Annotated in this window: 46 protein-coding genes, 4 tRNA genes and 1 pseudogene (2 of these 51 running past the window's edge); 22 read left to right on the top strand and 29 right to left on the bottom strand. The window is 39.0% G+C overall.

From position 1 onward, the window contains the following. A protein-coding gene (locus C3V44_RS04805; protein ID WP_106095713.1) for a leucine-rich repeat domain-containing protein crosses the window boundary here: on the top strand, positions 1-1,157 show its 3' portion. 157 nt of this gene lie to the left of the window's left edge; only the last 1,157 of its 1,314 coding nucleotides appear in the window; its start codon lies off the left edge, out of view; the stop codon is at positions 1,155-1,157. A gap of 48 nt (positions 1,158-1,205) precedes the next feature. Here the strand turns inward: C3V44_RS04805 and C3V44_RS04800 are convergent, their stop codons facing one another. After that, positions 1,206-1,943: an ABC transporter ATP-binding protein gene (locus tag C3V44_RS04800; RefSeq protein ID WP_009411718.1), complete on the bottom strand. Its 738-nt coding sequence runs from the start codon at positions 1,941-1,943 to the stop codon at positions 1,206-1,208. Positions 1,944-2,042: 99 nt separating this feature from the next. Between C3V44_RS04800 and C3V44_RS04795 the strand changes: the two genes are divergently transcribed. Together C3V44_RS04795 and C3V44_RS04790 are read left to right on the top strand one after the other, a co-directional pair. Beyond that, complete coding sequence (locus tag C3V44_RS04795) at positions 2,043-2,552, top strand: GNAT family N-acetyltransferase (RefSeq protein ID WP_106095712.1); 510 nt, start codon at positions 2,043-2,045, stop codon at positions 2,550-2,552. After that, positions 2,549-3,211 carry an RNA methyltransferase gene (locus C3V44_RS04790; protein WP_106095711.1) on the top strand — a complete coding sequence of 221 codons (663 nt, stop codon included), beginning with the start codon at positions 2,549-2,551 and terminating at the stop codon, positions 3,209-3,211. Before C3V44_RS04795 ends, C3V44_RS04790 begins: the two co-directional genes overlap by 4 nt. A 192-nt stretch (positions 3,212-3,403) precedes the next feature. Here C3V44_RS04790 and C3V44_RS12490 read toward each other — a convergent pair whose 3' ends face one another. Further along, positions 3,404-3,532, bottom strand: coding sequence for a hypothetical protein (locus C3V44_RS12490; protein WP_256387421.1), 129 nt, complete (start codon positions 3,530-3,532; stop codon positions 3,404-3,406). A 247-nt stretch (positions 3,533-3,779) separates the two neighbouring features. Between C3V44_RS12490 and C3V44_RS04780 the strand changes: the two genes are divergently transcribed. The 5 genes from C3V44_RS04780 (at position 3,780) to C3V44_RS04760 (ending at position 8,438) form a co-directional block, all read left to right on the top strand. Continuing rightward, positions 3,780-4,733, top strand: coding sequence for a phosphoribosylaminoimidazolesuccinocarboxamide synthase (locus tag C3V44_RS04780; RefSeq protein ID WP_009411722.1), 954 nt, complete (start codon positions 3,780-3,782; stop codon positions 4,731-4,733). Positions 4,734-4,821: 88 nt separating this feature from the next. Further along, positions 4,822-5,949 (top strand): 2-amino-4-hydroxy-6-hydroxymethyldihydropteridine diphosphokinase, encoded by a 1,128-nt coding sequence (gene folK / locus C3V44_RS04775; protein ID WP_002671149.1) that lies wholly within the window; start codon positions 4,822-4,824, stop codon positions 5,947-5,949. Between the two features lie 260 nt (positions 5,950-6,209). Continuing rightward, positions 6,210-7,028, top strand: a complete 819-nt coding sequence (panB, locus tag C3V44_RS04770; RefSeq protein WP_002671148.1) for a 3-methyl-2-oxobutanoate hydroxymethyltransferase — start codon at positions 6,210-6,212, stop codon at positions 7,026-7,028. Next, positions 7,028-7,879 carry a YoaK family protein gene (locus tag C3V44_RS04765; protein WP_106095710.1) on the top strand — a complete coding sequence of 284 codons (852 nt, stop codon included), beginning with the start codon at positions 7,028-7,030 and terminating at the stop codon, positions 7,877-7,879. The genes panB and C3V44_RS04765 overlap by 1 nt, the downstream gene beginning before the upstream one ends. Further along, on the top strand, positions 7,791-8,438 hold the full coding sequence (locus C3V44_RS04760) for an RluA family pseudouridine synthase (protein ID WP_106095709.1): 648 nt from the start codon (positions 7,791-7,793) through the stop codon (positions 8,436-8,438). The genes C3V44_RS04765 and C3V44_RS04760 overlap by 89 nt, the downstream gene beginning before the upstream one ends. Positions 8,439-8,465: 27 nt before the next feature. On the opposite strand, the gene C3V44_RS04755 is transcribed toward C3V44_RS04760, so the two are convergent. Beyond that, positions 8,466-8,978 (bottom strand): shikimate kinase, encoded by a 513-nt coding sequence (locus tag C3V44_RS04755; protein ID WP_106095708.1) that lies wholly within the window; start codon positions 8,976-8,978, stop codon positions 8,466-8,468. 139 nt (positions 8,979-9,117) lie between these two features. On the opposite strand from C3V44_RS04755, the gene C3V44_RS04750 reads away from it, so the two are divergent. From C3V44_RS04750 to C3V44_RS04735, 4 genes are all read left to right on the top strand, one after another. After that, positions 9,118-9,190, top strand: a tRNA-Lys gene (locus tag C3V44_RS04750). Between the two features lie 35 nt (positions 9,191-9,225). Further along, positions 9,226-9,298 (top strand) — tRNA-Lys (locus C3V44_RS04745). Between the two features lie 35 nt (positions 9,299-9,333). Beyond that, positions 9,334-9,406: transfer RNA gene (locus C3V44_RS04740), tRNA-Lys, on the top strand. Positions 9,407-9,417: 11 nt separating this feature from the next. Continuing rightward, positions 9,418-9,501 (top strand) — tRNA-Leu (locus C3V44_RS04735). Between the two features lie 66 nt (positions 9,502-9,567). Here C3V44_RS04735 and C3V44_RS04730 read toward each other — a convergent pair. Genes C3V44_RS04730 through C3V44_RS04715 form a run of 4 tightly spaced genes read right to left on the bottom strand, consistent with a single transcriptional unit; the run spans position 9,568 to position 14,124 of the window. Beyond that, the gene (locus tag C3V44_RS04730) at positions 9,568-10,323 is read right to left on the bottom strand and encodes a tetratricopeptide repeat protein (RefSeq protein WP_048747234.1); all 756 of its coding nucleotides are present in this window, start codon (positions 10,321-10,323) and stop codon (positions 9,568-9,570) included. 4 nt (positions 10,324-10,327) lie between these two features. Next, positions 10,328-12,082 (bottom strand): BatD family protein, encoded by a 1,755-nt coding sequence (locus C3V44_RS04725; protein WP_106095707.1) that lies wholly within the window; start codon positions 12,080-12,082, stop codon positions 10,328-10,330. A 47-nt stretch (positions 12,083-12,129) separates the two neighbouring features. Beyond that, positions 12,130-13,020 (bottom strand): tetratricopeptide repeat protein, encoded by an 891-nt coding sequence (locus tag C3V44_RS04720; protein WP_106095706.1) that lies wholly within the window; start codon positions 13,018-13,020, stop codon positions 12,130-12,132. Positions 13,021-13,080: 60 nt separating this feature from the next. Beyond that, entirely contained in the window at positions 13,081-14,124 is a 1,044-nt protein-coding gene (locus tag C3V44_RS04715; RefSeq protein WP_048747239.1) for a VWA domain-containing protein, read from the bottom strand. An 804-nt stretch (positions 14,125-14,928) separates the two neighbouring features. Here C3V44_RS04715 and C3V44_RS04710 point away from each other — a divergent pair. The 5 genes from C3V44_RS04710 to C3V44_RS04690 all read left to right on the top strand — a co-directional run bounded on the left by C3V44_RS04710 (position 14,929) and on the right by C3V44_RS04690 (position 21,282). Further along, complete coding sequence (locus C3V44_RS04710; protein ID WP_002671135.1) at positions 14,929-15,180, top strand: type B 50S ribosomal protein L31; 252 nt, start codon at positions 14,929-14,931, stop codon at positions 15,178-15,180. 43 nt (positions 15,181-15,223) lie between these two features. Further along, positions 15,224-18,772, top strand: coding sequence for an AAA family ATPase (locus tag C3V44_RS04705; RefSeq protein WP_106095705.1), 3,549 nt, complete (start codon positions 15,224-15,226; stop codon positions 18,770-18,772). A gap of 2 nt (positions 18,773-18,774) precedes the next feature. Next, entirely contained in the window at positions 18,775-19,311 is a 537-nt protein-coding gene (locus C3V44_RS04700) for a DUF488 family protein (protein ID WP_106095704.1), read from the top strand. Between the two features lie 85 nt (positions 19,312-19,396). Continuing rightward, positions 19,397-20,494, top strand: coding sequence for a Nif3-like dinuclear metal center hexameric protein (locus C3V44_RS04695; RefSeq protein ID WP_106095703.1), 1,098 nt, complete (start codon positions 19,397-19,399; stop codon positions 20,492-20,494). 2 nt (positions 20,495-20,496) lie between these two features. Continuing rightward, positions 20,497-21,282, top strand: a complete 786-nt coding sequence (locus tag C3V44_RS04690; RefSeq protein WP_106095702.1) for a zinc ribbon domain-containing protein — start codon at positions 20,497-20,499, stop codon at positions 21,280-21,282. 188 nt (positions 21,283-21,470) lie between these two features. On the opposite strand, the gene C3V44_RS04685 is transcribed toward C3V44_RS04690, so the two are convergent. The 9 genes from C3V44_RS04685 to C3V44_RS04645 form a co-directional block, all read right to left on the bottom strand. Beyond that, the gene (locus C3V44_RS04685) at positions 21,471-22,097 is read right to left on the bottom strand and encodes an outer membrane beta-barrel protein (protein ID WP_106095701.1); all 627 of its coding nucleotides are present in this window, start codon (positions 22,095-22,097) and stop codon (positions 21,471-21,473) included. 83 nt (positions 22,098-22,180) lie between these two features. Beyond that, the gene (gene proS / locus C3V44_RS04680; protein ID WP_106095700.1) at positions 22,181-23,659 is read right to left on the bottom strand and encodes a proline--tRNA ligase; all 1,479 of its coding nucleotides are present in this window, start codon (positions 23,657-23,659) and stop codon (positions 22,181-22,183) included. Between the two features lie 7 nt (positions 23,660-23,666). After that, entirely contained in the window at positions 23,667-25,325 is a 1,659-nt protein-coding gene (locus C3V44_RS04675) for a S41 family peptidase (RefSeq protein WP_009420653.1), read from the bottom strand. A gap of 8 nt (positions 25,326-25,333) precedes the next feature. Beyond that, on the bottom strand, positions 25,334-27,355 hold the full coding sequence (locus C3V44_RS04670) for a thioredoxin family protein (protein WP_106095699.1): 2,022 nt from the start codon (positions 27,353-27,355) through the stop codon (positions 25,334-25,336). 70 nt (positions 27,356-27,425) lie between these two features. Then, entirely contained in the window at positions 27,426-28,847 is a 1,422-nt protein-coding gene (locus C3V44_RS04665) for a hypothetical protein (protein WP_106095698.1), read from the bottom strand. Between the two features lie 41 nt (positions 28,848-28,888). Next, entirely contained in the window at positions 28,889-30,100 is a 1,212-nt protein-coding gene (locus tag C3V44_RS04660) for an RsmB/NOP family class I SAM-dependent RNA methyltransferase (RefSeq protein WP_106095697.1), read from the bottom strand. 118 nt (positions 30,101-30,218) lie between these two features. Next, complete coding sequence (locus C3V44_RS04655) at positions 30,219-31,805, bottom strand: OmpP1/FadL family transporter (protein WP_106095696.1); 1,587 nt, start codon at positions 31,803-31,805, stop codon at positions 30,219-30,221. Between the two features lie 18 nt (positions 31,806-31,823). Further along, positions 31,824-32,831, bottom strand: a complete 1,008-nt coding sequence (locus tag C3V44_RS04650) for a hypothetical protein (RefSeq protein ID WP_106095695.1) — start codon at positions 32,829-32,831, stop codon at positions 31,824-31,826. 102 nt (positions 32,832-32,933) lie between these two features. Next, complete coding sequence (locus tag C3V44_RS04645; RefSeq protein ID WP_106095694.1) at positions 32,934-33,239, bottom strand: DUF4286 family protein; 306 nt, start codon at positions 33,237-33,239, stop codon at positions 32,934-32,936. 74 nt (positions 33,240-33,313) lie between these two features. On the opposite strand from C3V44_RS04645, the gene C3V44_RS04640 reads away from it, so the two are divergent. Then, positions 33,314-33,571, top strand: a complete 258-nt coding sequence (locus tag C3V44_RS04640) for a hypothetical protein (RefSeq protein WP_009417777.1) — start codon at positions 33,314-33,316, stop codon at positions 33,569-33,571. Between the two features lie 59 nt (positions 33,572-33,630). On the opposite strand, the gene C3V44_RS04635 is transcribed toward C3V44_RS04640, so the two are convergent. From C3V44_RS04635 to purH, 3 genes are read right to left on the bottom strand one after another with little or no spacing between them, the layout of a single operon-like run. Beyond that, on the bottom strand, positions 33,631-34,872 hold the full coding sequence (locus tag C3V44_RS04635; protein WP_106095693.1) for an MFS transporter: 1,242 nt from the start codon (positions 34,870-34,872) through the stop codon (positions 33,631-33,633). A gap of 1 nt (position 34,873) precedes the next feature. Next, entirely contained in the window at positions 34,874-35,611 is a 738-nt protein-coding gene (locus C3V44_RS04630; protein WP_009411747.1) for an ABC transporter permease, read from the bottom strand. 22 nt (positions 35,612-35,633) lie between these two features. Further along, entirely contained in the window at positions 35,634-37,166 is a 1,533-nt protein-coding gene (gene purH, locus C3V44_RS04625) for a bifunctional phosphoribosylaminoimidazolecarboxamide formyltransferase/IMP cyclohydrolase (protein ID WP_106096627.1), read from the bottom strand. A 929-nt stretch (positions 37,167-38,095) separates the two neighbouring features. Between purH and C3V44_RS04620 the strand changes: the two genes are divergently transcribed. Next, entirely contained in the window at positions 38,096-40,771 is a 2,676-nt protein-coding gene (locus tag C3V44_RS04620) for a putative LPS assembly protein LptD (protein WP_106096626.1), read from the top strand. 32 nt (positions 40,772-40,803) lie between these two features. Continuing rightward, entirely contained in the window at positions 40,804-42,792 is a 1,989-nt protein-coding gene (gene ligA, locus C3V44_RS04615) for an NAD-dependent DNA ligase LigA (RefSeq protein WP_106095692.1), read from the top strand. A gap of 139 nt (positions 42,793-42,931) precedes the next feature. Here ligA and C3V44_RS04610 read toward each other — a convergent pair whose 3' ends face one another. The 4 genes from C3V44_RS04610 to C3V44_RS04595 form a co-directional block, all read right to left on the bottom strand. Then, positions 42,932-44,125, bottom strand: coding sequence for an OmpA family protein (locus tag C3V44_RS04610; protein ID WP_106095691.1), 1,194 nt, complete (start codon positions 44,123-44,125; stop codon positions 42,932-42,934). Positions 44,126-44,239: 114 nt separating this feature from the next. Beyond that, a complete protein-coding gene (gene hpf / locus C3V44_RS04605; protein ID WP_002671089.1) occupies positions 44,240-44,530 on the bottom strand; it encodes a ribosome hibernation-promoting factor, HPF/YfiA family in 291 nt (96 codons plus the stop codon). Between the two features lie 32 nt (positions 44,531-44,562). After that, positions 44,563-45,486 carry a tyrosine-type recombinase/integrase gene (locus tag C3V44_RS04600; protein WP_106095690.1) on the bottom strand — a complete coding sequence of 308 codons (924 nt, stop codon included), beginning with the start codon at positions 45,484-45,486 and terminating at the stop codon, positions 44,563-44,565. Between the two features lie 226 nt (positions 45,487-45,712). After that, entirely contained in the window at positions 45,713-46,960 is a 1,248-nt protein-coding gene (locus C3V44_RS04595; RefSeq protein ID WP_106095689.1) for an ABC transporter permease, read from the bottom strand. Positions 46,961-47,702: 742 nt separating this feature from the next. On the opposite strand from C3V44_RS04595, the gene C3V44_RS04585 reads away from it, so the two are divergent. Together C3V44_RS04585 and C3V44_RS04580 are read left to right on the top strand one after the other, a co-directional pair. After that, positions 47,703-49,751, top strand: a complete 2,049-nt coding sequence (locus C3V44_RS04585) for an HD family phosphohydrolase (RefSeq protein WP_106095688.1) — start codon at positions 47,703-47,705, stop codon at positions 49,749-49,751. Positions 49,752-49,755: 4 nt separating this feature from the next. Continuing rightward, positions 49,756-53,646: a response regulator gene (locus tag C3V44_RS04580; RefSeq protein ID WP_106095687.1), complete on the top strand. Its 3,891-nt coding sequence runs from the start codon at positions 49,756-49,758 to the stop codon at positions 53,644-53,646. 75 nt (positions 53,647-53,721) lie between these two features. Here C3V44_RS04580 and C3V44_RS12575 read toward each other — a convergent pair. The 6 genes and pseudogenes from C3V44_RS12575 to C3V44_RS04555 form a co-directional block, all read right to left on the bottom strand. Further along, positions 53,722-53,853, bottom strand: a pseudogene (locus tag C3V44_RS12575) (hypothetical protein); the annotation flags it as partial. A gap of 187 nt (positions 53,854-54,040) precedes the next feature. After that, positions 54,041-54,661 carry a DUF5683 domain-containing protein gene (locus tag C3V44_RS04570; RefSeq protein WP_106095686.1) on the bottom strand — a complete coding sequence of 207 codons (621 nt, stop codon included), beginning with the start codon at positions 54,659-54,661 and terminating at the stop codon, positions 54,041-54,043. Beyond that, positions 54,654-55,586, bottom strand: a complete 933-nt coding sequence (locus tag C3V44_RS04565; protein WP_009417469.1) for a ParB/RepB/Spo0J family partition protein — start codon at positions 55,584-55,586, stop codon at positions 54,654-54,656. Before C3V44_RS04565 ends, C3V44_RS04570 begins: the two co-directional genes overlap by 8 nt. Then, positions 55,586-56,356 (bottom strand): ParA family protein, encoded by a 771-nt coding sequence (locus tag C3V44_RS04560; protein WP_002671062.1) that lies wholly within the window; start codon positions 56,354-56,356, stop codon positions 55,586-55,588. The genes C3V44_RS04565 and C3V44_RS04560 overlap by 1 nt, the downstream gene beginning before the upstream one ends. A gap of 11 nt (positions 56,357-56,367) precedes the next feature. Then, entirely contained in the window at positions 56,368-56,520 is a 153-nt protein-coding gene (locus C3V44_RS12055; protein ID WP_164996608.1) for a hypothetical protein, read from the bottom strand. A 47-nt stretch (positions 56,521-56,567) separates the two neighbouring features. Beyond that, a protein-coding gene (locus C3V44_RS04555; RefSeq protein WP_009411760.1) for a putative transporter crosses the window boundary here: on the bottom strand, positions 56,568-57,671 show its 3' portion. The gene runs 576 nt beyond the window's last position; 1,104 of the gene's 1,680 nt are visible here — the last part of the coding sequence; its start codon lies off the right edge, out of view; it ends in the stop codon at positions 56,568-56,570.

The following is a 57,671-nucleotide window of genomic DNA, read 5'->3' as shown; positions in this document are numbered from 1 at the left end:
GAACGATAGGCGATTATTATCTCGACCTATCTACAGCCAATCTTTATGGAGCTAAAACAGCAAAAGGCTGGGGAACTCCTATTTCTTTAAAAGGTTTAAAAGGTGATGCGGGAGCCGATGGTGCGAATGGTACTAACGGTCAAGACGGGAAAGATGCCCCTGTACCTCAAATAAAGAATGGCTTTTGGTATATAGGTGAAACGAATACTCATATTAAAGCCCAAGGAGAAAAAGGTACTGATGGTACTAATGGCACCAATGGTCAAAACGGTCAAAACGGTCTTACGCCTCATATAGGAGACAATGGTAATTGGTTTATAGGGAATCAAGATACTCATATAAAAGCTCAAGGAGACAAAGGAGAAACAGGTGCTACGGGAGCACAAGGGCTTCCCGGTAAAGATGGCTCTAAAATATATTCAGGACAAGGCAAACCTGTGAGTCAAGGAGTAGAAGGTGATTACTATATCGATACTGAGGCTAAAATATTCTATGGACCTAAAACTAATATAGGTTGGCCTTCTACCGGTATTTCTCTTACCGCTCAACAAATGAGTGACACAGACTATGAACTTAGCGCTGACGGAAAGACCTTAGTAAAATGGAAAAATGAGAAAACACTTTTTATCGATATGAATACTGACCCTAAGCTAAAAGATGTAGAAATCATAGCTGACAATGCTTTTAATGCAGAAATAAATAAACTCACATACCAGTTGAGAACTTTCGTCATTGGGGATAAAGTAAAAGATATAGGGGCTAAGGCTTTCTATCTATGTACTAAATTGACAAGTGTAGAAGTATCGAATGAGAATATAAGAAGAGAGATTACAAAAATAAAAACGCAAACCTTTGCTAATTGTACTCACCTACAAAATGTAGATATTCCTTCGAGCGTTACTACTATTGAAGCAAGAGCTTTCACAGGTTGTAATAGACTTACAAGTGTTATACTTCCTGAAACAGTAAACAATATAGTAAATAATGCCTTTGCAAAGTGTGATAATTTGCATACCGTAATCATACGTAATCCTAATGCTTTTGTAATAGGAACTATGACATTTAATCAAACGCTATTGCGCAACATCTATGTCCCTTCCGGGAAAGTAGAGGAATATAAAACATTAAACCCTCAATACAAAGATTTTATCAAATAAGATATAAACAAAAAAAGCTACCAATTCGGTAGCTTTTTTTATTACCTTTTATCTTTTACCTGTTACCTGAATAAACGCTTCTTCCAAATTAAATGCTTGCACTTCGGTAATAAGGTTTTGAGGCGTATCTTCTTTTAGCAATTGTCCTTCGTTTAAAATACCTACACGGTCACAAAAATCCTGTGCCTCTTGCAAATGATGGGAGGTGTAAAGTATCGACATTCCTCCTCTGTTCAATTCCTTTAAATAATCGATAATAATATTTTTGGACTGCACATCCACCCCCACCGTAGGTTCGTCTAAGAAAAGCACCTCAGGGCTGTGCAATATACCCGCCACCAAGTTGATACGGCGTTTCATTCCTCCCGAAAAATGAGCAATCTTTTTATTGGCAACTGAGGCTAAGGCTACTCGCTCAAGAGCTTCGTCAGTGAGTGCTTTTAGTTGTTTGCCTTTGAGTCCATACAGGCTACCGAAATAATGCAAGTTTTCGCGAGCGGTAAGCGTAGGATACAAAGCGTATTCTTGCGGAACCACCCCTATTTTATACCTAAGGCTTGTATCTTTATAAGTAAGTCCTACAATAGAAAAACTCCCCATAGTAGGCTTGATACTCCCAAAAAGAATAGACATCAGGGTAGTTTTTCCCGCTCCATTAGGTCCTAAAATACCATAAATTTCTCCTCTTCTCACCTTAAACGATACATCGTTTAAAGCAAGGCTGGTGGCTTCTTTATATTGTTTGCTGAGGTGGGTTACCTCGATGGCATTGGGGGGTGTACTCATATTCTCAAAAGCTGAAAAGCGGGGCAAGTTAGTCAAAATATTGCAATTAGCAAAGTTTTTTGTACATTTGCAGGGTTTTAATAGGTAACAAGTAACACAGTGAACGAAAATGTAACGCTTAGAATAGCAATGCCTGAGGATACTCCTACTATTTGGGCAATCCTATCTGCTGCTATTGAGCGTCGCAAAGCCGATGGCAGTAACCAGTGGCAAGACGGCTACCCTAATGAACAGGTGATAGCTAACGATATCGCCCATCAATATGGCTATGTACTCACAGAAGACAACGAAATATTAGGCTATGTTGCTCTCCTCATCAACAGCGAACCTGCTTATGAGGTTATCAAGGGCAAATGGCTTACCAATGCCGACTTTATGGTATTTCATCGCGTAGCAATTTCGCCTGACCATTTGGGGCGTGGCTTAGCAAAGTTTCTTCTTCAACAGATAGAGGAAATAGCTCGCAATAAAGGCATTCCTTCTTTGCGAGCCGATACTAATTTCGATAATGCCCCGATGTTACACCTATTCGAAAAATTAGGCTATAAGTACTGCGGTGAAGTTACTTTCAGAGGTACTCCCCGCAAAGCTTTTGAGAAAAAACTATGAATCAAGAATTACTCACCTATTTAGAACATTTTATTACCGAAGAACGCAAGGAACGTTTTTTACAGGTGATAAGTGCGCGTACCAATCACTTTACGGTAGCGATGGAAGATGTATTCCAAATGCATAACACCAGTGCCGTAGTGCGCACTTGCGAAGTCTTTGGCGTACAACAAGCACACAGCATAGAAGGACGATTTGGCAAACGTCTCGATGCCAAAATAGCAATGGGTGCTCAAAAATGGGTAGACGTCTTTCGTTATAACGATACCCAAAGTTGTATCGATGCCCTCCGTACCCAAGGTTACCAAATAGTGGCAACAACCCCACACAAGGACGCTTATTTCCTCAACGACTTCGATATTAGTAAAAAGAGTGCTTTCTTCTTTGGTACAGAAAAAGAAGGACTCTCTGAGCAAGTACTCTCACAAGCTGACACATATCTAAAAATTCCAATGGTAGGTTTTACCGAAAGTTTGAATATCTCGGTAGCGGTAGCCATTGTCCTGCAACAGCTTACTGATAAACTCCGCCGTAGCCAAGTAGCTTGGCAACTCACCGACGAAGAACGCCTCAACACTCTTATCAATTGGACAAAGAAATCCATTCGCAACGTAAAAGATGTGCTAAAACGCTACGAAGAACTCACCGCTCAAAAATAAAAACCTTCAATAAACTTCCTTCTATCTTCGCATTAACTACAAGAAATCTTCATCATTTCTTTGTTCATTCTTTTCCTACTTGCCTGCCCTGCTACGACTGCCCGTCCGGCTTGCACCGTTTTTTGTATGAACTTTGCCAAAGTTTCAAACATTGCCAAAGTTGAACTCCAACTAATAACCTTCTTTTTATCTCTATCTTAGATTCGCCTTACCTTCATCGTAGGTTCGTTTTCTGTTCGTCATTCCTTCGTCTTTTGTTCGTTGTAGAGCCACTGTAGAGCCACTGTAGAGCCACTGTAGAGCCACTGTAGAGCCACTCATCGTTCGATTATCCCATAAGCTTTGTATAATCCTCCTCCAATTTCACATTAACCATTAATCATTAACCATTAACTACACTTCCCATTTTCTAATTTTTCAAATTTGCTAATTTTCTAATCTTTATTTGGCATTTCTGGTATTTAAGGTATTACAATTTCTTCACTCATTTTTTTCATAATTCGTAATCCGTAATTTGTAATTATTTTGTACCTTTGCACCGAGAAGAGATTTTTAACCATTTACAGAAATGAATACTATAACAAAAACAAACTTTAAATTCCCTAAACAAAAATCCGTTTACAGAGGGAAAGTGCGTGATGTGTATCAACTTAAAGATGATACCCTCATTATGATTGCTACCGACCGTATTTCGGCTTTCGATACCATTCTACCCAAAGGTATTCCTTACAAAGGTCAGATATTAAATCAAATGGCTGTAAGTTTCTTGCAACAAACCGAAGATATTGTACCTAACTGGCTTATTGCTTCTCCTGACCCCAATGTTTCTATTGGTCAAGTGTGCGAACCACTAAAAGTGGAAATGGTCATTCGCGGTTATCTTGCAGGGCACTCGGCTCGTCTCTACAAAAATGGCGTGCGCAAACTATCGGGCGTCCCCTTACCGGAAGGCTTGCGAGAGTTCGATATGTTCCCACAACACCCCATTATTACTCCGGCTACCAAAGCCGAACAAGGCTTGCACGACGAAGATATTTCCCGTGAAGACCTCATTCGCAAAGGAATTGTAAGCGAGGAAGACTATCGATTGATGGAAAAATACACCTACGCACTCTTTGCTCGCGGTACTGAAATCGCCTCTAAACACGGACTCATCTTGGTAGATACTAAATACGAATTCGGTAAAACCCGCGATGGCGAAATAGTGCTCATCGACGAAATTCACACCCCCGATTCCTCTCGTTATTTCTATAAAGAAGGCTATGACGAACGACAAGAAAACGGTGAACCCCAAATACAGCTCTCCAAAGAATTCGTACGGCAGTGGCTCATTTCGAAGGGCTTTCAAGGTGAAAAAGGGCAAAAAGTACCTACGATGACTGATAAGTATGTACAATCCGTTTCTGAGCGTTATATAGAGCTCTACGAGAATATTATGGGTGAAAAATTCCTCCCCGCCGATACTTCCGATATAGAGAACCGCATCTACGACAACATAATGCGATTTTTGCAGAATCAATAATCAATGAAAAAAGGTCGCTTTTGCGCCCTATACTTTGCCAAAGTTGAATAGCGCTCTTAATTGTTAATTGTCAATTGTCAATTGTTAATTGAACCACGATGTCTACATATCATTAGGAAGTAACTTAGGAAATCGTAAAGCCTACCTGCAACAAGCCATTGAAGGCATTGCGATGCGGGTGGGTACTATTGTCGATATAGCCCCTGTTTACGAAACACCCTCGTGGGGTTTTTCGGGGGAAGCTTTCCTGAACACCTGCTTGCTATGTCGTACCTTTCTCTCACCTGAGGAAGTATTAGTACAGCTCTTGCAAATAGAACAAGAACTCGGGCGAGAGCGTATGCCTCAGTCCAAAGGCTACCAATCACGCACTATCGACCTCGATATTCTTTTCTACGACGATAAAGTTATTAATACCGAAGTGCTCACTGTGCCTCATCCTCTTTTGCACCGCCGTAAGTTTGTGCTGAAACCTTTAGCAAATATCGACGACCTCAAAGTACACCCCGTACTCAAAAAAACGGTTGCCGAACTCCTCCGCACTACCGATGATACTTCACCTGTGCAACGCCTTACCGACCAGCTGTCGTTTCCTGCACAAAAATCACCTTTCTTGAATTATAAGTACATTGCTATTGAGGGGAATATAGGTTCTGGAAAGACCACTTTGGCAACTAAAATAGCCGAAGACTTCAATGCAAAGCTCATCTTAGAACAGTTTTCCGATAATCCTTTCCTGCCCAAATTCTACGAGAACCCCAAACAATACGGTTTTACGTTGGAGATGTCGTTCCTTACCGAACGCTACCAGCAGATGTGTGAACAGTTAGCACAAATGGACTTGTTCAAGGAGTTCGTCGTCTCCGATTATGATATCTTCAAATCACTCATCTTTTCTAAGGTAACTCTTACCGATGATGAATTTGTGTTGTACCGTAAGCTTTTTTACATTCTTTATAGCCAAATCATCAAACCCGATTTGTATGTATTCCTCTATCAAAATACCGACCGTCTTATTGAGAACATCAAGAAGCGCGGTAGAACATATGAGCAAAACATCTCCCCCGATTATCTCAAAAAGATACACTATGGCTATTTAGATTTCATACAGAAGAATACCGCTATGAATTCTCTTATCATTGATGTAACCGACCTCGATTTTGTAAAACACTACACTCATTACGAGTATATTATAGAAAAGATACGCGAGAATTAATTTTCAGTATGCACTTTGCCAAAGTTTTAAATTTTGGCAAAGTTGAATAACTTTTATTTTGATAAATCAATCCGCTTTAAAAATACGGGTTACTATACATTATAAGTATCCAAATGAAAAGAAACACAATATGGTTTATACCAATTGGATAGTTTATAAAAGAGTAGACAAAATACTATTTCTCCTAATTAGCTAATTCACAAATTAGCTAATTTGTCAATTATTCGTATCTTTGCCCCCGATTTTTAAACTACAACAAAATGTCAGCAGTTAGAAAAGAATACAAACGAGTAACTACCAAATCGGTAGTAGAGATGAAAGCCAATGGCGAAAAGATTTCGATGCTTACCGCCTACGATTATACATTTGCTAAGCTATTAGATAGTGCCGGTATCGATGTGCTATTGGTAGGCGACTCCGCCAGCAATGTAATGGCAGGTCACGAAACTACCCTCCCTATCACCTTAGACCAAATGATTTATCACGCCTCATCAGTAGTACGTGGGGTGAGTCGCGCCCTTATAGTGGTAGATTTGCCTTTTGGTACTTACCAATCCGACCCTAAAAAGGCGTTGCGCTCAGCTATTAGAATAATGAAAGAAAGTGGGGCTCACGCAATTAAATTGGAGGGAGGTAAAGAGGAAGCCGAGAGCATCAAGCGCATCGTAAATGCGGGTATTCCAGTAATGGGACACTTGGGGCTCACTCCTCAATCTATTCACCAGTTTGGTTCATTCGCTTTGCGTGCTAAAGAAGAAGCCGAAGCTCAAAAACTCAAAGAAGATGCTAAGTTATTAGAACAATTGGGTTGTTTTGCTATTGTATTAGAGAAAATACCTGCTACATTGGCTGAAGAAGTAGCCAAAAGTGTGCATATTCCCATTATAGGGATTGGGGCTGGTAGTGCAGTAGACGGACAAGTATTGGTGATGCAGGATATGCTCGGTATGAGCAATGAATTCCAACCTCGTTTCTTGCGCAAATATGCTAATTTGCAAGAAGTGATTACTAATGCCGTATCGCATTACATCGAAGACGTAAAAAGCGTCGATTTTCCTAACGAAAAAGAACAGTATTAATGTTCCGTCATCAAGGTAAAAAACGTACCGCCAAACACAATCTACAAATAGCCGTAGTGCTCTCATTCGTTGCAGGAATGGTGAACGTTACTGGCTTTTTGTTTGTGGGTAAACTTACCACCAATGTTACGGGACATTTTGCATATTTTATCTATGATGTGTCGGTAGCTGAGTTTTGGAAAGGGCTCATTTACTTTCTCTACATCTTCGCTTTCCTCATAGGTTCCTTCACTTCGGGATTGCTCATCGAGAATGCTAATTATCATCGCACCCAGAACAAGTATCTCAAGCCTACACTCTTGGAGTGTTTAGCTTTGTTATCGGTAGTAGGGTTACACGCTTTTTCTTCTAGTGATATTCCCGCCGATGTTACTGCTTGTATCTTGCTCTTTGCAATGGGCTTGCAGAATGCTTTTGTGACTAAAATCTCTAACTCGGTAGTGCGTACTACTCACCTTACAGGTCTCTTCACCGATTTAGGTATCGAACTCGCCCAAAGAATTTATCTTAATCGTAATCACTACGAGCAGCAACACACGCATTTGCGAAACACTATTCGTCTCAGACTTTTTATCATTGCGTTCTTCTTTCTAGGGGGATTTAGTGCGGGGTATTTTTATATTGAACGAGGTTTTTCAATATATACTCTGCTCATTTCGGTAGCCATTCTTCTCTTAGGTCTTTTCTACGACGGAATGCGCTTTTTCTATTTCACTAATAAACGACATTATGAAACTTATCACAAACGCCGAAAACGTAGACGTGCTTTACGAAGACAATCACGTTATCGCCGTAAACAAGCGAGTAGGCGACATAGTTCAGGGCGACAAGACGGGGGACACTCCGCTTAGCGATATTGTCAAACAATACCTTAAACAAAAATATAATAAACCTGGGGAAGTATTCCTTGGGGTAGTACATCGCTTAGATCGTCCTACTACGGGAGTGGTGCTCTTTGCCAAAACTTCTAAAGCTCTCGCGCGCCTTAATACGATGTTTGCTAACAAACAAGAAGTACAGAAAACCTATTGGGCGTTGGTAGATGCAAAACCTCCTGTCGAGGAAGATACACTTACCCATTGGTTGGTGCGTAATGAAAAGCAAAACAAGTCAGTAGCATATAATAAAGAAATGCAGTATAGCAAGAAAGCTGTATTACATTATAAGTTATTGAAATCGTATGAACGTTATTACCTATTAGAAATTGACCTTATTACGGGGCGTCATCACCAGATAAGAGCGCAATTAGCTGCCATAGGATTGCACATCAAAGGAGACCTGAAGTACGGCGCTAAACGTTCCAATCCCGATGGTGGTATCTGCCTTCACGCTTATAGCCTGAGCTTTGTTCACCCTGTAAAGAAAGAGCCTATTAAGATTATTGCAGAAGCCCCTTTCTCTTTCTTGTAGTTAATTGTTAATTCGTATAGCTTGGAGTTATAGAATTTTTACAATTTCATTTATACTTTCTTCTTCAGTAAGATTATCCATAGAGATAATATGGTTAGCTTGCATATAAAAAGGGTTGCGTTCAAACAGATGTTTGCGAATGAAATCCTCTAAATCAGCATCATTAATTTCAGAGAGTAGAGGGCGATGCGGTTTTTCTTTAATAAGACGTTTGGCTAAGGTTTTAGGTTGGTATTTTAGATAAATAGATAAAGAAGTAGCTTCTTTTATTAAAGCCATATTATTGCCAAAGCACGGTGTTCCCCCTCCTAAGGATAATATAAAGTCTTCCTCTTTTTGTAATAACTCCTTTAAATAAAGAGTTTCTTTTTTTCGGAAATAAATCTCTCCTTTACTACTAAAAATCTCTTGTACTGATAGCTTTTCACTTTCAGCAATATGAGAATCAAGGTCAATAAAAGGAATGTTTTTAAGATGAGCTATAGCTTCTCCAAGAGTAGTCTTACCACTTCCCATATAGCCAAGTAAAATTATTTTCATATATAAGGTATTGTATAATAGATGTTTGAAATGTAATGCTAAAAATAAACTGCAAAAATAATACTTTTTTTCTTGTTACATAAGAAATTTGTTATATCTTTGCACCCGCAAAACAATAAAGACACTGAATTGTTATAATGACTCGGTAGCTCAGCTGGTAGAGCACGACACTCTTAATGTTGGGGTCCAGGGTTCGATCCCCTGCCGGGTCACAAGGGTTATACAATTTGTTTTTTTATTTTTAAGGGACTTGGTAGCTCAGTTGGTAGAGCACAACACTTTTAATGTTGGGGTCCTGGGTTCGAGCCCCAGCCAGGTCACAAGGGTTATACAATTTGTTTTTTTATTTTTAAGGGACTTGGTAGCTCAGTTGGTAGAGCACAACACTTTTAATGTTGGGGTCCTGGGTTCGAGCCCCAGCCAGGTCACAAATGCGTAAGCCTACGTGGAGAAATTGGTAGACTCGCCATCTTGAGGGGGTGGTGCTCGTTAGGGCGTGCTGGTTCGAATCCAGTCGTAGGCACAAAAAGATAAGACTACTTTATTGATAAAGTAGTCTTTTTTATTGTCTATATTTATATTTTTTTAATTATAGTACTTTTAAAGCACTTTCTTTAGTCCACCCTATTTTTCCATTAGCTAAACGAATTTTTATCCAGTCATTATTCTTTTCTATAATTTCTACTTTAGTACCTTCGTGAAGCTGCACTACTTCATTGCTATAAGAATTGGCTTCAGAAAATACCCGTACCGTTTTATCGAATAAGATAGCGTATTTTTCACCGTCTACTTGCCTTTTATGAAAATCGGCGATGAAATAAGTACCTACCGCTACTGCTACTGATACGAACATCAAGGTGAAAAAGAGCCGTTTGAGGGCAGTTTGTTCTAAAAAGTAGTAACAAAAGAAACTCAATACAAATACCATTACTCCTATTATAGAGAGCACTGCCCACGTTTGCAAGCTAAACAAACCTGTAATAGCATCGGAGAGCTGGCGTAACCAGGTTTTAGGTAGGGGTGTAATAGCATCTACCTTCATTTGGTTTGCCAATAGGAGTCCGTTTTTAGCCTGTTGGTTTTTGGGGTTTAGCTGGAGCGCTTTCTCATAATAATAAATACTTTCAGGCACGTGATTCAGTTTGTAATAAGTATTTGCTAAATTATAGTACAAAGCTGATGATTCTTTACCAGACTTTAAAATTGATTTGTATTGGTCAATTGCATTTTGGTACTCTCCTTGGTCGTAATATTGGGTTGCTTTCTCGAAAGGATTTTCGTTAGTTTGAGAAAAAACAGAGAAAGAGAGCAACAGCAAGAGTGATATGATGATGTTGTTTTTCATTTTATTACTTGTTTTTCACTTGTTTGTCGAGAGCAGAGATTACTTGTACTGCCTCGCTAAAATCTTTTTCCATAGAAGCATCGGTGTGATGCTGAGAGTAGCGTGCCATTTCGCAATTAGCGAGTAATGCCATAAACTGAGCTACGGTAGCTTCAGTAGCTTTTCGGCTGAGCAATAGTTCAGTGATTTTATCTTTGCTCATTTCAGCTGTTTCAATTTTTAATTTGGCTTTTAAGTAATTGTGCAAGGCGCGTTCTAACGCTTCGTAGAAGGTACCTTTATCACCTAATTTACGTTTAGCTTCTCCTAGATATTTCTTCGCTAATCTATTGGCTACTCTTACTTTATTACCTTCGATATCTCCGGCTCTTTGCATTTTGATATGCCACCAGATAAGTACAATAGGGATAAGAAGCAAAGGCAAGAACAGCCATAAATAGTAAGCTGTAGAACCAAAGAATACGGGTTGGTGCATTGGCTGAAGATCGGCATTGGTTTGAAGACCTTCTGGTTTTAGAGGAATGTTATTACTATTAGCCGTGTCATTAGGCTGGTTTTCGGCTGTAGGACCTTCGGTTACATCTATCCAAATATCTTCGGTTTTTACAGTTTCATATTTCTGAGTATTGGGGTTGAAATACGAGAAAGAGAGTCCTGAAATAGGATATTTCCCTTTGTATTCAGGAACGATAGTATAGGTTTGCTCTAAGCGTCCTTTCATTCCGTTAAGAGAAGTGTTGATGTCTTCTTTTTGTTCGGGAGCATATACTTCTAACGATGATGGGAAAGTAGGCTTAGGTAAATCAAACAGTTTAAAATTGCCATTACCTGATACTTCTATTTTTAGTTGAGTACTTTCATTAGCTTTGAGTGTTTGTTTAGTAGCATTTACGGAAAAAGAGAAGTTACCGACTGCTCCTGAGAAGTTTTCGGGTTTTCCTTCCTCAGGCAAGGGTTTTATGTTTAAAACACGACTGCCAGAGCTTACTTTGCGTGATATTTCTTCATAGAAAGGGCGACCAAAGAAGTCTCGTTGTCCTGTAGGAGCATTGATAATAGCTTCTACAGACAGAGGTTCGAGAGTGATAGCTCCTGTTTTTTGAGGGTAAAGCACTATTCTTTTTACTACAATACAACGGTAGGAACGACCTTGATAAGAGCAATTTTCTACCTCATAATTTTGCAGACGTATATCTTGACTCCAGAAGTTAGGGTATTTTGGTACATCTAACAAACGCAGGTTACTAAGAGATATTTCTCCTCCTACATAAAGCCGATATACCACACTTACAGCTTCGTTAAGGTATGGGTTGGGCTTTGAAACTTCAGCGAGGAGGAATAGGTTTTCACGTGCGATATCGTTAGTATTTCTATCTATTGAGGGAGTTTTTACCGCCTCGGTAACAGTGATAGCTATGGGGTTTGTTTTATATGTTCTACCGTCAATTTCTATACTTGCTTGTCCTATGGTAAACTTACCTTTGGCAGTAGGTTGGAGAATGTAAATATAAGTTTTGGAGAAACTACTTACTCCATTAATCCACGATCTTGAAACCGATTGCGAAGGTCCCATTACTATGGTAAAACCTTGAAAGTTAGGCGGAGTAAAGTTATCGCCGTCTTTATTCATAGAAAACTCTATGCGCAAGCGTTCGTTAGCCCCTAATTGATTTTTACTCACTTCGGCTTTGAACTCTACTTGTTGTGCATAGAGACTTTGGATTAAGAAACTTATAAAGAATATTATCTTGTATTTCATTTTAGCTTTTACTTATTAAAAGGGCGAATAGCCATTCGCCCCTACTACTACCAATCTTTTTCAGTTTTAGCGCGTTGCCCTTTTACTTTTTGAGCGTTAATTTTCTCTTGGGTTTTGCGCTCTTCGTTGTTCATTGCCTCCAAGATACGCTCCATTTGTTGTGGCGAAAGAGAAGAGGGACGTTGCTCACCTTGTCCTTGTCCGCTTTGGTTTTTATTCTGCTGGTTGTTTTGGTTAGGGTCTTTCTGGTCGTCGCCCTTGTCTTTGTTTTTATCCTGTTTATCGCCTTGATCTTTTTTATTATCTTTATTGTCTTTGTTGTCCTGATTATTCTTGTTATCTTGGTTTTTATTCTGGTTATTTTGGTTCTGTTGATTATTCTGATTATTCTGATTTTGCTGGTTCTGTTGATTATTTTGGTTTTGTTGGTTGTTTTTATCTTTATTGTTTTTGTTGTTTTGAGGTGGAGGTGGGTTTTGTTTAAGCATTTCTTTGGCTACTGCCAAATTGTAACGGGTTTCTTCATCTTTAGGATTATGACGCAAAGCTTCTTTATAAGAGAGTACCGCCTTTTCGTACTCTTTGTTCTTCATAAAGGCATTGCCTAAATTGTGGAAAGCCTTGTGTTTTTCTTCTTCGGTTATCTTATCGGAGGTTGAGGCGTTTTTAAGTCGGGAGAAAGCCTCGTCGTAACTCTTTTGTTGATAGTACATCGTACCAAGATTATACTGTGCAGTAGCGTTGTTTTTATCTTCGGCTATTGCTTTGCGATATTCTACTTCGGCTTGTACGGGTTTATCGCCTTTGAGAGCGGTGTTGCCCTCGTACGTATATTTTTTAGAGTTAGCAATTGCTTTTTGTGCCTCTTTTTCGGCTTTGGATTGTGCAAAAGCAGAGAGGGATAGTAAGGATAATGTTATGTATAGAACGTTTTTCATAGTAGATTGTTTGTTTTCAACTTTGCCAAAGTTTCAAACTTTGGCAAAGTTTGGGACGCACTATTTGTCTTTTTCTTTTTCGTTGAATAGATTCAATTTCTTTACCCATTGGGTTTTGCGTTCAAAGATAGCGAGGTCTAAGATGAGCAAGAGCAAAGCTCCGCCTAAAAACCACTGAAATTGGTCTTTGAAATCTACAAACTTTTGGGTATCGAACTGACTTTTTTCAGTACCGTCTAATATCTTGTTAATTTGGCTTACTACTTTTTGGGTATTATCGCCGTCGAGGTATTCACCTCCTGCATTGATGGCTATCTGTTGCAAGAGTTCGCGGTTGAGTTTGGTAATCACTACCTCGCCATTGCGGTCGCGCTTATACGTTTGTTCGCCTCCGTCTTTAATAGGGATAGGAGCGCCTTTTTCGGTGCCAATACCTATGGTGTAGATATGTACTCCTTTTTCTTGTGCTTCGGTAGCGATTTCGGTAGCACCCATTTCGTGGTCTTCGCCATCGGTGAGGATAAAGAGCAAGCGCGCAGTGGGAGTATTCTCATCGAAATAGTTGCTTGCCATACGTATTGCTTCCTGAATGGCAGTTCCCTGAGAGGAGAGCATATCGGTGTTCATACCTTGTAGAAACATCTTAGCGGCAGAATGGTCGGTAGTGAGAGCGAGCTGAGGATAAGCGCTAGCTGCATAAGCTACGATACCTACACGGTCGCCTTTTAGCTGACTAATGGTTTCGAAAGCGATGCGTTTTGCCTTTTCCAAACGATTGGGGGCTACGTCTTCGGCAAGCATACTTTTAGAGACATCAACAGCAAAGACGATATCTACCCCTTCGCGTTTTACGGTTTCAATTTTTGTGCCTATCTTGGGGTTAGCGAGGGCGATGCTCAGTAGCACAAGCACTACTGCCAAGACACTCCATTTCACCCAGAGTTTGAATCGCGAACGGTCAGGAGCTAAACGCCTAAGGGCAGGGGAGGAGGCAAATTGTCTTTGCAACCGACGTTTGCGAAGCATTGAAAGGGCAAAGATGATAAATAGCGGAATGAGTACCGCTATGAGCCAAAGGTATATTTTTTCGTCGATATGAATCATAATTAGTTAAAAGATAAGAGTTAAGAGTTAAAAGTCGCAAAGGCTTTTATTATTAACTTTTAATTCATAGCTGTTAATCAAATACTGCGCCAAAACGATGCAAAGATACAAAATAATTTATAAAATTAGAAAATGAGGTGCGAGTTTGAGTTAGAGGAATGAGGCTGTGCCTCAGAAATTAAACAAAATTTAAACAAAATCAAGGCTACGCCTTGTAAAGTAACTTTTTGGCAAAGTGTGTGTCGCAAAAAAATGACACATCGGAGCTTTCGGAAGGAAACAGAATAGTTCGGAAGTGGGTCGAGAGGGATTTTGGTGAAAAAAGGCTATGAGGAGGGTGGGGTTAGCTTATAGAGAGCTTATAGGAAGCTTATACGAATCTTGGACGATTGGTATAGAAAGGGTGTATAAAAAGTTGATTCATAATATAATACAACAACGCTAAAAATGTTAAAAACGGGGTTTCGAGGCGAAAGAAAGGGAAAAGGCAATAGGCCTTAGGCCATAGGCACTAGGGGGAGTATGACGGAAAAGGGAAGAAATGACGAGGGACGGGTGATGAATGACGGAGGGAATGTGGTGAAAACTTCTCGCTGGCTATCCTCAAAGGGGGAGATACGATGCAAAAGCGACAATTGATACTTTGATGAATCTTAGGGGATTGTTATATAAAGGCTGTTGGAGCGTTTAATAATCAGTGAATTATATTTTAAGGTTTTAGATTTTAATTATTTAGTTTGTCAATTCGAAAAATAGTTGTACCTTTGCGCCCTGAAAAAATTACGTAATAAAATTAGCATTGCAATGAAAAAAGAAATTCACCCAGAATCTTACCGTTTGGTGGCTTTCAAAGATATGTCGAACGACGATATCTTCATCACAAAGTCTACCGTAGAAACAAAAGAGACTATTGAAGTAGAAGGGGTTGAGTATCCATTAGTAAAATTAGAGATTTCTCGCACTTCGCACCCTTACTACACTGGTAAATCTAAACTTATCGACACAGCCGGACGTATTGATAAGTTTAAAAACAAATACGCTAAGTTCCAAAAATAACATAGCAACTTTTAAAAACCTCCTCACGGAGGTTTTTTTTCTTATGAAAATACTTTCGGTCTCTCTTCATAATATTGCTTCTATAGAAGGTCCCTTTACGCTTAATTTGGAAGCTGAACCCCTTAAATCGGTGGGGTTATTTGCTATTACAGGAGCGACAGGGGCAGGCAAATCTACCATTTTAGATGCTATTTGCCTTGCGCTTTACAACGATACCCCTCGCTTGGCAACTACAAAAAACTCGGTTGCTATTGCTGACGGCTCGGCTGAAGTACAGGTGAATAATGTGAAGAATCTTTTGCGCAAAGGGGCGATTTCGGGCTATGCCAAAGTGGTATTTCAGGCGGTAGATGGCAAGACTTATGAAGCGGAATGGCAGGTACGCAGAGCCTATAACAAACTTTCGGGGGCAATTCAGCCTGAAACTTTGCAACTTACTTGCCTGACGGATAACCAACTGATTGCTGAGAACCGCAAGACATTGGTGCTCGAAAAGATAAAGGAATGCGTAGGCTTGACTTTTGACGAGTTTACCAAATCGGTGATTTTGGCACAGGGAGACTTTACGTCGTTCTTAAAAGCGAATGATGATAAGCGGTCGGATATTTTAGAAAAACTTACAGGTACGGAGATTTACACACGCATTTCTAAGCAAGTGTACGAACTCAACAAGCAACATAAAAACGAACTCCAACTCTTAGAAAAACAGCTTGAAAACATTGTTTTTTTAACGGAAGAAGAGCGCAGTGCTTTGACTAAGCAACTTACAGCCGATGAAGAGAGGTTGAAAACCTTACAAGCCTCGCTCGCTACTTTAAAAGAACAACAACAGTGGTTTGATAATCAGAAGTTGTACACTCAGCAATGGCAAGAGGCTATTGCCAATAAAGAAAAAGCCGAACAAGAGAAAACCTCGCAAGCGGAACGTTTTGGAGAGCTTGCTATCATAGAGCAATTACAAGCTATAAAAGGGGATATCCTCACCGAGCAAAGGGAAAAAGAACTATTAGCAACCGCTCAGCAACATTTGAAGGAAGCTACTGCCGAAAAAGAACGGCTCACAGCTGATAAGGCTAAGGTATCCGAGCAAAAATTGCTAACCGAAAACGATTTGGCTACTGCCAAAAAGGCTTATGAAACTGCCAAACCTGCTATTGCCAGAGCAAAGGAATTGGACGTAAGACTTGCAGAACTAACGCAGATTTTTGAGCAAAAACAGCAGCAACAAGAGGCGAAAGAGAGTGCTTTGCAAGCTAAAAAAGAGTCGCTTGAAAAAGTAACTGAGCACATACAGAAAGGGGAGAGGTACATTCAGCAAGAAGAGCAGTGGCTCAACACTCACCCTGATGAAGCGCAGTTGTACCGCAATGCGTTGTGGCTCAAACAGCTTGTGGAAGAACAGCAACAACTCAATGAAAAACTAACCGCCCATAGCCAAGCAGAAGAACGCCTTACACAACAACTCAATGAGCTGAAAGCACAATACCCTATACAGGCACTCCCCTCAACTGATATAGAGACGCTTGCCAAACAGCAGAAGGCTTATCTCACCGCCTTGCAAGTGTATCAGGCGGATAGAGAGATTGCCAAACATATCAAGCAATACACTGACGCAAAGGTTCAGGGAGAAGCGCTCTTACAAGAGATGCAAAACACCCAAAGCCAAATATTGGAAACATTGCAACGTTTAAAAACAGAGAAGATAGCCACCCAAATAGCTTGTGATACAGCGGAACGCATTTACCAAAGGGCACAAATAGAAAATACCAAAGATGTAGCGTTTTTGAGAGAACATTTGGTAGAAGGAGAAGCCTGCCCCGTATGTGGTTCGGTACACCACCCCAATGCTCATAAGGCAGTAGCTGAACACCTGATAGATACAGTGCAAGAAGAATTTCTAACGGCTAAAAAACAATTAGAAACGCTCACCAAAGAGGTTATCACCAAAGAAACGGAGCTCAAAGAACTGCAAAAACGTATAGAGAGTCAGACAGCACAAAACGCAGAGCGTACGGATTTATGGCAACAAGAGAGCGAACGCTTGTCGCAATCAGTGTATTATGCGACCTATCCTTCTGTGAAAATAGAAGAATATATCACGGATAAGATAGCAAAAACAGAACATCTTTTAGCGGAAAACGAGCGTCTTTTTGAAGTCCTCAACCGACTCAAATCGCTTACTGATGAGCTGAATACCCTTGCGAAAGACGCTGAAAATTACGAGCAACAACGGCAAAAATACAGTCAGCAATTACAGAGCTTACAACTTTCGGACGCTTGGCTCAACCTTTGGAAAACCGATATTGTGCAATTTCAAACCCAAATCACCACTGCTAAAACCGACTGGGAAGCGCATTCGGCTTGTATCGAGAAATACAAAAAGCGCCTTGCTGAACTCACCCAAGAGCGCACCGAGCTCGCCTCCTCACAACAAGTACTCCGTCAAGAGCTCACCGAATTGACAACGACAATCGATAAAGAGCAAGCGCAATTGCAAACGCTGAAAGAAGAACGTGCGGGATTGTTAGAAGGAAAATCGGTTCAAGTAATAGAAGAGACTTACCAGCAGCAGTTAGAGCGATTAACAACTCTTTCAGAGCAAACGCAACAGCAATATAACGCTATTTTATTGGAGATGACGGCTAACGAAAAAAACTTAGAGACCTTAGCGACGCAACAACAGCAATCGCAAGCTCATATAGCCGAAGCAACTCACAAAATAAAAGAATGGCTTACAGCCTACAAGCCTGCTCAAATAGAGCATATAAGAAGCAAAATGCAAGAGTGGGCGAATCGTTCTCACGAATGGCTACAATCAGAGCGCCAAGCCCTTCAATCCTTAAATGGCCGCATTGCACAATACAATACCATTGCGAATGAAAAACAGCAAGCGCTTGAAACACTAAAAGAAAAAAGACCTCTCAACTTTACAGAAGAAGATATCGTTCAGCAGTTGGCAGAACAGACAGCAGAAGAAGATACCTTGCGCGATACGGTAGTCACTCAAAAGAGTCGGCTTTTAAATGATGAACAACAGCGAGCAATAGCAGTTGAGTTGCATACAGCCAAAAAAGAAAAGGAAAAACTCGCTCATCGTTGGAGCTTGCTCAACGACCTGATAGGAAGTAGTACAGGTAATGCGTTTCGCAAATACGCGCAGGAGTACACTTTGGATATGCTCTTGCAATATGCTAATGTGCAGATGCGCTACCTCAATAGGCGCTACACCCTGCAACGCATTCCCAATTCTCTTAGTCTGCAAGTGATAGACAACGATATGGGAGCAGAAGTGCGCTCGGTATACTCGCTTTCAGGAGGAGAATCGTTTTTGGTATCCTTGGCTTTAGCTTTGGCACTGTCGTCTCTTTCATCTACCAAAATGAACGTAGAAACCCTCTTTATAGACGAAGGTTTTGGTTCTTTAGACTCTGAGACACTTTCAGTAGCCTTAGATGCCTTAGAGAGTTTGCAAAATCAAGGGAAGAAAGTGGGAGTTATCTCTCACGTACAGGAGATGGTAGAGCGTATTGCTGTGAAAGTAGTGGTACAGAAGGAAGGTAATGGAAAGAGTAAGATAGTGGTTAGTAATTGATTATGAATAGAATATATACTATAGGACATTCCACGTATACATTGGAAGAATTTATAGAGATGTTACAATCGTTTGAGATACAACATTTAGTTGATATCAGAGGGTTGCCAGGCTCTAACAAATATCCGCAATTTAATAAAGAAAACTTAGAGGTAGTATTACCCGAAATTGGGATAGCCTATACCCATCTCACGTTATTAGGTGGTAGACGTAAAGTACATAAAGACTCTAAGAATACTCGTTGGCATAACGAGTCCTTCCGAGCTTATGCTGATTATATGGAGACTTATGATTTTGAGAAAGGTATTGCTCAACTCATTGCTATAGCTGAAAAAGAAACTACTGCTTATATGTGTGCAGAGGCTGTTTGGTGGCGTTGTCATAGGTCGATGGTATCAGATTATTTGAAAGCCAAGGGTTGGCAAGTAAATCATATTATGGCAATAGGTAAGGAAGAACCTCATAGATACACCGCTCCTGCTCGTATTATAGGAGACAGAGTAGTGTATTACGATGATGGAGAGATTTTAAATCTCTAACACAATAAATCAGATATAGAAAAAGATTAGAGAAAATCTTTATTAAAAGAACTGTGAAAAGGTATGTAAACATTAAAAGAATACGATGAAAGTAAAAGACATAACTAAAGTTCTTGAAACTCTTGCACCACTTGATTATGCTGAGAGTTTTGACAATGTAGGCTTATTGGTAGGTGATGCCAATGCCGAAGTAACAGGAGTGCTCATCACTTTGGATACATTAGAAGCTGTGGTAGAAGAAGCTATTGAAAAGAAATGTAATCTCATTGTTAGTTTCCACCCGATTATCTTCAGTGGACTTAAATCGCTTACAGGGAAGACCTATGTGGAACGAGTAGTGATGAAAGCGATTCGACATCAGATAGCTATTTACAGTATGCATACGGCTTTAGACAATCAGCTGTTAGGAGTGAATGCTTCTATTGCTGACCGTTTAGGATTGCATAATCGCTCCATACTTATTCCACAGCCTAATGTTATTAGAAAACTTATTACCTATGTTCCAAAAGCTAATGCTGAAAAGCTACGTAAAGCGCTCTTTGAAGCAGGAGCGGGGAATATTGGCAACTATGCGGAATGTAGTTTCAATCTTGAAGGGAAAGGCACTTATAAGGGCAATGAATCTTCGCACCCAACTATTGGTGAACCCAATGTATTTCACACAGAAGATGAAACACAAATAGGAGTTATTTTTCCCAAGTACTTACAATCTCAAATCCTAAAAGCACTTCGCCAAAATCACCCTTATGAAGAGGTGGCTTATGAGATATATATACTCGAAAACGAGCACCAACATATAGGAATGGGTATGATAGGGGAATTTGAAACCCCGATGAGTGAAGCAGATTTCCTTGTTTATTTAAAAGAGAAAATGGAGGTAAGCTGTATTAGGTATTCAGCATTCAGGGGAAAAGAAGTGAAAAAAGTAGCTGTATTGGGAGGAAGTGGAGCTTTTGCAATAGAAGATGCTAAGCGAGCAGGAGCAGATGTTTTTGTGAGTGCAGACTTTAAATACCACGATTTTTTCAGGGCTGAGGGGAAAATATTATTAGCAGATATAGGTCATTTTGAAAGTGAACAATACATAAAATTTATTTTATTTGAGTATCTTTCAAAAAAAATTCCTACTTTTGCCCTCTCAATATCAAATGTAGATACAAATCCTATCAAATATTATTCATAGATATGGCACAAAAAGTGGATATAACCGTAGAAGAAAAATTAAGAGCATTGTATGATTTACAGCTCATCGATTCTAAGATTGATGAGTTACAGAACACTCGTGGAGAGCTTCCGTTAGAAGTTTCAGACCTTGAAGATGAGGTAGAGGGTTTAAAAAAACGTCACGTAAAGTTTAAAGAAGAGTTAGACGAATTGCAGGCAGGAATTGCTGAGAAGAAGGCAAAAATTGAAGAGGCAAAAGCCTTTATTAAAAAATATACTACCCAGCAAAAGAATGTACGTAACAATCGTGAATATACCTCTCTTTCTAAAGAGATAGAGTTTCAAGAGTTAGAAGTACAGTTGGCAGAAAAACGCATTAAAGAAGGTAAAGCGCAAGTAGACCAAAAGAAAGAGGCTATCAAACAAGTAGATGAGCGCAAAGCCCAACGTGATGCGCACCTCAAGCACAAAAAAGCTGAACTTGATTCTGTTTTGGCAGAGACTGAGAAAGAGGAGGAATTTTTAAGAGAAAAAGCAGAAGAGTATGCGGCTAAAATTGAAGAGCGTTTGCTAAAAGCCTATCAACGTATTCGCAGTAGTGTGATGAACCGTTTAGCAATAGTGCCAATTCAGCGTGGAGCCTCTGGAGGTTCTTTCTTTGCTATTCCGCCACAAGTACAAGTAGAAATTGCCTCTCGTAGAAAGATTATTACTGATGAGCACAGTGGACGAATCTTGGTAGATGCAGCTTTAGCTGAAGAAGAAAAAGAAAAGATGGAAACTTTGTTTAAAAGTTTTAAAGCATAGAAGGTATAGATAGTTAAGAAATTAATATGATAGAAAGAGTTCAGTAATTTGCTGGACTCTTTTGTTTTAGATATGATTTATATGTGATTTTGTTAATAATACACTTATCAAGCAAAAAAGAACCTCCAAAAAGGAAAACTTTTTGGAGGTAATGCTTTAGTAAGCAGTGTGTTTTAAGCGTTTGCTTTTTAAAAAAGTATATAAGTTAAACCAAATGTAGTGTGAGAACCGAAGAAGTTATTGAACTCATTAATGTTTACATTAAATTCGTTGTTAGCATCTCCATTTTTTGGTTTTTTTGTAGTAAAAGAAACTACATCAGATAAACCAAAGTTAATAGCAAGTTTAGGGGTAACAAAATAATTAATGCCTAATCCTGCGCCAATACCAAACTCAGTGTATTTTGCTTTATCGGAACCACTTGTTGTTTGTGTGCTACCGAAGTCTAATCCAACACCACCTTGTCCATATACTTTGAAGCGTTGTCCTAATTCAAGGAAATAGTAACGACCGAAAACATCAAAACCAAATACATTTGTCTTACTTGTTTGGCTTCCTCCTTCTTTTATTTTCTCAGTACCAATATTTAACCCACCTCCCAAAGCAAATTTATCAGTTAAGAAGAACCCTGCTTGTGGAGTAAATTCAAATGTATTGGTTTTCTTTTCAGAAGGACTTGAATTGTCAGTTGTAGAACCAATTTTTAAGTTACCTTCTGCAAATAGTTTTCCTTTTTTAAAACCGAACTCACTGTCTTGTGCTGATAGAGCACCAAAAGCAAAAACTGCTACTAATGATAAAATGATTTTTTTCATCGTGTAAAATTTTTTTGATTATTAATAAGACAAAGGTAGTTTATTCTATTATAACTACCAAAAAATTTAACATATTTTTTTGCTTAATAAGCTCTTGCAAAAAGCACTCGCTTGTTTGAAGGCTTACCAGAGTAAATGCAAACCCCCGCTTCTTTATTGATATTCAATGGTATACAACGTATAGTCGCTTTGGTTTCTTCTTTGATACGCTCTTCTGTTTCGGGAGTACCATCCCAGTGGGCTGAGAGAAAACCTCCTTTAGTTTCTAGCAATTCCTTGAACTCGTCATAGCTGTTCACCTCGGTAATATGGGTATTGCGGTACTGTAATGCCTTGTTGTAGATATTCGCTTGTATATCCTCTAATAATTGCTGGATATGAGCTACAATTTGGTCACTAGCTACTGTCTCTTTGGTAAGAGTATCGCGACGGGCTACTTCGAAGGTATTGTGCTCTATGTCGCGTTGCCCTATGGCTAAGCGCACGGGAACGCCTTTGAGTTCGTACTCGTGGAACTTGAAGCCTGGCGATTGGGTATCGCGATCGTCGAATTTTACGCTGATATTGTGTTTTTTGAGTTCTTCTATCAAAGGTTGTATGTGTGTGCGCACTTTTTCTAATTGTTCTGCTCCTTTGTAGATAGGCACGATTATCACTTGTATAGGAGCTAATTTAGGAGGGAGTACCAATCCGTTGTCATCGCTGTGGGTCATAATGAGTGCTCCCATCAAGCGGGTAGAGACGCCCCAAGAGCTCGCCCATACGTACTCTTGTTTACCTTCTTTACTCACATATTTCACGTCAAAGGCTTTGGCGAAGTTCTGTCCTAAGAAGTGTGATGTTCCTGCTTGCAGTGCTTTTCCGTCTTGCATAAGGGCTTCTATACAGTAGGTATCGTCAGCCCCTGCAAAGCGTTCGCTTTCACTTTTTACACCTTTTATTACAGGCACAGCCATAAAGTTCTCTACGAAGTTGGCGTATACGTTCATCATCTTTTGAGCTTCTTCTATGGCTTCCTCTTTTGTAGCGTGAGCGGTGTGTCCTTCTTGCCACAAGAATTCCGCAGTGCGAAGAAATAGACGGGTGCGCATCTCCCAGCGCACTACATTCGCCCATTGGTTGATGAGTATAGGCAAATCACGGTAAGACTGTATCCAGTTTTTGTAGGTGTTCCAAATAATCGCCTCTGAGGTAGGACGTACTATCAGCTCTTCTTCGAGTTTTGCTTCCGGGTCTACCATTAGTTTCCCTTTTTCATTAGGGTCGGCTTTAAGGCGATAGTGGGTTACTACGGCACATTCTTTAGCAAAACCTTCAGCATTCTTTTCCTCTGCTTCAAAATAACTTTTGGGTACAAATAAAGGGAAATAAGCATTGCTGTGACCAGTTTCTTTAAACATACGGTCGAGCTCTGCTTGCATTTTTTCCCAAATAGCATAGCCGTAAGGTTTGATTACCATACAACCACGCACACCTGAACTTTCGGCTAAATCGGCTTTTACAACCAATTCGTTATACCATTTAGAATAGTCTTCACTACGTGATGTTAAATTCTTGCTCATATATTTTTTAAACTCTTTTTATAGGTTTTTTGGCTTTTCTCCTTACCACTTTAGTAGGATTTTCAGTGCCATTTTTAGGGTGTTTTTGTTTGTAGTAGTGTAGACAGCTTTCTATGTAAAAATCTCCTTGATTCCTGATAAGCCCTGCTACATTATCGTTAAACCATATCTCAGCTAAGTTAGCTTTTAGATATTTTGATATATCATTGCTGTTTCGTTTGAAATCTATGTTGATTTTACGCTCTTTTAAAAACTTTGAAAAGGCGTTGAGCATTTCTTTGGGCACTTTGTATCCCCCTATGAAATAAGACTTTTGTGGCTTATGGTTCTGAGAAGGGTGACTATCTAAATATTCAAACAAAAAGAAGTTCGTAAGTCCTGAGTTTAGCACTTCATTTACCATATAGGTTTCCGGTTTCATATCTACTGGTACATATACATCTGGGTAGATACCACCACCACCATACACTACTTTTCCTTTAGGAGTTGTAAACTTTAAAGAATCGGGGACTGTAGCATTATCTATTTGAAAGCTTCTGCGCTGGTGACGCAAGTTGTAGGGCTTTTGTATAGAGCGTCCTGTTGGAGTGTAGTAGCGAGCGGTAGTAAGGCGTACTGCCGAACCATCAGGTAGAGGCATTTCGCTTTGTACTAATCCCTTGCCGAAAGTTCTACGTCCTACTATCACACCTCTATCGTTATCCTGTAAAGCCCCTGCTACAATTTCGCTAGCTGAAGCGCTATTTTCATTGACAAGTACAAATATAGGTTTATTTTCGAATAACCCACCAGCAGTAGAATAGGTTTCTTCTATTTCTTTGCGATTATTTTTGGTAAATACAATCATCTTATCCTTTGCTAAGAACTCATCGGCTATCTGAATTCCAACATTGAGAAAGCCACCAGAATTATTACGCAAATCTAGAATTAAACTGTTAATACCTTCTTTTTCCAAAGCTTTAAGTGCTGAGTCAAATTCGTCATTAGTAGTTTCGGCAAACCTATTCATACGTATATAGCCTAAAGTATCATTTACTTTGTAAAAACAATCAATGCTTTTAATAGGAATAAACTTTCGCTCAATACCTATCTTAAAAAGACTATCTTTACTTTTTCGGTAAATAGTTAAATCTACTTTTGACCCCATTTCTCCTTTGAGAATATTTTTGATTTTATCAGTATTTAAGTGTTTTTTAAACAAGGTATCTTTCCCTGCTATTAAAATACGGTCACCAAAACGAATACCTTTGTGCATTGCATCACTTCCCTCAATAGGTTTGATTACGGCAATGGTATCTTTGTACATATAAAAGCTAATACCCACACCTACGAACTTACCACTCATCGTTTCGGCTACCTCTTGGATATCACTTTTAGAGATATAAGTGGAGTGAGGATCTAATTTGCGCAAAATACTGTTTATTGTGAGGTCTACAATACTATCGGTATTTACTTTATCTACATAGTCCTCTTCTATATAATCGATAAGTCTGTTTAATTTCACTTTATAAGGATTCTCTTGCACCGTATCTATATCAGTAATAGGCATAGGTACAGGTGGAGGAGGCTTGGGAATGTAGAAATTCGCAAGTTGCCTTCCTAAAACAAGCCCTAATGCTAAACTTAAGCCTATAAATATGGGGAGTATGTAGTGTTTGTTTTTCATCAAAAATTTTATTTGCCAAAGGCAGTAATCCCTTGTTTTATCCATTTGTAAAACTCATCGGGGTCATCGGTATCAAGGGTATATCCTATTGGGTCTACTAAGTTCTCTCCTTGGAGATTCATCAGCACGTAAAAGGGCTGTGTATTGGCTTTGTAATGGAGGGTTTGGAACTCACTCCATTTTTGTCCAATGGTTTTTATCATCTTGCCTTCTCTAATTTGTGAAGGTCTCACTTCGCTTTCGGGTAGCGGACGTTTATCGTCTACGTACAACGAAATTAATACCACCTCATTTCTAAGAGCATCGAGCACTTGGGGGTTAGGCCATACGTTTTGTTCCATTTTACGGCAGTTTACACAAGACCAGCCTGTAAAGTCTAACAATACGGGTTTGTTCACTTGTTTGGCATAAGCTAATCCTTTTTCATAATCATCAAAAGTAACGATATTGTGAGGTTTGAACAAGTGCGCTCCTTCAGGAAGAGCACCTTCATCTACACTGGCACTACCTCCGTCAGCGGTATAGCCTACACCGTAAGGCGATTCGCTATAATGTTGCGGAGGAGGAAAAGCATTGATAAGGTTGAGAGGTGCCCCCCATAACCCTGGAATCATATAAATCGTAAAACTAAGAGTTAGTAAACCTAATAGCAGGCGACCTACTGAAATACGGTCGGTGGCATCGTCGTGAGGCAAACGTATTTTTCCAAAAAGGTAAAGTGATAAGGCACCAAAAACTGCAATCCAAATAGCGATAAATACTTCGCGTTCTATCCAGTGGTATTGCAATACCAAATCAGCATTAGAAAGGAATTTGAATGCTAATGCCAATTCTAAAAATCCCAATACCACTTTTACGGTGTTCATCCAACCACCTGATTTAGGCAAGGAGTGTAACCAACCAGGAAAGGCTGCGAACAAGGCAAAAGGCAAGGCAATTGCCAATGAGAAGCCGAACATACCAATAATAGGAGCGATCCCCCCTTCGGAGGCAGCTTGTACTAACAAAGTACCTACAATAGGACCTGTGCACGAGAATGATACGATAGCTAACGCCAACGCCATAAAGAAGATGCCTATAAAACCACTGCGGTCGGCTTGAGCATCTACTTTGGTACTCCACGAACTAGGCAAAGTAATTTCGAACGCTCCTAAAAACGAAATGGCAAATACTACCAATATTAAGAAAAAGATGAGGTTGAACCAGAAATTACTTGCTAAAGCATTCAAAGCATCTGCACCAAAGATAGCAGTAATAGCTGATCCCAACAACACATAAATCACAATGATAGAAATACCATAGATTACAGCATTCTTCACTCCTTTAGCTTTAGTTTTGCTCTGTTTGGTAAAATAACTCACCGTCATAGGAATCATTGGGAATACACAAGGAGTGAGCAAGGCAGCAAAGCCAGAAAGAAAAGATATAAAGAATATTGTCCACAGACCTTGACGTGAGATAGGGGTAGTAGTAGGAGCTTTTGTTGTTGTAGTCTGACTTACGGTAGTTGTAGGAACTGTATTATTTCCGTCGGTATTATTACTAAAAGTAAACTGGGGAGTTGCCACTTTGTTTGCAACGGGAGCTCCCGAAAGGAAAAACTCTAAATCTACTGTGTCAGGAGGTAAACAGTTACTATCGTCACAGCTCATAAACTCTACCGTTGCTTTTATAGAAGTTATAGGTTTTACTATTTTGATGCGTTGTTTGAACACAGCTTGATTGTAAAAATAAGCAATTTCCATATCAAAAACCTTGTCGTGTTTTTGTATAGGTTTACTTTCTTCGGTCTTACCCATAAGCTCGAAGTTTGCGCTTTTTTCAAAAGTAAAGGTGGTAGGAATAGGTCCTTTAGGCGGAATGTTTTGTGCGTAGAGCTTCCAGCCAGCCTCAATGGAAGCTGTTGCTACCAAATAATATTCACTATCGCTGATTTTTTCAACCGCTGTTTTCCATTTTACAGGGTTATGTATTTGAGCATTTGCTGTTGCAACAAGTACTACGAATATCAGTGTTATTATTTTCTTCATTCGTTATTGAGTTTATGAGTGATAAATTTTAGAGTGCAAAATTACAACAAAATAATGATATGTACAACATTTAAAAATCTCTCAAATTTTCAAATATTTCTTCTTTTTCTTTTAAGGTCAGTGAAGTGAGTTCTCCCAAGATATTGAAAGCATCCCAAATCTCCTCTCTTTCCAAAGTGTCAATAGGGTGTTTCTCATCAATTTGATTGAAAATTACTATGAAATTTTGTAATGTCTTTGCAGCTTCATTCTTGTCTTGATTACTCGATAGTTTTTTGTAAGCATCGGTATATGCCTTCATCGCTTTTTTAGCCACTGAAAGTTTTGTACCTTCTCTGCCATCCCATTCCCCTAAGGGATTATCTAAGTTGGCTTTTATCCATTCATCAGTACGGGCTTGCTTAATTTCTAATTCATCAATGCTTTTAAATTCTTTTTTGACTTTATCAGCGACTACTTTGGGTACAGACCATAACGTAATAGAGTTCAGTTTAGGTATCTCAGTCTTCTTTACAAAACTATCAAAACCATAAAGATCCGAGAGCCAAACCGATTCTAAATACTTTAACTTAGCCAATGCTTCTATGTTTTTTAAGGAGGCATTTTTTCCACTAATCATCAAGTACTCTAAGTAAGGGAAAGTATTGACAATTTCCTCTATATCTACACAAAGTTTTTTAGCAGAAAATATTCTTAGTTCTCTCAGATTGTGAAGTCCTTTGAACTTTAGAAATCCACTATTGAAATCATATAGACAAAGGTTTAAAAGTTCGCCTTCAAAAGGGCATACTATTTCTTTGAGTGTTGAAAAATCTCCAAACAAAGAAAGTGATTGCATATAACTGTTTAGCACTATTTTATCAATATTACTATTGTGTATACTTAACGAATTTGTGCCACTTGTCGAAACATCTACCACAGCTTTATCTGTTCCTTTAAGCTCTAACTCACTTACTTGTTGTTTTTCTTTCAGAAAAGATTGCAATTCAGCATCGAAAATACTACTTTCTATCTTATACAAAAGCGGATTTTCTTTCAGTACATTTGTATAAAAGTCCTTAGATTTATTAGCAGTAATCTTTAACTTTGTGTTTTGAGGTTTCTTTGCCTTAAAATGCTTTTTAAAATCTTCTGGTAACCGATTCCATTGGTATTGCAAAGAAAACTGCTCCATAGTTTCTGTGCTTATGTATCCATCAGGTGGGGTATCTATAAGAGGGGTATTTCCAATGAGAATAGGATTGAAAGCAAGTAATGTATCGCCATTGATATAAAAGTTTTTCTTTTGCCAATAGTGATGGTCAAAAACAAAATATTTTGCATTTTTTAGAGCATCAAGCGTTGGCACTTCTTTGGTCAAAGCATTTAAGACAATAGCTATTGTTCCTTTCTTGTCATCTTTGAGAACAATTTGTGCCGACACATAAAAACCCCACCTTTTCAAGTAAAAAGAAAATATATCACCTATTTTTAGCTCGTTTATGTTTTTCATAACAATGGGATTAAAGGTTAAATGAGTTTGAAAACATCCTCTTAAAGAGAAAGTCTTGCCATATAGAAACCATCATAACCCGATTGATGGGCAAAAATTACTTCCTCAGCTTCTAAGCGATATTCTTTTCCTGCTTCTGAGGCTAAGAATTTTTCTATTTGTTGTTGGTTTTCACTAGGCAATATAGAACAAGTAGCATAGACAAGTTTGCCTCCTTTTTTTAGCAATTTACTGTACTGTTGTAAAATTTCTTGTTGAGTAGTGTGTATTTCGTCCAAGAATTCAGGTTGCAATTTCCATTTTGCATCTGGGTTACGGCGCAGTACGCCGAGTCCGCTACAAGGGGCATCAATGAGTACGCGGTCGAATGTGCCGTGCATACGTTTGAGCTGTTTGGGTTCTATGAGTTTAGTTTCTATGTTAAAAACCCCGTTACGTCGTGCCCTGCGTTTGAGCTCTTGCAATTTCTGTTTGTAAATATCCATCGCTATAATCTGACCTTTGTTTTGCATTAGGGTAGCGAGGTGTAAGGTTTTACCTCCTGCTCCAGCACAAGTGTCGATTACACGTTTCACGTTGCTATCTATCATCATAAAAGGAGCTACTTTTTGAGAGGAAGCATCTTGTACCTCAAACAGTCCATCGGCAAAGGCTTGGGTTTTAAAGATATTGCTGCGTTCTACTAACTGCAAAGCATCGGGGTAATTGCGCAAAGGATAAGTTTCTACTCCTTCTTGTCGCAAAAACTGTTGCAAGTGTTCTAAAGAAGTTTTAAGGGTATTCACACGCAATACTACGGAAGCTAAACTGTTAAGGGCGTGTAATTCATCTGTCCACAACGTTTCTCCTAATTCTTGTGCGCCCAAAGTATCTAACCAGTCGGGTACTGATCCACGTAGTTTTCTCACTTTAGAGAGTTCGTCGAACTTGCCTTTGATACGGCGGGCAGGAGTATCTTCAAAGTAGTTTCCCCAATCGGGCAAGGCAATACTTTTGAGAGTCGCCCATACAGCAAACATACGGCGTAGGTTGTGCACTGTAAAGGGTTCGTACACTTCGGCAATCTCGGCATAAAGTCGTTTCCAACGCACAATGTCGTAAATAGTTTCGGCAATAAAAGCCCTATCGCGGGCGCCCCAACGCTTGTCTTTTTTCAGTTGTTTTTCTACTGCCTTATCGGCGTATTGCCCTTCGTTAAAAATAAAGGTAAGTCCCTCTATTACGGCATCTACTAAGTTTCTGTGTAATTTCATTATACTAAAAATAAGACGGTAATTTTTGTATTACCGTCTCTTTACTTTATCTTTTTGAAGGGCGAATTACAATTCGCCCCTACAATATGATGCAAAAGTAACTTTAATAATTATTTGATTAAAAGAGCTGTGCAGTAAAGGTAAACAAGAAGTTACCGTAAGTTGATTTTATTTGAGCATTATCGGTAAGTATTGTTTCGTACATTTGGTATAGGTTTGTTTGTTTAGCAATGTCATAAGACGCATCTAAACGAATACCTCCTAAAGTAACTCCTGCTCCAAACGAATAGCCAGTGAGGTCGCCTACCGTAGCCACCTTTTTGCGATATGGACTTTGCTCGTAACGATAACCTCCACGAAGGCTTACGTAATTGGTAGTTTCACCCGTTTTAAATGGAATACGAAACTCAGTTCCTATGCGTACAGTAGAGGTTTCTCCTAACTGATTTTCTATAACATCATTTTCAGCATTTTTTGCAGCAGACCTAAAGTGAAGATTTTTATAATCTTTATAAATATAATCTACACTTAGCATAGCATATCTACCAAATAAGTAAGCTGCACTTGCTGTCCAACTGCCTGGTGTACGAAATTTGTAGTCAGGAAGAGTAACAATCACTCTTGGATCTGCATAATTAGTACGGTTGTTAGTACTTAAATATTGTGTATACTCTTGATTAAAGGTATACCACGTAGGAGAAGTATAAGTTACTCCTAAGCGCAAGCTTTTAGTAGCTTTTACTATAGCTCCTAACTGAAAAGAAAATCCACTACCTGTAGTAGTATAATCATTTTCAAAATAAGCATTTGTTATAGTAGAAGTGCTTGCGTAAGTTTCCCAATGTGATAATTTGTCCTTTTGATTGATACGATGTGCATTTAGGTTAAGTCCTAAGTATAGAAAATCTTCGTATTGAGTTGAAAAATTAAAATTATACTTTGATACACCTCCGCTGGTAACACGCTCAAATCGTTGGTCAGCTCCGTTACTTACATTCTTATCATACTGTGTTTCTTGCAAAATAGCATCTGCAACAGCATCAGAATCTGTTGGTTTAACCTCATCTCTTCCTATGTGTGGACGAATAAGCCCTACATAATGCCCTAACAGTGCATTTCTATAACGGAAAGCTCTATTTCCTGCTAATCTTCCCATATCAAAATAAATATCTTGGAGAGTATTTCTCTCTATTACTCGTTTATTTTGATAGGTTTCTAATAACAAGTTTTGTTGCTTTATACCATCAGCAAAATATTTAAAATAATCTCCCAAATTTTTGTTTGCGCTTCCAGAAAATGAGAAGTTACTAGCATCAAAATTTTTAGTATTTTGGTAATTAAAACCAAAAGAGACTTTTCTCCATCCTGAAGAGCTAACTTCAATAGGAAATACAACTCCGAACTGATTAATATTAAAGTCAGTATCTCTATTATTAGTTTGAGTACCATTATAAGTAATCTTATTTTTAGTAACATTACTTTGCAAAGTACCTCCTATTTGTGCTCCCGAAAAAACAGAACTTCCAGCAGGATTGATATTGATAGCTGAAAAGTCACCTCCTATAGCTCCAAAGGCACCACTCATTCCTTTAAAACGAGCTGTTCCTGTAAGGTCTTCTGTTGAATAACGCAAGGCATCTTTATAATTTTGAGCTGATACGTTATAGACTACCAAAGACAATATTGTAAATAGTATTTTTTTCATATAATTTTACTTTTTAAGTTAGTAATCTCTTCTTGTAGTACCAGCTCCTGAAGATTGATTGTTACTTCCCCCAGAATTGCCACTTCCATAATTTCCTCCTGAGTTGTATCGACCGCTGTCATAACTTCTCCCTGAATCATACTGAGGGGAAGAATAACCCCGATTATAATTATTGTTTTGATTGTAGTTATTATTCTGGTTGCTACTGCGATACCTTCCTTCATCATAAGGACGACTATAGGTATTTCTTGAACGATTATCATAAGAAGGATAGTCTCTGCGATTATCATCACGAGGTGTGTCACCTGTGTATGATCTTCTATAACCTCTTTCTCTTACACGATAATCGCTGTCATAGTATCTTCTGTCGTAATAATGGTCATAGTATCCACCATAAGGATAATATCCATAGTATGGGTATCCGTAATATCCATAATAAGGATAGCCATAGTAACCGTAGTAAGGATAGTAACCTCCGTAGTAACCACCCCAATAAGGGTCGTAGTAGTTACCCCAGCCCCAACCTAAGGAAAAGCTCCAGCCAGAGCGATAAGGGCGATAGTAAGGGTAGTCGTAATAGCTATAATAAGGATACCAAGCTCCGTAGCCCCAATAGTTATTCCAGCCGTAATAAGGATTTATCCAACCGTTATTATACACATTTACATTCACTCGTGAAGGGTTACTGCCCCAACCTCCGTAAGAGGAGTTGCCTGTATAGGCATTGGAGCGATAGCTGTTCACATCAGTAAAATGCGTAAAACTACTGTCAGTTTTTTGTTGATATTGTTGTGCTTTCTCACTGAAAAAATCCTTATATTTATTAGGGGTATAACGGTTTTCAGGAGGATAGTCATAACGTTCAGGATAGCTTTCTCTCTCCACGTATCTTACCCTTTCGGGTACAGGGTCGTTATAGATACCATCGGCATAGTAATAACCTACGCACGAGGTAAGTGCTAATGAGGCTACCAGACCTAAGGTGAGGTATCTCATCGTTTTTCTGAGGTTAAAATTCTTTTTCATCGTCAATCGTTTTTAGTTAATAGTGTGTAATTAATGGTTTGTGGTCAATGGTTAGTGCTTAATGAATGTAAATCAATTTCTGTGCCAAAATCTATTTACTTCTCACTCTTCACTTTTTACTTCTTTTAGTTGGGTACCCCAAAAGAGAACCTTTTCGCCAAAAGTTTCAGCAGACTGTTGTAGGAGTTTAGGAATAGTGTGCTCAATGAAATGCAATAACTGTGCGGGTGAAGTAGTTTCGTGATGAATGGCATAGTGTTTTTCAGGTACGTTTAATACTTTAAACACTCGTATTCTCTCTATGGCTTTATTAGTGTTTATAGTAGGTAAATAAACGTTTTGTAGCCATTCTTGCCACTGGGGGAATACCTCATCGCTTATCACCACTGTTAAATTATATACATACATTACCCATTTATTTTTTGCAAAGATAATAAATAATTCATAACTTTGCAACCAATTTATAAATAAATTAAAAACGTATGGCAAGTATTCGCAATTTAAAAAAGGACATTAACTACGTGTTGGGTGATATTATCGATGCAGTGTATTTCACAGGAAAGATGCAAACAGAGGAAGGTAAAGCTCTTGTAACCGAAATTCTCAATGATTTTGATACGCTTATCGATAAAGTAGCCGATAAAACAGTGGAAAACAGAGGCGCTCACCTCAAACAAGTGAGAAGAGACTTTGAACAAAAAGCAGGGGCTCTTATCGAGAAACTCAACGCATTACCATAAGTTAGAAATACAGCTTAAACACTGAAAAAGTTTATTTGTAAGAGTATTGCAAAATACCCTTATGGGGTTGCTTGTGTTTGTTTTTGAGAAAGAGATACAGAAGATAAGTTTGGCAAAAAGTATGCAATAAGCCCCATCAAAGGCAAGAAAGAACATAGTTTATAAACGAAGTCAATACTGGTTATGTCTATCAATTTGCCTAATACTGCCGAAGCCAATCCGCCCATACCAAAAGCAAAACCGTAGAAAAAGCCTGAAATCATTCCTATTTTCTGGGGCAAAAGCTCTTGTGAATAGACTAAAATAGAGGCGAAAGCCGATGAGATGATAAAACCTATCAGCACGATGAGTACTGCCGTAGTGGTAGCATCGGCGTAAGGCAACCAAAGCGCAAAGGGGGCAGCCCCTAAGATTGAAAACCAAATAATAAATTTTCTTCCTACTTTATCACCTAAAAAACCTCCAATAAGTGAGCCCGCAGCTACTGCTCCTAAAAAGTAAAATAGGTATACCTGTGCCTCAGCATTACTAAATCCGAATTTTTTAATAGTATAAAACTGAAAGTAATTGTTGATAGCTGCTGTATAGAAGTTCTTGGAGAATACTAGCAACATCAATATAATCATAGAGTTGCGTATTTGTGTACGGGTGAGATTGGGCAACACTACAGGTTTTTTAGCTTTCTTTTTGAGCAATTTAAGCAGAATGCTACGCCATTTGCCTATGAGGAGCAGTATGAGTATTGCAAAGATAGAGAACCCTGCAAACCATATTAAATTGCCTTGATGGCTTTCTTCTACAACTCGTTCGTCGATTACTTTTTTGCTGAACAATAGTAATATCACCAATAGAGGAGCTAAGGCTGTCCCAAAGTTACCACCCAACTGGAAGATAGCTTGAGCGAATGAGCGTCTGCCTCCTGAGGCTAAAAATGCTACTCTGGACGATTCGGGGTGGAATACCGATGAACCTACCCCTATGAATACTACCGAGCACAGTATAGCTGTATAGCTACTCGCCAGCGATAAACTCACGATTCCCATAGTAGTAAATGCCATTCCCAATACTTGTGAGTAGGGCTTAGGGTGCTTATCGGTATAATTGCCTACTAAGGGTTGCAATATAGAGGCTGATAGTTGGTAACAGAGTGTAATAACCCCTACTTGCGCCATTGTGAGAGCATATTTGCTTTGCAGAGCAGGATAAATAGACGGAATGACCCCTTGAATGAGGTCATTGAGTCCGTGTGCTAAGGCGATAAGCAGTAAAATGCGATATTGTGGTTTGTTTTCTTGATACATTTTAAGCGTAGAACAACTGTGTGAGTACCGAGTTAGAAAGGATAATCACTATACTTGTCCATACAAACGAAACGGTACTTGCTTTCCCAACGTCCAGTGCACCTCCTTTCATATAATAGCCGTGATAGGACGGGATAGTAGCCAAGAAGAAGGCAAATACTATCGTTTTGGTGAAAGCGTATATCATACTATAAGGTTTGAAGTCGTATTGTACTCCTTGCACAAATTCGGCAGAGGTAGTATAACCACTCATCACAGCTGAAGCCCAGCCTCCTAATACGCCTAAGTACATACCTAAGGCAATTAGAAAAGGCATTAACATTAGGGCTACTATCTTTGGGAATACTAAATAATTCACTGAGTTTACTCCCATAATATCAAGAGCATCAATCTGTTCGGTTACGCGCATAGTACCTATGCTGGAAGTGATAAACGACCCTATTTTTCCTGCCAAGATGATAGCTGTAAAGGTGGGGGCAAACTCCAATACAATAGATTGACGAGTAGCGAAACCTATGAGATATTTAGGAATAAAAGGGTTATCGATATTTAGGGCAGTTTGTACTGCTACTACCCCTCCTACAAAGAAAGAGATAAAAGTCACGATACCTATTGACCCAAATATTAAATCGTCTATCTCACGCAAGATAAGGTCTTTCATTATCGACCAGCGGGTGCGTTTGCGAAAGACATCATAAAGCATTATAAAATAGCCTCCTACGGCTGCAATGTGTTTCATACGTTGTTTAAAAAGCGTTTATTTAGTGTTTAAAATGTCGTACTCCTGTGAACACCATTCCCATTTGGTGTGCATCGCAATAATCGATGCTGGCTTGGTCTTTGATAGAACCCCCAGGTTGTATCACCGAACGGATACCTTCGTCGTGAGCGATTTCTACACAATCGGGGAAGGGGAAGAAGGCATCGCTTGCCATTACTGCATCGTTGAGGTCAAACTGAAATTCTTTAGCCTTTTCAATAGCTTGTTTAAGAGCATCTACACGACTGGTTTGTCCTGTGCCACTTGCAATGAGCTGTTTATTCTTTGCCAATACAATGGTATTCGATTTGGTATTCTTACATATTTTAGAAGCAAAGAAGAGGTCTTCGAGCACTTCAGCTGAGGGTTTTACAGCGGTTACGTATTGTACATCTTCTATGCTATCGGTTTTGAGGTCTTTTTCTTGTACCAAATAGCCGTTGAGACACGAGCGTACACTTGTTGTAGGCATTTTGGCTTTCTTCTGTACTAAAATAATACGGTTTTTCTTCTGTTCTAGTATTTTTAAGGCTTCATCGCTGTAAGAAGGAGCAATGATTACCTCAAAGAACAGCAAGTGAATGGTTTCGGCAGTAGCTGAATCTATCTTAGTATTAGAGATGAGAATGCCACCAAAAGCCGATACGGGGTCACCTGCAAGAGCATCTTTATAGGCTTCGTGGATAGTTTTGCGAGTTGCTACCCCACAAGCATTGTTGTGTTTCAGTATGGCAAAAGTAGGGTCGTCACCTACAAATTCAGCCATTAAGTTTACGGCGGCATCTACATCTAACAAATTGTTATAAGAGAGCTCTTTGCCGTGTAGTTTATCGAAAAGGGCATCGAAATTACCGTAAAATTCTCCTTTTTGATGAGGGTTTTCGCCGTAGCGTAATACTTGTCCGTCGCACTCGCTAATTGCTAAGGTAGAAATTTCTTCTGTTTGATTAAAATAGTTGAAGATAGCAGTATCGTAGTGTGAGGATACTCGGAAAGCCTTAGTAGCAAAGGAGTGGCGCTCTTCCAAAGTAGAGCTACCGTGCTGTACGTTTAAGATGTACAAAAGGTCAGCATATTGGTTTACCGATGCCACACAAAGTACATCTTTATAGTTTTTGGCAGCTGCACGAATAAGCGAAATACCTCCTATATCTATCTTTTCAATAATCTCTTGCTCGCTGGCACCGCTGGTTACTGTTTTTTCGAAAGGATATAAGTCTACAATCACTATATCGATTTGAGGGATAGCGTATTGCTTCATTTCTTCAGTATCTTGTGCATTATCCTGACGGTTGAGGATACCTCCGAAGATTTTAGGGTGGAGCGTCTTGACACGTCCGCCGAAAATAGGGGGATAATCGGTGATAGATTCGACGGGAACTACCTCTACGCCTAATTTCTTGATAAAATCTTCAGTACCTCCTGTGGAGTAAATAGTAATTCCTAAGGTTTTCATTCTGTGAATGATAGGCTCTAATCCTGTTTTGTCGAAAACAGATATTAAGGCAGATTTTGCTTGTTTTGCAGTGCTCATTTGGAAAAAAGGTTTCATTTTAGGCTACAAAAATACTACTTTTTATCAATACCAAGCAAACAAAAGATTAAAAAAATGCCGATAATACCAGGAAATGAGGAAATTAGAAAATGAGGAAATTAGAAAATGAGGAAATTGGAAAATGAGGAAATTGGAAAATGAGGAAATTGGAAAATGAGGTGTGAGCTTGAGTTAGAGGAAAAACATCCCCCTAGCCCCCTTCAAAGGGGGAATGTAGTGACGGAAAAGAGAAATTAGCAAATGGGAAAGGGTTGAGAGATTCGGAAGATATCGGAGGGATTCGGAAGGGGGTTAAGAGAGATTTTGATGAAAAAAGGCTATAAGGAGGGTGTGGGTAGCTTATAGAGAGCTTATAGGAAGCTTATACGAATCTTGGACGATTGGTATAGAAAGGGTATACAAGTATTTGACTCATAGTATAATACAGCGATGCAAAAAATGGTAAAAAGAGGATTTCGAGACGAAAGAAAAGGGAAGAGGCGATAGGCCTTAGGTCATAGACAATAGGGGGAGTATGACGGAAAAGGGAATTAGCAAATTAGAAAATTTGGAAATTAGCAAATTTGTGGGAGGAGTTTAGTAGGGGTGTGGTGACAGAGAAAGTGGAGGAAAAGTGGAGGAGATTTTAACTTTACTAAAGTTTTAAATTATGGAAAAGTTTGCGATGCAAAAGCGATTTTGAGACTTTTCAAGCATCTCCGGCGTAACGACACAAAGAAAAAAGGGTGAGTGTGGCAACGTTATAGTGAAGGGCTATTGTTTGTAAAATCTTGTGTTTTGGGAGTTGATTTTTTCGTAGATAGCAGTTAATTCAAAAAAAAGTTGTATTTTTGACCCCTCAATAAAACTATACAGAAAGAACTTTGTTACATTATAAACGTCAACTCACTTTCATTATCAGCTTATTAGTGGTAAGCTCCTGTCTTTGGTATGCGGAATCATTCGCCTTTAAGTCGGGTGGTTTTCACTATACAACTCCGTGGGCAGTGCGCGATACTATCAAAAAAGATACTGTAGAGCCTAAAAACGACCGCCGTGGGCGACGTATTAAGCCTAAGAAACCTTCGGAAAAAGCTAAAGACTCCCTTAAAAACGATACGATTAAAAAACCTAAGAATGCCTTGGAAGACATTGTGAAATACAAGGCTAAGGACAGTATTGTGTTCAACAAGGTGAAGAACGAAATCATCTTGTACAACGAAACTAATGTGCAATATACTGATATTGACATCACTGCGGGAATAGACGTGATTAACTATGAGAAAGGCGAAGTGTATGCCGGACGCCTAAAAGACAGCGTGGGAGAATATACCCAACACCCTGTATTTAAGCAAGGTAGTGATGTAATAGAGCCCGATTCGATACGTTTTAATTACCGCAACCAGAAGGCGATTATCCGCAATGCTTATACCAAGCAGGACGAAAACAACATAAAAGGCGAAATCATCAAGAAGGAGAATGACTCTACTTACTTTATGAGAAACGCGATTATTACTACTGCCGAAGACCTCGACGACCCTGATTATTACATCAAAGTGCGCAAAGCGAAGTTCGTGCCTAAGAAGAAGGTTATTGCAGGGTTTAGCAATATGTATATCGTGGATATTCCTACGCCTTTGGCTATTCCGTTCGCTTATTATCCTATGGTATCGGGACGTACTTCGGGGCTTATCTTTCCTACCTTTGGAGAAGTGAATAACCGTGGCTATTTTTTGCAAAACATAGGTTATTACTTTGTAATTAGCGACAATTTTGACCTTTCGCTTACGGGTGACTATTATACCAATGGTAGCTATGGGCTTAGGGCACAATCGGCTTATGTGAAGCGCTACAAGTATTCAGGGAACTTCAATCTTTCATTTGAGAATAACATATACAGTATGAGGGGGTTACCTGACTATTCAGGTAGCCGTATGTACAATATCCAGTGGTCGCATTCCAAAGACGGCAAAGCCAACCCTAATTCTAACTTTTCGGCTTCGGTGAACCTATCGAGCAACAGTAGATATTATCAAGAATCCTACAATCAAGCGAACACGTCGAACTTTTTGAACAACACGATGATGTCGTCTATCTCGTATTCCAAGACATTCCCAGCATATCCTTCAATTAACTTATCGCTATCGGCATCGCATTCACAAAATACGAATACGAAAAGTATTGATATGACACTCCCTTCGATGCGTGCGAGTATGGAGCGCATTTATCCTTTTGCCCGTGAAGGACAAACGAAGAAAGGACTTATCAAGAGTTTGAATTTCCAATACAGTATGCAAGCCGATAACCGTTTTTCGACCTATGACAGTTTGTTCTTTACTAAAAAAATGTTTGACGAGGCGAAAAACGGGGTGCGACACTCTATACCGGTAAGTACAACTGCTAAGCTATTTAAATACGTTACCTTAGGGTTGAACTCATCAGTAAACGAGACGTGGCAATTTAAGACAATTCGCCGTAAGGACTTCAACAGCAATACGGGCAAGGTGGGCATTGACACCCTGAGCGGTTTTGACCGTTTTATGACATACAACCTCGGGGCGAGTCTCGGTACGACTATCTACGGTACTTTCCGTTTTGGCAAGAACGCTAAAATACAAGCTATTCGCCACGTGATGCGACCCTCGGTGAGTTATGGTTATAATCCTTCTTTTGACCAGTATTACGATTATTATATTTCGGATGCTTATGGCAACCGCTCACAATACACCCGTTTTGAGGGGGGTATCTACGGTACGCCAAGTTTGGGTGAGTCGCAATCGATAGGGTTCTCATTGGCGAACACCTTTGAAGCCAAAGTGAAACAAAAAGATAGCACTGATGCTGAGCCGAAAAAGGTAATGCTCTTGAACAGTCTCAATTTCAGTTCTAACTACAACGTGATTACCAAGCAGTTTAGTCCGCTGAACATTACGGGGGGTACTTCGTTCTTCAACGGGAAGCTCGGGGTGAACTTTGGGGCAACACTGAACCCTTATGCAATAGACAACAACGGACGACAAATGGAAAAATGGAATATAGATAACGGCGGTAGTCTTTTTAGGCTTACTAACGCCAATATTTCTACCAACTATTCATTCTCGAACAAAGATAAAAAAGACAAGAATAAAGACAAACAGACGGGTAACGTAGCGGGAGGACGTACTGATGACCTCTTTGGGTCGTCGAAACCACTAAGCGAAGTGCAGGATATGGATAAGAACCGCAAAGAAGACGAGGATAAAGATGAGAAGAAAACCTTTTACAAGGCAGTTATCCCTTGGGACATAACCTTAGCACACTCGCTTACTTATAGCAATCAGGCACGCGAAAATAAGATATCCAACAACTCGCTAATGTTCTCAGGCAACGTATCGCTCACGCCTAAATGGCAGGTAGGAGTTTCGAGCGGTTATGACTTTGTAAACCAAGGATTCACCTATACCCAATTACGTTTTGAGCGCGATTTGAGCAGTTTCCGTATGAGTTTTCAGTTTACTCCGTTCGGTTATCGCAGTTCGTGGTATTTCTTTATCGGCATCAAAGCCTCAATGCTTTCAGACCTAAAATGGGAGAAGAACAAAGAGCCGGATAGGGTCTTAAGGTAAAAGGTAAGAGGTAAAAGGTAACAAGGAAAATTATGAAAGAAAAGATACAACAACTTCGGGAGGAACTCAATGAGCACAATTATAACTACTATGTGCTGGACAATCCTACGATTTCGGATTATGAGTTCGACCAAAAGCTTAAAGAACTACAAGCCTTAGAGCAAGCATACCCAGAGTTTTACGATGAGAATTCGCCTACTGTACGCGTGGGAGGTTCTGTTACTAAAAGTTTTCCAACCGTAGTACACGAATACCGTATGTACTCATTAGATAACTCTTATTCTAAGGAAGACTTAGAGGAATGGGAACAGCGTATTATCAAGACGTTGGGCAGTGACCAAATTAACTTTACTTGCGAACTGAAATACGACGGTGCTTCTATAGATTTGTTGTACGAAAACGGTAAGCTTAAACAAGCTACTACTCGTGGCGATGGTATTCAAGGTGACGATATTACCGCCAATGTGCGTACGATTCGTTCTGTACCCTTGCAACTAAAAGGCGATTACCCTGAACGTTTTTACATTCGCGGGGAGATAGTAATGCCTAAAAAAGCCTTTGAAAACCTCAATAAGGAACGTATAGCAGCTGGCGAAGACCCTTTTATGAACCCTCGTAACACCGCCAGCGGTAGTCTCAAATTGCAAGATACTGCCGAGGTTGCTAAACGAGGTTTGGATTGCTTGTTGTACTTTTTGGTAGGGAACACAGGTATAAAGAGTCAGTTTGAGAGTTTAGAAAAAGCGCGCGAATGGGGCTTTAAAGTACCTAATATTTCCAAATTGTGCCATTCTACTGCTGAAGTGATGGACTTTATCAACGAATGGGATACCAAACGCCACACTTTGCCTTATGAAACTGATGGGGTAGTGGTAAAGGTAGATAATATTTCCCAGCAAGAAGAGTTGGGGTATACTTCAAAATCGCCGCGTTGGGCAATGGCTTACAAGTTCAAAGCAGAACAAGTAGACACTGTTTTAGAGAGTATTTCCTACCAAGTGGGACGTACAGGAGCTATTACTCCGGTGGCAAATCTCAAACCCGTGTTATTAGCAGGAACCGTAGTAAAACGCGCTTCATTGCATAATGCTGACCAGATTGAAAAGCTTGATATTCGCATAGGCGACTCGGTATATGTAGAAAAAGGCGGGGAGATTATCCCTAAAATTGTAGGCGTGAACTTAGATAAGCGCGAGGCAGATGCTCAGCCCGTGAAATATATCACCCATTGTCCTGAATGTGGTACTGAATTGGTGCGTAACGAAGGCGAAGCACAACACTACTGTCCTAATGCTTATGGTTGTCCGCCCCAGATTACAGGTAAGATTCAGCATTTTATCTCACGCAAAGCAATGGATATAGAAGGCTTAGGTGAAGAAACAGTAGAACAACTCTTCCGTGCTGGTATTATCCATACTTATGCTGACCTCTATGAGGTAACCGTAGAGAAATTACTCCCCTTAGAGCGTATGGCACAAAAGAGTGCTGAGAATATTGTTAAAGGTATTCAGAAATCAAAAGAAATACCTTTTGAACGCGTGCTTTTTGCTTTGGGGATTAGGTATGTAGGTGAGACTGTTGCCAAGAAGCTGGCACGCCACTACAAAACGATTGAAGCCCTAGAAAATGCCACTGTCGAACAGTTGGTGGAAGTAGATGAAATAGGGAACCAAATAGCTAGCAGTATAGTAAACTTCTTTGCTGATGACTACAACCGTCAACTCATCGATAGGCTCAAAGGCTATGGCTTGCAGTTTTCGATTAATGAACAAGCCACCGAAGGTCAAACTGATACCCTCAAAGGGCTTACCTTTGTGGTCTCTGGGGTCTTTCATTTGTATTCACGGGAGGAACTCAAAGCCCTTATTGAACAACACGGGGGTAAAGTAGGGTCGTCTATCTCTTCTAAAACTAATTACGTGATAGTAGGTGATAATATGGGACCAAGTAAGAAAGAAAAAGCCGAGCAATTAGGCGTGAAGATGATTAGTGAAGAAGAATTTAATACAATGATTTTGTAAGTAGAGTTGCATATCCTTTTATGCTATAGTCCTCTCTTTGTTTGTTAAAATAAATAATCCTTCTCATAAAAAGCAATGCCCCCAAAAGTACTAACCTTTGGGGGCATTTGTCATTATTATTCTAAGTCGATTATACTTACTATTTCAATTCAAAAGTTGTTTTACGAGCTAACTGACGTGCTCTTGAAGAGTTCTTATCAACACTTGCATCTACGCCTTTTCCTTCGGCAGTAATACGAGAGCCATCAATACCTGCTTTCACAAGCAAATCTTTCACAGCATCAGCACGTTTTTGTGATAAAGTTTGGTTGTACTGAGTACCTCCTAATTCATCAGCATAACCATTAATATTAATGTGTGCATTAGGATTAGATTTCATATACTTAGCTACAAAATCTACAGCCCAAGAAGATGATATCTGTGGTTTAGATGAATTAAAATCGAAGTAAGCATTGATATAACCTTTTCTGATGAGGTCAGCTACTACATCATCATCTTTTACTTCTCCGTTTTCACCTACTTTATCTTTTGCTTTGTAATTATCGTTTAAGTAGCTTTCAATTTCATCAGGAACGTTGTTGCCATTAGCATCATTCATTTTGTTTTGCTTGTTAGCCACTTCGCTCTTCAAGTCAGCAACGTTATTTTCAAGGTTAGCTACGCGTTGAGCCACTTCTTCTAATTCGTCTTTTTTAGAAGTTGCTGCCCAATCGGCGTGTTTACCGTGTTTACCGAGAGCAATATTTAAACCAGCAGTAAGGGTAAAGTGGTTTCCTTGGAAGCCTTGTTGTCCATTAGCTGATTTTGTGTCATAAGTAAGTTGTTGCTTACTATTGATGTACATTGAGGCATCAAGCAAAAAAGCTATACGGTTAGAAATTCTCAGCTGAGGAGTAAGACCTACTGTAAGAAATGCTATTTGGTCGGGTTTAGAAATATAATCACTATTAAGCTGTGAATATCCAAAACCTGCGTGCAATAGTAATCCTAAGTCACTTGTCCATTCTTCAAAGCTAAGAACACTCGCAAGGTTTGCTACCCCTTGTAGGTTTACATTCCAAAGTCTAGATTCAAAATTAGGCGTATCGTCATCATTCTTAAAAACGTCGTAACCACCGCCTAATCGAACCCCAAACTTGTTGTTTGCCATATAGCGCACACCTGCATTTGTGCTCCATAAATTAGGCGTATTAGTACTATACCCACTTGTAAAAGGAGTGGTAGGTTTATTAAACCCTCCATTTATATCAATAGACCATTTGTTATAGTCATTCTGTTGTGCTTGGACTCCAAAGAAAACCAATGAAGCCAATAGTAAAATGCTTCTTTTCATTACTTTCTGATTTTATAATTATACAAAAACTGGGGCAAAGATATAACTTTTTTTTGTATTCAAAAAGTTTTTAACAAACTTTAAAACTTCTGCTCTTCTCTATTGCATAAGTTTTTAGTGCTTATCTTTGTGTTTTAATAACATTCTTTCCAATGGTGTGATAGCACTATCAACCCCTTCTTCAAAAGTCTTAAACTGTTTCTTTACCACAAGACTTTCTCCTGGGATATGTACTTTCACTTCTACTATTTTATTTTCTTTGGTATTGGTATTTTCCAACTTCAAATGCACATCTGCTTCGATAATCCTATCGTAAAAATTATCGAGCTTATCAAGTTTTTTCTGAATAAAGTCTACTAATTTTTGGTCGACTGTAAAATCAACTGGGTGTACGTGTACTTTCATAATGTTTACAAATTTAAGGTTTAACAATTCAATTATTCTTCCTCATTGCTATTGCCTTTTGCCCGAGGGTGTGCTTTCTTATACTGCTTTTTGAGTTCAGCCAAGCTGGTGTTCGTATACACTTGGGTAGAAGCCAAGCTGGAATGCCCCAGTAGTTCCTTCACAGTATAAAGGTCTGCTCCATTATCTAACAAATGACTCGCAAATGAGTGTCTCAATACGTGAGGACTCACATCTTTCTTTGTTGTTACAACGCTAAAATACGAATTAATAATTCTGTATACCAGCGTCGAATATATCTTTTTACCATTCTTTACTAAAAATAGATAATCCTGGCTTTTTTCATCCTTTACCTCTTCTCTTAAAACTAAATATTCTTTAAGAGTGTTTTCAAGCTCAGGAATAATAGGTATATACCGCTCTTTATCACCTTTCCCAAGCACTTTTATTTGTTTTTGCTCAAAATCCACATCGCTTACTTTCAGTCCAGCCAACTCTGAGCGACGTATACCCGTAGCATAAAGCGTCTCAATCACTGCCCTATTCCTCACTTCATCAAATGAATCCTTCGATGAAAAAAAGGACAACACCTTTTCAATCTCAGCTTCCGAAAAAGGCAACTTGTGCTTCTTCTCTGTTTTCAATAAAAATATGCCTTTCTCAAACGGACTTATTTCTATCTGTTTCGTCTTCTTCAAGAAATTGTAATAAGTCTTTAAAGCCGATAACTTCCTATTGATACTCCTAAATGAAATAGTTTCATCCGATAAGTGTATAATCCATTTCTTTATATCTTCTTGGTCAGCTTGTTCCAAACAGCAATCTTCCCCTTTTTCCTCATATAGACTCTTAATAAACTTCTCAAAACTCCTAAGGTCGTGTTTATAAGCCTCAACTGTATGGTCAGAATATTTCATCTCTATCGAAAGATAAATAATAAAGGCGTTGATAGACATAGGTTAAAAATTTAGTTGATTAGTAAACTCAGTTTCTCAAGCAAGGTTCTCACCTTTCTTCGCTACAAAATAAGTAAATATTTTTGACATACTCCATAAAAAAAGTGTTAAATTTTAAGATGAATTGTTAATTATTTTTTTACTTGTAGAAAATGAGAGAGTTATATTTCTCTTTTTCTTCCTATAAAATTTCTTTTCTTACTAAATATATTGAAATCACTTTACATTACTGTCCGGTTCTAATCGCTTCCACAGGATTGAGCCGTGCAGCCGACGATGCAGGAATAATACCCGAAAGCAAACCTACTACAAACGAGATTCCTAAGCCTATCGCTACGTTCTTAAACGATAGCACAAAATTAAACCCATCACTACTGCTCGGAATTATAAAGGTTAGTAACCACACAAAGAACAACCCAAAAAGTCCACCGATGATAGCCAAAAGCACCGCTTCAAACAAAAACTGAAACAAGATAAACTGGTTTTTAGCTCCTAACGACTTTTGTACTCCTATAAGGCTCGTGCGTTCTTTCACACTCACAAACATAATATTAGCAATACCAAAGCCTCCTACCAAGATTGAAAAGCCTCCTATAATCCAGCCCACCACATTCATCATACTAATTGTCTCGTCTATCATATCGGTAAACGACGATATTTTATTGACAAAAAAGTTATCTATATCCTCAGGTTTAAGTCCGCGATAAGCACGGAATTTCTGGCGCAATACCGCTTCATACTCCGCCATATCTACTCCTTTTTTAGGCTTTAACACTACTCCACTGGGTAGTCCTTGTGGGCCTGTATTCATAAATCCTCTTACGAAATTAGCTGGCACATAAGCATTATCATCGGGACCTCCCCCCAGTTCGCCATATTTTTTCAGTACCCCAATAACTGTGAGTCGGCGACCAAAAATGCGTATCTCTTTATTCATAGGGTCTTCCTCACCAAAAAGCTGTTCAGCCAAATTATGCCCTAATATAACTACCGCAGTGCCGGCATTAGCTTCAGCTTCGTTGTAAAACCTACCTTTTTCTATCCTAATATCACTTATTTGTTCAACTCCTGCCGAAGTAGATTGTATAGTAGGCGACGGAATCGTTTTGCCATTGTATTTTATCGTCGAAAATACCCCAAACAATTCATACACCACAGCTTCAGTATTAGGTATTTCACGCTTCATAAATTCGTATTCCTGATAGCTAACTTGCGGAAAGTTCAAGCGTTGCCAGCGGGGTACATCGGTAGGAGCAAAAGAGAATTTAGAGACGTTTATCATATTCTTGTCTAACCCCGAAAGGCTTTCCTGAATACTTCTATTCAGCGAATCAACCGCCGCTAATACCGATATAATAGAGAAGATTCCCACCGTTACACCCAATAACGAAAGGAAAGTGCGGAGCTTATTGTCTCGCAACGATTTGATTGCGAAGTTAAAACTCTCCTTTAATAGCTGCAAATAAATAAACATAGGTCAGTTATACTTGTATTTCTTTTTTGCAAATGTACATTATTTTTTTTAATTAAATACGAAATATTTTTTTCTTTCCTCCACTTCTTCGTCACTACACTCCCTCTTTTGAAGACAGCCAGCGAGAAGTTTTCACCACATTACCTTCACTTTCTCCGTCTCTACACTCCCTCTTTTCCGTCATATGTCCCCTACTGCCTATGGCCTAAGGCCTATCACCTCTTCCTCTTTCTTTCGCCTCGAAACCCCGTTTTTAACATTTTTATCGTTGTTGTATCATATTATGAATCAACTATTTATACACCCTTTCTATACCAATCGTCCAAGATTCGTATAAGCTTCCTATAAGCTCTCTATAAGCTACCCCCACCCTCCTTATAGCCTTTTTTCATCAAAATCTCTCTTAATCTTCTTCCGAACTTCTTCGTTTCTTTCCGAATTCTCCTAACAGTCCCAGTACATCACTTTTTCATCTCAAACTTTGGCAAAGTTTTAAACTTTGCCAAAGTTGAATAAACTAACAATCCCTCTGCTGGTTTACAAGGCGTAGCCTTGATTTTGTTTAATTTCTGAGGCACAGCCTCATTCCTCTAACTCAACCTCGCACCTCATTTTCTCATTCTCTCATTTTCTCATTTTCTGGTATTATTGACATTTCTGGTATTATTGGCATTTTTGGTATTAAAAAATTATTTCTTATCTTTGCATTGCATTTACATCTACATTTGAGAAAGGAAAAACGATGATAACGCTCAAAAATATCAAAGCATTTATTAAAAAATCTCTTGTGTTCAAGGTTTTAGCCTTTGCTATAGCCTTAGTACTCATCTTGCAAGTATTTCCCGAAAAAGCGAAATTTAAATACGAATTTCGCAAAGGAGAGCTTTGGCAACACGAAAACCTATATGCCCCTTTTGATTTTCCCTTAAAGAAAACAGAAGAGCAAATAAAAGCCGAAAAACAACAAATAACCAACCAATCTACGGTGTATTACAAGCAAGATACTACCGCCTTTGTGAGTGCTAAGCAAAAGTTTGAACAGAAAAAGTACGCTTATTTCAAACATCTACCCGACGATAAACGAGAACTCTTGCTGAAAAAAGCTGAGGCTTTTTTAGCGGAAAGCTATCGCAATGGAGTGATGCTCAATCAGCCTGCGTTTAGCCCTTCTGAAATCTTCATTATCAAGCATAACAATCAAATAGTAGAAGTGCCTGCCGAACGTGTGTTATATCTTCAACAGTTGGCAACAGCTATTAAAAACTATTTCGATACCGCCCCTTATAATGAGTATCACAAAAATTACTACGACCTTTTCTTTGAAATCCTTACTCCTAATCTCGTAATCGACCAAAATTTCACTCAAAAAGCGCTTACTCAAAACCTTAAAGAGATAGTCTATACGCGCGGTTGGGTAAATAAAGGGAAACTCATCATTGCCAAAGGTGAATTGGTAGAGGGCGAAAAACTGAATACCCTGTTGTCGCTCAGAGACGAGTACGAAAACCAAACGTGGAGTCAGAACAACTATAATTGGTCGCTTTTAGGTTATTACACGTTAGTAGCTATGGTATTGCTACTGATGGCGTTATACTTAAAAATATACGAAAATAAATTATATAAAAGCAACCTTAAATTGAGTGTTATCTTACTCAATATGCTCAGTATGATTCTTTTCGTAGGGCTCATTTCAAGGTATTTCCCCGATTATATCTATATTGTCCCCGTAGGAATGATGGTGCTCATTCTCAAGTCGTTTTTCGATTTGCGTACCGTCCTCTTTGTTTATATCAGCACCATACTCATCACAGGCTTTATTGTGCCCAATAGCTTCCAGTTTGTATTCATACAGATTGTGGCTGCTATGGCTATCATTCTCACCCCTAAGGGAATGCACTACCGATTGAGCAGTTTTGTATCGGCGGGGCTCATCACGGCTGCCTATTTAATTATTTATATCGCTTTCCACACCATTACCGAAGGAACACTCAAAGGGCTCGATATCTCTCTACTTACTCTTTTTATCCTCAATGGTATTGGTATTCTCTTTTCGCAACCCTTTACGTATATCTACGAACGTACTTTTGGCTTAGTTTCCGATGTCTCTCTCTTAGAACTCTCCGATACAAATACCAAGCTCTTGCGTCAGCTTTCCGAAAAAGCTCCAGGCACCTTCCAGCACTCTATGCAAGTGGCTAATCTTGCCGAAGCTGCTGCTGCCGAGATTGGAGCTAATACCCTCTTGGTGCGTGTAGGCGCACTCTATCACGACATCGGTAAGATGGAAAACCCTATTTACTTTACCGAAAACCAAAAAACAAGCCTTAACCCTCACGACCAGCTCACTCCTGAACAAAGCGCTAAGGTGATTATCAAGCACGTAGCCGATGGAGTAGAACTCGCTCATAAAAACAAACTGCCCAAACGCATTATCGATTTCATTAAAACCCATCACGGGCGCAGTCTTACTTATTATTTCTATCGCAAAGCCTTAGACTTAAATCCCGAAGGTACTAAGGAAGAAGACTTCCGTTATCCAGGTCCTATTCCTTTCTCCAAAGAAACTGCTATTCTTATGATGGCTGATTCGGTTGAAGCAGCTACTAAGAGCCTCAAAAATCCTACCTTCGAAGCTCTCAATGAGTTTGTAGACCGTATTATCAAAAAACAATTAGACGATAATCAGTTTGCCAATTCCGATATATCTTTCAAAGAAATCGAAGCTATCAAACGCATATTTAAAAGCAAACTTACTAATATCTATCACGTACGCATCGAATACCCTGAATAACCCAATGAAGATAATAAAACTATCATCGGTGCTTGGCACTTGTATCTTACTTTTTTTTACGTGGGTAATCTACGGGCAAAACCCTACGGAATACTATTTTAAACGTATTTCCATTGAACACGGTCTCTCTCAATCGGGCGTTACCGCTATTGTACGTGACCATAAGGGAATTTTGTGGATAGGTACTCGTCAGGGTATCAATAGGGTAGACCGTAATCATATCAAAAGGTATACTGAGTCTTACATCTATCATCTTTATGAAGATACCCAGCATAACCTTTGGGCTGTAACCGATAAAGGCGTATGGCAATACGACCCAAATAAAGATACTTTTACCTCTAAAATCCAGCAACAACTCTTCTCTATTTGTGCTACTGAGCAAGGGGTTTACTTTGGTGGATATAGTGCTATCTACCAGTATAACTACAAAACTAAAAATATAGGGCGTTTGCCTTTGAGGAAAGAACCTAAAACAAAAGATAAAGAATGCCTCATTACCTATCTATGTCCTGTTGATAATACAACCTTTCTTGTAGGCACTGAAAACGATGGTATTTATAAGTATTCTCTTACCTCAGAACTGTTGAGTTTGTTTATTGAAAATACAAGTCCGCTGAGTTCTTTGTATTATGATGCACAACGCAAAGAAGTGTATTATTCTATTTTTCAAAAAGGGCTTTTTCGTGCTACCCTTGTAGGTGAATTGCGCTCGCATTACGATACTCACAATACTCTTTTGTCCAATGATATTATCTTAGATATCAAGCCTTATAAAGGCAATATATGGTTAGCCACCGATGGGGGAGGAGTATCGGTTTTTAGTCCTGAGAAGAATACTTTTTACAATATTCAGCATAGTGCCGGTAATATACATTCTTTGCCAGTCAATTCCATTACAGTGCTTTATGAAGACCCTAATCATAACCTTTGGGCAGGTACAGTGCGCGATGGCGTTTTTCTCTTTAAAGAAACCTATATCAAGACTTATACTGATAGTGCGTTAGGAAGTAGCAATGGGTTAAGTGAACGCGCTGTGATAAGTTTGTTCGAAGCTCCCAATGGCATCATATGGATAGGCACCGATGGAGGAGGCATCAATGCTTTTAATCCCAAAACAGAACAATTTGTACATCATACCAATACGTATAACGATAAGGTCTCTTCTATAACCTACTTTTCACCTAATGAGTTGTTAGTCTCTCTTTATGGCAAAGGTCTTTTCATATATAATATTCTGAGTCGTTCCTACACTCCTTTCTTGCTCATCGATGAAGCTACTGACCAGCAAGAGTGTCACGCAGGCTTTACTCCCTTTGTATATTACATTGATAAAGATAAAATACTCATTACAGCTAAAAATACTTATCTGTATAATCTTCAAAACAAAGAGTTTAATAAAATTTCTTTTGCCGAAGGACTTACTCCTAAAAATGCCTTACAGCTCAAAGCACAACAAGGTGATACTTTATTTCTCTCCAAAGGAAATGTACTCTATCAAATGAAGTTATCGGAAGCTAAGATAACACGTTATCTAACCCTTAATGAGGGGTATACTATTAGCGCAGTATGCAATGATAAAGCTCATCACACCCTTTGGATTGCTACTTCCAATGGCTTGTTTAGCTATGCAATACCACAAAAGAAGCTTAGTGCCGTAGGAACCGACAATATGTTCCACCAAATTAGCTATATGCAACTCGATACTGAACAGCGTTTGTGGATTAATGCTTCCAATGTGCTGTTTTCTTATCATATTCCCGATAAGAAGATAATGATTTGGGACGATTCCGATGGCTTTCTCCACAACGATGTGCTTACAGGCTATGTACAGTTGTTGCCTTCCCCTTACATCTATATGGGAGGAGTCGGAGGTTTTGTGAAGATAAATAAGAATATTCACACCGAAGAGAGTAGTACTCCTTTACTCTTTTTGCAAAATATAGAATTGAACGGCAAAATATACACCGCCGAAAACTTTCCTAAAGAGGTACCCCCTTATTTCAAAACCTTAAAACTAAATGTAGGATTGAATGAAAAAGATATGTTTAGGCGCATACTCTTCCGTTTTAAGATTAAAAATAACGCCCAAACTTCGGTGATTGAAACCTATGACAATAGTTTAGATATCTCTTTGCTTTCAGTAGGAAAATACCAAGTAGAAGTCGCTTGTATGACTAAAAATGGCTATTGGACGAAAGATACCCCATTGCTCAACTTCGAAGTGCTTCCTGTGTGGTATCAGCGCACTTCTTTTTTGGTAGGAGTTTCTTTGCTTTTGTTGGCTATTATTGCAGGTGTAATGTGGGGTTATCTGCGTCGTAAAAAGCAACAACTCAAATGGCAAATAGCTTTGCATCAGCAGGAACTCAATGAAGATAAAATACAATTCCTCACCAATGTAAGTCACGAATTGCGCACGCCTCTTACCCTCATTTATGCACCGTTAAAGCGTCTGCTTAATCATACCGAGAGTGGTAAACTCACGCGTTCACAGAAAACCCAGTTAGAGAGTGCTTTCCGTCAAGCTACTACTATGAAGAATATTATCAATTGGGTATTAGACTATAACCGTAATACTTCGTTAGAAAATACACTCACCAAAGCCTATACTGATTTGAATCACCTTATCACCGATAGTGCTAAAGATTTTGAACAAGAATTCGAAACAAAGCATATAAGTTTAGAACTACATCTCGATAAAAATCTACCCCCTGTAGAGTTGGATAGTGCTAAGATAAGGGTAGTCCTATCTAACCTACTAATGAATGCAGTAAAGTTTAGTAATGAGTATTCTACTATACACATTCGCAGTAGTTATAACGAACAAAAAGTGCGTTTTCAAGTAGAAAATACCGGTATAGGACTGCATAATATTGATATGGATAAGCTCTTTACTCGCTTTGAACAAGGAAAACACAACCAGCGAGGTAGTGGTATAGGGTTGGCTTATTGTAAAGAATTAGTGGAGAAACATCTCGGTACTATTGGGGCTTATCAAGATGAAGAAGAGCAAACAGTTTTTTATGTAGAATTACCTTACTCTCATAGCACTGAGGGCGTCCTTCACAAGTTTGAAGGTGAAGAAGAACAAACTGAAGCCCCAGAGAAGATAGCAGTAACTATGGATACCTCTATGTATTCTGTACTCTTAGTAGATGATAATCCTGATTTTTTAAATTATCTTTATGATGAACTTCGTCCGTTGTTTAAAAGCGTTTTAAAAGCAGTAAATGGTGAGGAGGCTTTGTTGTTATTAAAAACGCACCAGCCCGATATTATCATCAGCGATGTGATGATGCCTGTAATGAATGGTTATCAGTTGTGTAAAGAGGTGAAAGAGCATTTGCAAATCAGTCATATTCCCGTGATATTACTCACGGCTAAAAGTGATACCGAAAGTCAAAAGATAGGCTATAAATTAGGTGCCGATGCTTATCTCTCTAAACCTTTTGATATAGACCTTTTGCTTTCAGTAATAGGTAATTTGCTCAAACAAAAAGAGCTCATCAAGCAACGTTATGAAAAAGAACTATTGATTCCTTCACCTGCACTTACTACTATCAGCAATGCTGACGAAGTGTTTATGATAAAACTTAATGAAATCATCAAAAAACACTATAGTAATATTGACTTAGATGTAGCAATGATTTCTGAAGCAATGGCAATGAGTCGTGCTTCGGTGTATAATAAAATGAAACAAATTACAGGCATTGGTATCAGTGAATATATCAATAAGTATCGTATAGAAGTAGCTTGCCAGCTCTTAAAACAAACAGAAAAAACAGTTACTGATATAGCTTTTGAAGTAGGATTTAACTCTTCTAAGTATTTTAGTACAGTTTTTAAACAAGCTACTAAAATAACGCCACGTGATTATAGAGAAGGTATGAAGTGATAAAGAAAAATAAAAAGAGAGGCTACCTCAAAACTTTTTGAGGTAGCCTCTCTAAATATGTAATACTATGAGTTTCTATTTCCAATCTTTTTTCTTAGAGGTCTTACCAATACCTGGGTTAAAGCTATTGGTAGGGTCAAGAGAGTTGTAAAAGTTCTTAAGATCGTCGTTAGCGTGATATAAATGCCCTACATTGTTCTCATCAGGTAGTTTTAGCTACACAATCACCCCAACAATCACCCCACACGTTCATAGAAAACAGTCGAAGTAATTATTTAGTGTCTGTATTTTTAATATACTGAAAAGTATCTTTTTCGTATTTGGAAGCAATATCAAAAATACTTTCTTATTTCAATGATGTGGTGCAAGGGTTCCAATAAGTTTTGTGTACCCATTATTTCTTGGATTTATAGGTCAGTGTTAAGCCAAATTGGGGTTGTGTGAGCAAATCGTTGTGGATAAAAGGTTCTAAAGTAAGACGTTCATCTACATTGAATTGTTTGAGATGTGCATCGACATTCGCCTCGATGATATTCAGGGCATATAAGCCTATCCCTATAAGAATAGAAAGCTCTTTATTACGACGATAGAACTGTATGCCTCGTCTTAATCCATCGGTACTGAGACGAGGTTGTCCATCAGGGCGATTGCCGTAGAACTCATCATCGGTAAATCCTTGTTGACGACGTTTGTAGGCAGTGAGGTAACGATCGTATTCCTTAGAGTTTTGTATGTAGAAGTATATTGGGGTACCGATAGCAATATACACCAAAGGTACTTTCCAATAGCTCTTGTTGTATATCTGACCTAAACCTGGGATAACCGCTGAATAGAAGGCAGCTTTAGCAGGCGAAAGAGGGTCGGTATTCCAAGGAACTTTTTTCATATTGTCTTGCATAACAGCTATCTGCACAGAGTCTGAGGGTGTTTTTACCACTTCCTCTGTATCGTCTTGTGCATACGAAATACCCACTCCCATAAGTAGGGCTATTATCAAAACAATCTTTCTACTCATCCTTTTTGTGTAATAAACTTTGAATACGTTTGAAATCTTCCTCTGAACTAAAAGGAATGGTAAGGCTACCTTTGCCGTTCTTGCTCATCTTTACAGTAACTTTAGTACCAAAAAAATGATTAAAACTACTCATATTTTCTTTGATATAAGTAGGTACTTCAGTTTTACTATTGCTTTTAGGGATTTGAATACTTACCACATTAGGAGTTTCGGAGTTTTGCAAGCGGCGCACTAACTCTTCGGTATCACGCACTGATAGGTTATCGGAAATGATACGCTGGTATACTTCTGCTTGTTGTTCAGGGTTTTCTATGGCGATTATTGCACGACCGTGCCCCATAGAAATGAATCCGTCGCGTATGCCTGTTTGAATGATAGGAGCGAGTTTGAGCAAACGCAAATAGTTTGTAATGGTAGAACGTTTCTTGCCCACACGTTTGCTCATTTGGTCTTGAGTGAGATTCACCTGCTCAATGAGCTGTTGGTAAGAAAGAGCAATCTCTATGGGGTCTAAATCTTGACGCTGAATATTCTCTACCAAAGCCATTGTGAGTGACTCGTTGTCATCGGCAATGCGAATATAGGCAGGAATGGTTTTCAGTCCAGCTAATTTAGAAGCTCTGAAACGGCGCTCGCCCGAAATGAGCTGATATTTGTTTTCTCCGTCGAGTTTGCGTACAGTGATAGGTTGCACTACCCCTAATTCCTCAATAGAGGAAGCGAGCCCTTGTAGCTCTTCTTCATTAAAAGAAGTACGAGGCTGAAAAGGGTTCGTTTCTATTAGGTCGAGTTCAAGCTCTATGATATTTCCTACAATCTTATCGGCATTTTTATCTTTGATAGAATTAATAGCCACTTCGGGACTATTGCCAAAAATAGCTGAAATACCTCTCCCCAAGGCAGGTTTTTTAGCAGGTTTTGTCATTATACAGTTTTGTTTTTATCTATAATTTCTTGAGCTAAGTTGATGTGATTGGTAGCTCCTTTGCTGGTAGCATCGTAGTTGATGATGGTTTCACCAAAACTAGGTGCTTCACTAAGGCGTACATTACGCTGAATAATGGTTTTAAACACCATATCACTGAAGTGTTTTTGTACCTCTTCCACCACTTGGTTAGACAAACGTAAGCGCGCATCGTACATAGTGAGTAGTAAGCCTTCGATATCTAAATTGGGATTGAAGGTTTTTTGTACACTTTTAATAGTATTGAGAAGTTTACCCAACCCTTCCAAAGCGAAATACTCACACTGAATAGGTATAATCACCGAGTTAGCTGCTGTAAGAGCATTCAGGGTAATAAGTCCCAACGAGGGTGCACAGTCTATCAAAATGTAATCGTATTGGTCTTTGATAGGCTCTAAGGCTTTTTTGAGCATATATTCTCGTTGTTCTTTGTCTACGAGCTCAATCTCAATAGCCACTAAGTTGATGTGAGCAGCGATAAGGTCGAGATTAGGAGAGCTGGTGTGAACAATCATATCTTTAGCCTCCATAGTGTGTTCCAAAAGCTCGTAAGTACCGTGCTCAATAGAATCTACATCAATACCTATGCCAGAAGTAGCATTTGCCTGAGGGTCGGCATCGATGAGTAATACTTTTTTCTCCAATACGCCCAATGCGGCGGCTAAGTTCACGGAAGTAGTGGTTTTACCTACTCCTCCTTTTTGGTTTGCAATAGCTATTATTTTACCCATAGATTTATATTTTAAAAGTTAAACGGAAGCCCTTGTTTGGTTACTTCAGCCAAGATAGCTTCATTTTTATCGGTAGCACTCTTAATGTTTTTGTTTAAGGTAACTATACAAAAGTCCTTGATTTCTTGGAGTTTGTCCACCATATCCATCATATTTTCAAACATAATATTTTATTCTTTCAGAGGGCAAAAGTACAACTTTTTTTGAAACGTCACACAAAAAATACAATCAATAATTGTGCTACCATTATTCGCAAGAATGTAGTAAGCGGATATACACTTGCATAAGTGAGTGCGGGAATCTCGGAGTTCGACATATCATTAGCAAAAGCCAAAGCTGGCGGGTCGGTTGAAGCTCCAGAGAGTAATCCGCAGATACCCAAATAGTCTAATTTTGCTTTGAATCGTGCTACTAAAGAGGTAATAATAAGTGGTATAAGAGTAATGAGTGCTCCTAAACACATCCAGTACAAGCCTTGTCCGTGCAAAATAGTTTCTATAAAAGTAGCTCCTGCGTCTAAGCCTACACTGGCAAGGAAGAGCACAATACCTATCTCTCGTACCATCAGGTTGGCACTTTGCGATACGTAGTGAGTTACTGAGAATTTACCGCCATAACGACTGATGAGAATGGCAACAATCAGAGGGCCTCCCGCTAACCCTAATTTTACAGGTACAGGTATGCCAGGGATAGCGAATGGAATGCTACCTAATAATACACCAAGAGTAATACCCATAAAGAGCTCAGCTATGTGAGGGGTTTGCATACGTCGTTTAGAATTACCGAACTCTTTGCTTACGAGTTGTATGTGCGATTCATCGCCTATTACAGTAATGGTATCACCAAACTGTAATTTAGTATCGGCAGCGGGCACGAACTCAATACCTGCACGATATACACGAGTGATGGTTACTCCAAAACGTTTGCGTACATCAAGCTCTGCAAGAGTTTTAGTGAAAATAGCACGTTGGGTAACGTTGATACGGCGTGAAGTATAGCGCATATCTTTTACATCAGGGAAATAATCCAAAATGGAAACGCTGTCACCTATTAGGGTCAAAAACTTCTCATTTTCTTTTTGGTTAGCTACTATCAGTACGATGTCGCCTTCTTCTATCAGTGTGTCGGCACTAGCTAATATAATCTCTCCTTTTCTACACATACGCGAGATGGTAAAGTCGAAATCAAGAGTTTGTTTGATAACGCTCAATTTTTTACCAAAGAGGGCAGGATTGCTTACTTTTATCGCGAATCGATTGATCACTACTTGATCTTTAGAATGACGTACAGAATTTAAACGTTTTTCAACATCTAA

The sequence above is a fragment of the Capnocytophaga sp. oral taxon 864 genome (assembly GCF_002998835.1).
Classification (GTDB): Bacteria; Bacteroidota; Bacteroidia; order Flavobacteriales; family Flavobacteriaceae; genus Capnocytophaga; species Capnocytophaga ochracea.
Note: the sequence above shows the minus strand (reverse complement) of the source record. Positions and strands in the feature narration are given on the sequence as shown.

What these genes read in the sequence shown, in the direction of transcription:
- C3V44_RS12490 (WP_256387421.1), bottom strand. Translation starts at nt 3,532, where the DNA reads ATGAGTGGCTCTACAGTGGCTCTACAGTGGCTCTACAGTGGCTCTACA.
- C3V44_RS04730 (WP_048747234.1), bottom strand. Translation starts at nt 10,323, where the DNA reads ATGAAAAACAACATCATCATATCACTCTTGCTGTTGCTCTCTTTCTCT.
- C3V44_RS04690 (WP_106095702.1), top strand. Translation starts at nt 20,497, where the DNA reads ATGGCACAAAAAGTGGATATAACCGTAGAAGAAAAATTAAGAGCATTG.
- C3V44_RS04765 (WP_106095710.1), top strand. Translation starts at nt 7,028, where the DNA reads ATGTTCCGTCATCAAGGTAAAAAACGTACCGCCAAACACAATCTACAA.
- C3V44_RS04630 (WP_009411747.1), bottom strand. Translation starts at nt 35,611, where the DNA reads ATGAAACACATTGCAGCCGTAGGAGGCTATTTTATAATGCTTTATGAT.
- purH (WP_106096627.1), bottom strand. Translation starts at nt 37,166, where the DNA reads ATGAGCACTGCAAAACAAGCAAAATCTGCCTTAATATCTGTTTTCGAC.
- C3V44_RS04700 (WP_106095704.1), top strand. Translation starts at nt 18,775, where the DNA reads ATGAATAGAATATATACTATAGGACATTCCACGTATACATTGGAAGAA.
- proS (WP_106095700.1), bottom strand. Translation starts at nt 23,659, where the DNA reads ATGAGCAAGAATTTAACATCACGTAGTGAAGACTATTCTAAATGGTAT.
- C3V44_RS04780 (WP_009411722.1), top strand. Translation starts at nt 3,780, where the DNA reads ATGAATACTATAACAAAAACAAACTTTAAATTCCCTAAACAAAAATCC.
- C3V44_RS04755 (WP_106095708.1), bottom strand. Translation starts at nt 8,978, where the DNA reads ATGAAAATAATTTTACTTGGCTATATGGGAAGTGGTAAGACTACTCTT.
- C3V44_RS04660 (WP_106095697.1), bottom strand. Translation starts at nt 30,100, where the DNA reads ATGAAATTACACAGAAACTTAGTAGATGCCGTAATAGAGGGACTTACC.
- C3V44_RS04695 (WP_106095703.1), top strand. Translation starts at nt 19,397, where the DNA reads ATGAAAGTAAAAGACATAACTAAAGTTCTTGAAACTCTTGCACCACTT.
- C3V44_RS04635 (WP_106095693.1), bottom strand. Translation starts at nt 34,872, where the DNA reads ATGTATCAAGAAAACAAACCACAATATCGCATTTTACTGCTTATCGCC.
- C3V44_RS04655 (WP_106095696.1), bottom strand. Translation starts at nt 31,805, where the DNA reads ATGAAAAAAATACTATTTACAATATTGTCTTTGGTAGTCTATAACGTA.
- hpf (WP_002671089.1), bottom strand. Translation starts at nt 44,530, where the DNA reads ATGAAAGTACACGTACACCCAGTTGATTTTACAGTCGACCAAAAATTA.
- C3V44_RS04790 (WP_106095711.1), top strand. Translation starts at nt 2,549, where the DNA reads ATGAATCAAGAATTACTCACCTATTTAGAACATTTTATTACCGAAGAA.
- C3V44_RS04560 (WP_002671062.1), bottom strand. Translation starts at nt 56,356, where the DNA reads ATGGGTAAAATAATAGCTATTGCAAACCAAAAAGGAGGAGTAGGTAAA.
- C3V44_RS04670 (WP_106095699.1), bottom strand. Translation starts at nt 27,355, where the DNA reads ATGAAGAAAATAATAACACTGATATTCGTAGTACTTGTTGCAACAGCA.
- ligA (WP_106095692.1), top strand. Translation starts at nt 40,804, where the DNA reads ATGAAAGAAAAGATACAACAACTTCGGGAGGAACTCAATGAGCACAAT.
- C3V44_RS04800 (WP_009411718.1), bottom strand. Translation starts at nt 1,943, where the DNA reads ATGAGTACACCCCCCAATGCCATCGAGGTAACCCACCTCAGCAAACAA.
- C3V44_RS04665 (WP_106095698.1), bottom strand. Translation starts at nt 28,847, where the DNA reads ATGAAAAACATAAACGAGCTAAAAATAGGTGATATATTTTCTTTTTAC.
- C3V44_RS04610 (WP_106095691.1), bottom strand. Translation starts at nt 44,125, where the DNA reads ATGAAAAGAAGCATTTTACTATTGGCTTCATTGGTTTTCTTTGGAGTC.
- C3V44_RS04580 (WP_106095687.1), top strand. Translation starts at nt 49,756, where the DNA reads ATGAAGATAATAAAACTATCATCGGTGCTTGGCACTTGTATCTTACTT.
- C3V44_RS04640 (WP_009417777.1), top strand. Translation starts at nt 33,314, where the DNA reads ATGGCAAGTATTCGCAATTTAAAAAAGGACATTAACTACGTGTTGGGT.
- C3V44_RS04600 (WP_106095690.1), bottom strand. Translation starts at nt 45,486, where the DNA reads ATGTCTATCAACGCCTTTATTATTTATCTTTCGATAGAGATGAAATAT.
- C3V44_RS04645 (WP_106095694.1), bottom strand. Translation starts at nt 33,239, where the DNA reads ATGTATGTATATAATTTAACAGTGGTGATAAGCGATGAGGTATTCCCC.
- C3V44_RS04675 (WP_009420653.1), bottom strand. Translation starts at nt 25,325, where the DNA reads ATGAAAAACAAACACTACATACTCCCCATATTTATAGGCTTAAGTTTA.
- C3V44_RS04710 (WP_002671135.1), top strand. Translation starts at nt 14,929, where the DNA reads ATGAAAAAAGAAATTCACCCAGAATCTTACCGTTTGGTGGCTTTCAAA.
- C3V44_RS04595 (WP_106095689.1), bottom strand. Translation starts at nt 46,960, where the DNA reads ATGTTTATTTATTTGCAGCTATTAAAGGAGAGTTTTAACTTCGCAATC.
- C3V44_RS04650 (WP_106095695.1), bottom strand. Translation starts at nt 32,831, where the DNA reads ATGAAAAAGAATTTTAACCTCAGAAAAACGATGAGATACCTCACCTTA.
- C3V44_RS04715 (WP_048747239.1), bottom strand. Translation starts at nt 14,124, where the DNA reads ATGATTCATATCGACGAAAAAATATACCTTTGGCTCATAGCGGTACTC.
- C3V44_RS04570 (WP_106095686.1), bottom strand. Translation starts at nt 54,661, where the DNA reads ATGAGTAGAAAGATTGTTTTGATAATAGCCCTACTTATGGGAGTGGGT.
- C3V44_RS04725 (WP_106095707.1), bottom strand. Translation starts at nt 12,082, where the DNA reads ATGAAATACAAGATAATATTCTTTATAAGTTTCTTAATCCAAAGTCTC.
- C3V44_RS04565 (WP_009417469.1), bottom strand. Translation starts at nt 55,586, where the DNA reads ATGACAAAACCTGCTAAAAAACCTGCCTTGGGGAGAGGTATTTCAGCT.
- panB (WP_002671148.1), top strand. Translation starts at nt 6,210, where the DNA reads ATGTCAGCAGTTAGAAAAGAATACAAACGAGTAACTACCAAATCGGTA.
- C3V44_RS04685 (WP_106095701.1), bottom strand. Translation starts at nt 22,097, where the DNA reads ATGAAAAAAATCATTTTATCATTAGTAGCAGTTTTTGCTTTTGGTGCT.
- C3V44_RS04705 (WP_106095705.1), top strand. Translation starts at nt 15,224, where the DNA reads ATGAAAATACTTTCGGTCTCTCTTCATAATATTGCTTCTATAGAAGGT.
- C3V44_RS04585 (WP_106095688.1), top strand. Translation starts at nt 47,703, where the DNA reads ATGATAACGCTCAAAAATATCAAAGCATTTATTAAAAAATCTCTTGTG.
- C3V44_RS12055 (WP_164996608.1), bottom strand. Translation starts at nt 56,520, where the DNA reads ATGTTTGAAAATATGATGGATATGGTGGACAAACTCCAAGAAATCAAG.
- C3V44_RS04720 (WP_106095706.1), bottom strand. Translation starts at nt 13,020, where the DNA reads ATGAAAAACGTTCTATACATAACATTATCCTTACTATCCCTCTCTGCT.